51 protein-coding genes and 2 pseudogenes (2 of these 53 only partly in view) are annotated in these 56785 nt (G+C 60.0%); 25 read left to right on the top strand and 28 right to left on the bottom strand.

Translation table 11 applies throughout. The annotated features are described in order from the left end of the window. The 6 genes in view from GIR22_RS00760 to folE2 are tightly spaced (at most 11 nt apart) and all read right to left on the bottom strand, a layout consistent with a single transcriptional unit that may run on beyond the window. On the bottom strand, window positions 1-531 hold the 5' portion of the coding sequence (locus tag GIR22_RS00760; RefSeq protein WP_154741441.1) for a gamma carbonic anhydrase family protein. 30 nt of this gene lie to the left of the window's left edge; the window shows 531 of its 561 coding nt (coding positions 1-531); its start codon is at window positions 529-531; its stop codon lies off the left edge, out of view. Beyond that, entirely contained in the window at window positions 528-953 is a 426-nt protein-coding gene (hisI, locus tag GIR22_RS00755) for a phosphoribosyl-AMP cyclohydrolase (protein WP_154741440.1), read from the bottom strand. The genes GIR22_RS00760 and hisI overlap by 4 nt, the downstream gene beginning before the upstream one ends. Next, window positions 950-1828, bottom strand: coding sequence for a metal ABC transporter substrate-binding protein (locus GIR22_RS00750; protein ID WP_154741439.1), 879 nt, complete (start codon window positions 1826-1828; stop codon window positions 950-952). Before GIR22_RS00750 ends, hisI begins: the two co-directional genes overlap by 4 nt. Before the next feature lie 11 nt (window positions 1829-1839). Continuing rightward, on the bottom strand, window positions 1840-2706 hold the full coding sequence (locus tag GIR22_RS00745; protein ID WP_154741438.1) for a metal ABC transporter permease: 867 nt from the start codon (window positions 2704-2706) through the stop codon (window positions 1840-1842). Further along, complete coding sequence (locus tag GIR22_RS00740) at window positions 2706-3374, bottom strand: ATP-binding cassette domain-containing protein (RefSeq protein WP_178122011.1); 669 nt, start codon at window positions 3372-3374, stop codon at window positions 2706-2708. The genes GIR22_RS00745 and GIR22_RS00740 overlap by 1 nt, the downstream gene beginning before the upstream one ends. Next, entirely contained in the window at window positions 3371-4267 is an 897-nt protein-coding gene (gene folE2, locus GIR22_RS00735) for a GTP cyclohydrolase FolE2 (RefSeq protein WP_154741436.1), read from the bottom strand. Before folE2 ends, GIR22_RS00740 begins: the two co-directional genes overlap by 4 nt. Window positions 4268-4397: 130 nt before the next feature. Here folE2 and GIR22_RS00730 point away from each other — a divergent pair, with 130 nt between their 5' ends. Continuing rightward, window positions 4398-5609 (top strand): N-acetylmuramoyl-L-alanine amidase, encoded by a 1212-nt coding sequence (locus tag GIR22_RS00730; protein WP_154741435.1) that lies wholly within the window; start codon window positions 4398-4400, stop codon window positions 5607-5609. Here the strand turns inward: GIR22_RS00730 and GIR22_RS00725 are convergent. Further along, entirely contained in the window at window positions 5606-5974 is a 369-nt protein-coding gene (locus GIR22_RS00725; RefSeq protein WP_154741434.1) for a glutamine synthetase, read from the bottom strand. The two genes, GIR22_RS00730 and GIR22_RS00725, sit on opposite strands and share 4 nt — an antisense overlap. 111 nt (window positions 5975-6085) lie before the next feature. Between GIR22_RS00725 and dksA the strand changes: the two genes are divergently transcribed. Genes dksA through GIR22_RS00705 form a run of 4 tightly spaced genes read left to right on the top strand, consistent with a single transcriptional unit; the run spans window position 6086 to window position 9378 of the window. Further along, the gene (gene dksA, locus GIR22_RS00720; RefSeq protein ID WP_154741433.1) at window positions 6086-6490 is read left to right on the top strand and encodes an RNA polymerase-binding protein DksA; all 405 of its coding nucleotides are present in this window, start codon (window positions 6086-6088) and stop codon (window positions 6488-6490) included. Window positions 6491-6517: 27 nt separating this feature from the next. After that, a complete protein-coding gene (gene zigA, locus GIR22_RS00715) occupies window positions 6518-7726 on the top strand; it encodes a zinc metallochaperone GTPase ZigA (protein ID WP_154741432.1) in 1209 nt (402 codons plus the stop codon). Beyond that, entirely contained in the window at window positions 7726-8370 is a 645-nt protein-coding gene (locus tag GIR22_RS00710; protein ID WP_154741431.1) for a DUF1826 domain-containing protein, read from the top strand. Before zigA ends, GIR22_RS00710 begins: the two co-directional genes overlap by 1 nt. Before the next feature lie 45 nt (window positions 8371-8415). After that, window positions 8416-9378, top strand: coding sequence for a CobW family GTP-binding protein (locus tag GIR22_RS00705; RefSeq protein WP_154741430.1), 963 nt, complete (start codon window positions 8416-8418; stop codon window positions 9376-9378). On the opposite strand, the gene GIR22_RS00700 is transcribed toward GIR22_RS00705, so the two are convergent. After that, complete coding sequence (locus GIR22_RS00700) at window positions 9372-9764, bottom strand: DUF3301 domain-containing protein (RefSeq protein ID WP_154741429.1); 393 nt, start codon at window positions 9762-9764, stop codon at window positions 9372-9374. The genes GIR22_RS00705 and GIR22_RS00700 overlap by 7 nt on opposite strands. Before the next feature lie 117 nt (window positions 9765-9881). Here GIR22_RS00700 and pdxY point away from each other — a divergent pair, with 117 nt between their 5' ends. Both pdxY and GIR22_RS00690 read left to right on the top strand, forming a co-directional pair. Next, window positions 9882-10754 carry a pyridoxal kinase PdxY gene (gene pdxY / locus GIR22_RS00695; protein WP_154741428.1) on the top strand — a complete coding sequence of 291 codons (873 nt, stop codon included), beginning with the start codon at window positions 9882-9884 and terminating at the stop codon, window positions 10752-10754. A gap of 81 nt (window positions 10755-10835) precedes the next feature. Continuing rightward, window positions 10836-11879, top strand: a complete 1044-nt coding sequence (locus GIR22_RS00690) for a hypothetical protein (RefSeq protein WP_154741427.1) — start codon at window positions 10836-10838, stop codon at window positions 11877-11879. A gap of 27 nt (window positions 11880-11906) precedes the next feature. On the opposite strand, the gene GIR22_RS00685 is transcribed toward GIR22_RS00690, so the two are convergent. After that, entirely contained in the window at window positions 11907-12392 is a 486-nt protein-coding gene (locus GIR22_RS00685) for an acyl-CoA thioesterase (RefSeq protein ID WP_154741426.1), read from the bottom strand. Between the two features lie 284 nt (window positions 12393-12676). Between GIR22_RS00685 and GIR22_RS00680 the strand changes: the two genes are divergently transcribed. Then, complete coding sequence (locus GIR22_RS00680) at window positions 12677-14440, top strand: cation:proton antiporter (protein ID WP_154741425.1); 1764 nt, start codon at window positions 12677-12679, stop codon at window positions 14438-14440. A gap of 48 nt (window positions 14441-14488) precedes the next feature. On the opposite strand, the gene GIR22_RS00675 is transcribed toward GIR22_RS00680, so the two are convergent. The 3 genes from GIR22_RS00675 to uvrD form a co-directional block, all read right to left on the bottom strand. Beyond that, a complete protein-coding gene (locus GIR22_RS00675) occupies window positions 14489-14896 on the bottom strand; it encodes an SMI1/KNR4 family protein (protein ID WP_178122010.1) in 408 nt (135 codons plus the stop codon). A gap of 138 nt (window positions 14897-15034) precedes the next feature. After that, window positions 15035-15913, bottom strand: a complete 879-nt coding sequence (locus tag GIR22_RS00670) for a Tim44 domain-containing protein (protein ID WP_154741424.1) — start codon at window positions 15911-15913, stop codon at window positions 15035-15037. A gap of 225 nt (window positions 15914-16138) precedes the next feature. Continuing rightward, complete coding sequence (uvrD, locus tag GIR22_RS00665) at window positions 16139-18322, bottom strand: DNA helicase II (protein WP_154741423.1); 2184 nt, start codon at window positions 18320-18322, stop codon at window positions 16139-16141. A 269-nt stretch (window positions 18323-18591) separates the two neighbouring features. On the opposite strand from uvrD, the pseudogene GIR22_RS00660 reads away from it, so the two are divergent. From GIR22_RS00660 to GIR22_RS00650, 3 genes and pseudogenes are all read left to right on the top strand, one after another. Next, window positions 18592-19869: pseudogene (locus GIR22_RS00660) on the top strand (putative bifunctional diguanylate cyclase/phosphodiesterase); the annotation flags it as partial. Window positions 19870-20033: 164 nt separating this feature from the next. Beyond that, window positions 20034-20900, top strand: a complete 867-nt coding sequence (gene hexR, locus GIR22_RS00655) for a transcriptional regulator HexR (protein ID WP_133100690.1) — start codon at window positions 20034-20036, stop codon at window positions 20898-20900. 136 nt (window positions 20901-21036) lie between these two features. Next, entirely contained in the window at window positions 21037-21240 is a 204-nt protein-coding gene (locus GIR22_RS00650; protein WP_154741422.1) for a PA3496 family putative envelope integrity protein, read from the top strand. Here the strand turns inward: GIR22_RS00650 and GIR22_RS00645 are convergent. Next, entirely contained in the window at window positions 21185-22144 is a 960-nt protein-coding gene (locus GIR22_RS00645; RefSeq protein WP_154741421.1) for a LysR family transcriptional regulator, read from the bottom strand. The two genes, GIR22_RS00650 and GIR22_RS00645, sit on opposite strands and share 56 nt — an antisense overlap. A 196-nt stretch (window positions 22145-22340) precedes the next feature. Here GIR22_RS00645 and GIR22_RS00640 point away from each other — a divergent pair, with 196 nt between their 5' ends. Together GIR22_RS00640 and oadA are read left to right on the top strand one after the other, a co-directional pair. Further along, on the top strand, window positions 22341-23756 hold the full coding sequence (locus tag GIR22_RS00640) for an acetyl-CoA carboxylase biotin carboxylase subunit (RefSeq protein WP_178122009.1): 1416 nt from the start codon (window positions 22341-22343) through the stop codon (window positions 23754-23756). Window positions 23757-23857: 101 nt separating this feature from the next. Then, complete coding sequence (gene oadA / locus GIR22_RS00635) at window positions 23858-25666, top strand: sodium-extruding oxaloacetate decarboxylase subunit alpha (protein WP_154741420.1); 1809 nt, start codon at window positions 23858-23860, stop codon at window positions 25664-25666. A 105-nt stretch (window positions 25667-25771) separates the two neighbouring features. Here the strand turns inward: oadA and GIR22_RS00630 are convergent, their stop codons facing one another. Both GIR22_RS00630 and GIR22_RS00625 read right to left on the bottom strand, forming a co-directional pair. After that, window positions 25772-27112 carry an autotransporter outer membrane beta-barrel domain-containing protein gene (locus GIR22_RS00630; RefSeq protein ID WP_154741419.1) on the bottom strand — a complete coding sequence of 447 codons (1341 nt, stop codon included), beginning with the start codon at window positions 27110-27112 and terminating at the stop codon, window positions 25772-25774. Between the two features lie 110 nt (window positions 27113-27222). Next, on the bottom strand, window positions 27223-30180 hold the full coding sequence (locus GIR22_RS00625) for an autotransporter outer membrane beta-barrel domain-containing protein (RefSeq protein WP_154741418.1): 2958 nt from the start codon (window positions 30178-30180) through the stop codon (window positions 27223-27225). Between the two features lie 166 nt (window positions 30181-30346). Here GIR22_RS00625 and GIR22_RS26175 point away from each other — a divergent pair. Beyond that, window positions 30347-30442, top strand: a pseudogene (locus GIR22_RS26175) (transcriptional regulator); the annotation flags it as partial. A 3-nt stretch (window positions 30443-30445) separates the two neighbouring features. Here GIR22_RS26175 and GIR22_RS00620 read toward each other — a convergent pair. Further along, complete coding sequence (locus GIR22_RS00620) at window positions 30446-31276, bottom strand: amino acid ABC transporter permease (protein ID WP_154741417.1); 831 nt, start codon at window positions 31274-31276, stop codon at window positions 30446-30448. Continuing rightward, window positions 31273-32094, bottom strand: coding sequence for a transporter substrate-binding domain-containing protein (locus tag GIR22_RS00615; protein WP_178122008.1), 822 nt, complete (start codon window positions 32092-32094; stop codon window positions 31273-31275). Before GIR22_RS00615 ends, GIR22_RS00620 begins: the two co-directional genes overlap by 4 nt. A gap of 110 nt (window positions 32095-32204) precedes the next feature. Here GIR22_RS00615 and GIR22_RS00610 point away from each other — a divergent pair, with 110 nt between their 5' ends. Continuing rightward, window positions 32205-33113 (top strand): homocysteine S-methyltransferase family protein, encoded by a 909-nt coding sequence (locus GIR22_RS00610; RefSeq protein WP_154741416.1) that lies wholly within the window; start codon window positions 32205-32207, stop codon window positions 33111-33113. 123 nt (window positions 33114-33236) lie between these two features. Here the strand turns inward: GIR22_RS00610 and GIR22_RS00605 are convergent, their stop codons facing one another. The 3 genes from GIR22_RS00605 to GIR22_RS00595 are packed head-to-tail and all read right to left on the bottom strand — an operon-like array spanning window position 33237 to window position 34997. Then, on the bottom strand, window positions 33237-33908 hold the full coding sequence (locus tag GIR22_RS00605) for a GNAT family N-acetyltransferase (protein ID WP_154741415.1): 672 nt from the start codon (window positions 33906-33908) through the stop codon (window positions 33237-33239). Between the two features lie 10 nt (window positions 33909-33918). After that, on the bottom strand, window positions 33919-34365 hold the full coding sequence (locus tag GIR22_RS00600) for a GNAT family N-acetyltransferase (RefSeq protein ID WP_154741414.1): 447 nt from the start codon (window positions 34363-34365) through the stop codon (window positions 33919-33921). Further along, window positions 34362-34997 carry an FMN-binding negative transcriptional regulator gene (locus GIR22_RS00595; protein WP_154741413.1) on the bottom strand — a complete coding sequence of 212 codons (636 nt, stop codon included), beginning with the start codon at window positions 34995-34997 and terminating at the stop codon, window positions 34362-34364. The genes GIR22_RS00600 and GIR22_RS00595 overlap by 4 nt, the downstream gene beginning before the upstream one ends. Window positions 34998-35100: 103 nt before the next feature. Here GIR22_RS00595 and pdxR point away from each other — a divergent pair, with 103 nt between their 5' ends. Continuing rightward, complete coding sequence (gene pdxR, locus GIR22_RS00590; protein ID WP_154741412.1) at window positions 35101-36651, top strand: MocR-like pyridoxine biosynthesis transcription factor PdxR; 1551 nt, start codon at window positions 35101-35103, stop codon at window positions 36649-36651. Between the two features lie 11 nt (window positions 36652-36662). Here the strand turns inward: pdxR and GIR22_RS00585 are convergent, their stop codons facing one another. The 6 genes from GIR22_RS00585 to aspA form a co-directional block, all read right to left on the bottom strand. Beyond that, complete coding sequence (locus GIR22_RS00585; RefSeq protein WP_154741411.1) at window positions 36663-37754, bottom strand: polyamine ABC transporter substrate-binding protein; 1092 nt, start codon at window positions 37752-37754, stop codon at window positions 36663-36665. Further along, window positions 37751-38791, bottom strand: a complete 1041-nt coding sequence (locus tag GIR22_RS00580; RefSeq protein WP_154741410.1) for a histone deacetylase family protein — start codon at window positions 38789-38791, stop codon at window positions 37751-37753. Before GIR22_RS00580 ends, GIR22_RS00585 begins: the two co-directional genes overlap by 4 nt. A 156-nt stretch (window positions 38792-38947) precedes the next feature. Continuing rightward, window positions 38948-39940, bottom strand: coding sequence for an AraC family transcriptional regulator (locus GIR22_RS00575; RefSeq protein WP_154741409.1), 993 nt, complete (start codon window positions 39938-39940; stop codon window positions 38948-38950). 61 nt (window positions 39941-40001) lie between these two features. Further along, window positions 40002-40988 carry an asparaginase gene (locus GIR22_RS00570; protein WP_154741408.1) on the bottom strand — a complete coding sequence of 329 codons (987 nt, stop codon included), beginning with the start codon at window positions 40986-40988 and terminating at the stop codon, window positions 40002-40004. Window positions 40989-41061: 73 nt separating this feature from the next. Next, a complete protein-coding gene (locus tag GIR22_RS00565; RefSeq protein ID WP_154741407.1) occupies window positions 41062-42513 on the bottom strand; it encodes an alanine/glycine:cation symporter family protein in 1452 nt (483 codons plus the stop codon). A gap of 419 nt (window positions 42514-42932) precedes the next feature. Then, entirely contained in the window at window positions 42933-44357 is a 1425-nt protein-coding gene (gene aspA / locus GIR22_RS00560) for an aspartate ammonia-lyase (protein WP_154741406.1), read from the bottom strand. Window positions 44358-44539: 182 nt separating this feature from the next. Here aspA and GIR22_RS00555 point away from each other — a divergent pair, with 182 nt between their 5' ends. The 5 genes from GIR22_RS00555 (at window position 44540) to GIR22_RS00535 (ending at window position 48217) form a co-directional block, all read left to right on the top strand. Beyond that, a complete protein-coding gene (locus tag GIR22_RS00555; protein ID WP_154741405.1) occupies window positions 44540-45448 on the top strand; it encodes a LysR substrate-binding domain-containing protein in 909 nt (302 codons plus the stop codon). A gap of 220 nt (window positions 45449-45668) precedes the next feature. Then, window positions 45669-46160: a 5-(carboxyamino)imidazole ribonucleotide mutase gene (gene purE, locus GIR22_RS00550; protein WP_154741404.1), complete on the top strand. Its 492-nt coding sequence runs from the start codon at window positions 45669-45671 to the stop codon at window positions 46158-46160. A 12-nt stretch (window positions 46161-46172) separates the two neighbouring features. Further along, the gene (locus GIR22_RS00545) at window positions 46173-47258 is read left to right on the top strand and encodes a 5-(carboxyamino)imidazole ribonucleotide synthase (RefSeq protein ID WP_154741403.1); all 1086 of its coding nucleotides are present in this window, start codon (window positions 46173-46175) and stop codon (window positions 47256-47258) included. Window positions 47259-47357: 99 nt separating this feature from the next. Continuing rightward, window positions 47358-47603 carry a GlsB/YeaQ/YmgE family stress response membrane protein gene (locus tag GIR22_RS00540; RefSeq protein WP_154741402.1) on the top strand — a complete coding sequence of 82 codons (246 nt, stop codon included), beginning with the start codon at window positions 47358-47360 and terminating at the stop codon, window positions 47601-47603. Between the two features lie 77 nt (window positions 47604-47680). Then, window positions 47681-48217 carry a DUF3299 domain-containing protein gene (locus GIR22_RS00535; RefSeq protein WP_154741401.1) on the top strand — a complete coding sequence of 179 codons (537 nt, stop codon included), beginning with the start codon at window positions 47681-47683 and terminating at the stop codon, window positions 48215-48217. 96 nt (window positions 48218-48313) lie between these two features. Here the strand turns inward: GIR22_RS00535 and GIR22_RS00530 are convergent, their stop codons facing one another. After that, the gene (locus GIR22_RS00530; protein ID WP_154741400.1) at window positions 48314-49213 is read right to left on the bottom strand and encodes a D-hexose-6-phosphate mutarotase; all 900 of its coding nucleotides are present in this window, start codon (window positions 49211-49213) and stop codon (window positions 48314-48316) included. A gap of 56 nt (window positions 49214-49269) precedes the next feature. Then, window positions 49270-49674 (bottom strand): acyl-CoA thioesterase, encoded by a 405-nt coding sequence (locus GIR22_RS00525; protein ID WP_003176975.1) that lies wholly within the window; start codon window positions 49672-49674, stop codon window positions 49270-49272. A gap of 463 nt (window positions 49675-50137) precedes the next feature. Here GIR22_RS00525 and GIR22_RS00520 point away from each other — a divergent pair, with 463 nt between their 5' ends. From GIR22_RS00520 to pstA, 4 genes are all read left to right on the top strand, one after another. Then, on the top strand, window positions 50138-51427 hold the full coding sequence (locus tag GIR22_RS00520) for an MFS transporter (protein WP_154741399.1): 1290 nt from the start codon (window positions 50138-50140) through the stop codon (window positions 51425-51427). Window positions 51428-51672: 245 nt separating this feature from the next. After that, the gene (locus GIR22_RS00515; protein ID WP_154741398.1) at window positions 51673-52659 is read left to right on the top strand and encodes a phosphate ABC transporter substrate-binding protein PstS; all 987 of its coding nucleotides are present in this window, start codon (window positions 51673-51675) and stop codon (window positions 52657-52659) included. Window positions 52660-52816: 157 nt separating this feature from the next. Then, complete coding sequence (locus GIR22_RS00510; protein ID WP_154741397.1) at window positions 52817-55102, top strand: ABC transporter permease subunit; 2286 nt, start codon at window positions 52817-52819, stop codon at window positions 55100-55102. A gap of 15 nt (window positions 55103-55117) precedes the next feature. Beyond that, a protein-coding gene (gene pstA, locus GIR22_RS00505) for a phosphate ABC transporter permease PstA (RefSeq protein ID WP_178122007.1) crosses the window boundary here: on the top strand, window positions 55118-56785 show its 5' portion. 3 nt of this gene lie beyond the right edge of the window; only the first 1668 of its 1671 coding nucleotides appear in the window; the start codon lies at window positions 55118-55120; its stop codon lies beyond the right edge, outside the window.

Raw genomic sequence — 56785 nt, 5'->3', positions numbered from 1 at the left:
ACGCACCAGGTCGACGTTGGTACGAGCCACGTCTTCGGAGAACTCCGAGGCGCTGACGCTTACCGGTGGGAACAGCGAGAGGTCGGTGTTGGGCCCGATGCGGGTTGTGGAGGGCACGTAGAACGCCGCGGGCAGGTCGCAGCCGTCGACCACCGAGTTGTGGCGCACCACGCAGCCATCACCGACGGAGCAGTTGAACAGCACGCTGTTGAAGCCGATAAACACCCGATCGCCGACGGTGCAGGGGCCATGGACGATGGAACGGTGGGCGATGGAGGTGAACTCGCCGACGGTGACCGCCGCGCCGGATTTTGAGTGGATCACCACACCATCCTGGATATTGGAGTTGGCGCCGATGATGATGGGGTCCATGTCGCCGTTTGCGTCGACCTCGTCGGCACGGATGACGGCGTAGGGCCCGACGAAGACGTTTTCGCCGATGATGACTTTGCCGCAGATGATTGCGGTTTTATCGACGTAGGCCGATTCGGCGATCACCGGCAAATCGCCGGAAGGGTTTTTGCGGATCATGCTGCTGGTTCCTTGAGAGGGGCGGTGATGATGTGCACTTGATCGTTGACGATAGCGTTGTAGAAACAGGTGGGTCGGCCGGTGTGGCAGGCCGGCCCTTGCTGGTCGACGATCAACAGTACGGCGTCGCCGTCGCAGTCCAGGCGTGCCTCCACCAGTTGCTGCCAGTGGCCGGAGGTTTCGCCTTTGCGCCATAGCTGCTGGCGCGAGCGTGACCAGTAGCAGACTTGCCCGCTCGCCAAGGTTTCATTAAGGGCCTGACGGTTCATCCACGCCAACATCAAGACCTCACCGCTACCGTGTTGCTGGGCGATGGCGGCAATCAGGCCATCGCTGTTCCACGCCAGGGCCTCCAATACGTGATCAAGGGGGAAGCGACTGCCCAGGGCAGCGGCTTCCAGGTCGAGCATGCTCGGGCTCATGGCTTGCTCAGGGCGGCGTACAAAGTGTTGAGGTTGTATTCGAACAGCCCGGTAAAGGTGCTGGCCGGGCCTTCTGTCGCCAAGGCGTCGGAGTACAACGTGCCGCCCAGATGCGCGCCGCTTTCGTCGGCGATCTGCTTGAGCAGGCGCGAGTCCTTGATGTTTTCCATGAACACGGCTTTAACGTGGTCGCTGCGGATCTGGGTGATCAGCGCAGCCACTTCGGCAGCCGATGGCTCACGCTCGGTAGACAGGCCCTGTGGCGCCATGAAGTCGATGCCATAGGCCTGGCCCAGGTACCCAAAAGCGTCGTGGGAGGTCACGATGCGGCGGTTACCCGGAGGCAGTGAGCCCAGCTTGGTCTGGGCTTCGGCCAGCAGGCGGTAGATTTCTTTCAGGTACACCTGGCGGTTGTGCTGATAATCGGCCTGGTTGGCAGGGTCGGCGGCGATCAATGCCTTGGTGATGTTGTTGACATAGATTTCGCTGTTGGCCAGGTTGTGCCAGGCGTGGGGGTCGGGAATCGTGTCGCCGTCTTCTTCCATGGTACGGGCGATCACCCCTTTGCTGGCGCTGACCACGGTGGCCTTGGTCTCGGTGCTGGTGATCAGGCGATCCAGCCACGGCTCGAAACCCAGGCCATTCTTGATGATCACCCGTGCCTTGAGCAGGGCCTTGGCATCATCGGGCGTTGGCTCATAGGTGTGGGCATCGGCGTCGGGGCCGACCATGTTGCTGATCTGGATATGGTCGCCACCGATCTGGTGAGTCATGTCATTGAGGATGCTGAAGCTGGTAACCACTTGGAGTTTTTCGGCGGCCTGGGCAGTCGCAAGCGACAGCAAGACACTGAACAGCACGAGTAGAGCACGCATCGGGAAACACCTCATTGGGATGTAAGCAGGGGCGGGCGGCGCAGCAAGCCGTGCACCGGACCAAAGACCACAGACAGCAGGTACAAACCGCCAGCCACCAGCACAATCGCCGGCCCGCTGGGCAGTGAGTAGTAGAACGACAGCAGCAGGCCAAGCCACACTGACAGGCATCCCAGCACTGCCGATACCGCGATCAACACCGGTAAACGTCGGCTCCAGAAACGGGAGGCCGCTGCTGGCAACATCATCAAGCCGACCACCATCAACGCGCCAATGGCCTGAAAGCCGATCACCAGGTTCAGCACCACCAGGGTCAGGAACAAACCATGGGCCAATGGGCCGAGACGGCTGACGGTTTGCAGGAACAACGGATCGAGGGTGTCCAGCAGCAGCGGTTTGTAGATCAGCGCCATGGCGACCAGGCTGAATCCGCAGACCCAAAGCATGCCGGTCAGAGTCGGGCCGTCTACCGCCAGGGCGGAGCCAAACAGCAAGTGCAGCAGGTCCAGGCGCTTGCCGGCAATACCAAGGATCAGCACGCCGCAGGCCAAAGAGATGGGGTAGATGGCGGCGAGGCTGGCATCTTCTCGAAGGCCGGTGCGACGGGTAATCCACGCGGCCAACCCGGCCATACTCAGACCGGCGCCGAGGCCACCGACAGTCAGTGCAGGCAGGCTCAGGCCGGCAAACCAGAAACCCAGGGCCGCACCGGGCAGGATGCCGTGGGCTACGGCGTCGCCAATCAGGCTCATGCGCCGCAGGATCAAGAACACCCCAAGCGGCGCAGTACTGCAGGCCAGGACCAGCCCGCCAAACAAGGCTCGGCGCATGAATACAAAGTCGCCGAAAGGCAGCCACAGGTGCGCGGTGAAGTGCATCAGGCCACCTGCGTGTGCGGTTGCAGGAGAATCAATTCTTTACTCGGTGCCAGTATGCAGCCGCTGCTCTTGATCAGCAGTGCCTGGGGAATATGTTGGCGTACGGCAGTCAGGTCATGGCACACCACTACCAGCGTGCGGCCTTCGGCGTGCCAGGCGTGGATGTGTTTCCACAGCAGTGCCTGGCCCTGTTCATCGAGGGCGGCATGAGGCTCGTCGAGCAGCAGTACCGGCGCCTCGGCCAGGCTCATGCGGGCGAGCAGGGCACGTTGCAGCTCGCCACCGGAAAGCGCCATCAATGGTCGATGCTCCAGCCCGCTCAAGCACCAGTCTTCGAGGACGGCTTGCAGGCGTTGGCTGCGTTGCTGAGAGGTTTGCTTACTACCCCAGAAACCAGCACCCACCAGTTCCTGCAGGCTGATAGGGAACTGGCGGTCCAGGTGTTGCTGCTGGGGCAGGAACGACAGGCTGCCGCGGCGTGGAACAGCCAGGTTGACTTTGCCCGCCAAGGGCTTCTGCAAACCGGCAATGACTTTTAACAGGCTGCTTTTTCCGGAACCGTTGGCGCCGATCATGCCGGTGAGGCTGCCTTTGGCCAACTCGAAATTGACCGCGGGCGTCAATGGCTGGCCGGGGGCGCCCCAACGCAGGGCTTTGCAAGTGATCACAGGGCGGCCCTTGCCCAGCGGCTTTCGGCCACGGCGTCGTGGGCGTGCAAGCTTTCGGCGTGGATGACTTTCAGGTGGAAGGCTTTTACCGCCTGCATGCCTTTCAGGGCCAGGTTCAAGCGGCGGGCGGCGTCTTCGCAGAACATCAGGTTCTGGCCGTTGGCCAAGGCGAAGGCTTGTTCGTCGGCGCGCTTAACGGCGGTTTGTACTGCTGTGCCGAGGGCGGCTTCGGCCTCGTTGATCAGTTGCGTCAGCGGCAGCGTGCGCTGATTGGCTTGCAGGTGGACCCGTAATTGCGCGCTGCTGCGTTGGCTGTGGGGCGTGGCGACGATGCCTTTTGCACTGCCGAGCCAGGTCAGGACATCTTCATGCTGCAAAGACATGGTGGCGAAATCATCGATAAATTGCTGCTGAATCAACTGCCTGGCGAGGGCAGCAGAGCAGGGACAGGTTGAGGAATAAGTAACGTCAATTTTTAGTTCCACGTGGAACATCTGGTTTTCCAGGCGCGCTTCAATGCTCACCGGATAGGTCTTCCAGCCGCTCAAAGGGCTGATCAGTGCCGGACGTTTAAGTAGCAGGTCCGCATGAATGCGCAGATAGGCGTTCTGGGAGAGACCCTCATGACTGTCGAGGAAGCGCTGCAGTACATCGCGCAACAAGGCCTGCGTGAGGGATTCCCGCTCAAGCGCTTCTAGCGCCAGGTACAGCCGCGACATATGAATGCCACGGGCCTCGCCATCGTCTAGGCTGACACCCGCATCAGCCTTGGCACTGAGACGCTGGCCATCAATCAGGATCGGAAGGGCAATACCGCACATGCCGACCCAGTCGAGCGGCAAGGCCTGGCGTGAAGCCTGCGCAGCGATATCCGGCAGAGTCAGCGCATTCATGAGCAGGTCCATCGTTAGAAATAAAAAGACATGTTATATTATAACAATGCGAGCGACGATGATTTTTCTGCTCCCGTCTTTTTATTCAGTTATGTCGAGTACGGACGCTCCCTCATTCCCGGTGTATGCCATGCACAGACGTCAACTCCTCAACCTGTTGCTGGCCAGCGCAGTGTTCACCTTGCCCTTTGGTGTTTCGGCCACGCAGATTCGCAATGCTCGCCTGTGGCGCTCGTCTGACAAGCTGCGGTTGGTGTTTGATCTCAGCGGGCCGGTGCAGTACAAAACCTTTTCTCTGACCGCTCCGGAGCGGTTGATCATTGATCTTTCCGGCGCGCAGTTAAGTGGCGATTTCAGCCAGTTGACCTTGGCCAACAGCGGAATCACCTCGATTCGTTCCGGGCATTTTGGCAAGAGTGATACACGGATCGTCCTGGACCTGGCTGCGCCCATGCAGCTCAACAGCTTTCTTTTGTCGCCTCAGGACGGCCAAGGGCATCGCTTGGTTCTTGACCTGAGCAACGCCGTGCGTGCCCCTCTGCAAGTCGCCGCCGCACCAGCGCCCCTGGCCGCGCAGGTGGGCAGGGCTCATCCCAAGCGCGACATCATTGTGGTGGTCGACCCCGGCCACGGTGGCAAAGACCCCGGTGCTGTCGGCGCCAAGGGTGAACGAGAAAAAGACGTGGTGCTGTCCATTGGGCAATTGCTGGCTAAACGCTTGAAGCGCGAGAAGGGCTTCGACGTGAAACTGGTGCGTAACGACGACTTCTTCGTGCCGCTGCGCAAACGCGTGGAGTTTGCCCGCAAGCACAAAGCCGATATGTTCATTTCGGTACACGCCGATGCGGCACCGCGACTCACCGCTTCGGGGGCGTCGGTTTACGCTTTGTCTGAAGGGGGCGCAACGTCGGCTACCGCACGTTTCATGGCCCAACGGGAAAACGGTGCCGACCTGCTGGGGGCGACCAGTTTGCTCAATCTCAAGGACAAGGATCCGATGCTGGCCGGAGTGATTCTCGACATGTCGATGAGCGCGACCATCGCCGCCAGCCTTCAATTGGGCAGCACGGTATTGGGGAGTCTGGCGGGGATCACCACGCTGCATCAAAAGCGCGTGGAACAAGCAGGGTTCGCGGTGCTCAAGTCACCAGACGTGCCGTCGATCCTGGTGGAAACCGGCTTTATTTCCAACGCCCGGGACAGTCGGCGGCTAGTCACGGCACGCCACCAACAAGCAGTGGCAGACGGCTTGTTTGCAGGCCTGCAGCGTTATTTTCAGAAGAATCCACCGGTTAACAGTTATATGGCCTGGGTCCAGGAGCAGAAGGAAAACCAGGCCTAACAACCGGTCATACGGCTGCAGGTGAACTTGGCACGGGCCCCTGCGGAGCTGGAAAACCGGTTGATAGTCGTCCAGCCCACCCGCCGTGTGTAGCCCACCCACGCTTCGCCATCGGACGCCAACCCGGTAAAGAACGTCAGTTGCCCGTAGCGGCTATTGGTTTGTGCCCAATAGCGTTTGCCGATCACCTCGAAACCCCGCAAATACGTGGTGGTGCCAACGGTGGCGACGCTATAGGCATTGCCCAGGGCATCAACGCACGACAGCAGGGTGGCGCTGCGTGTGCAAGTGGCCAGCGGGTTTGACGCTTGGGCGCTGGCTTGGGTCGCAGTCACCAGCAGCAGGCTGCACAGTAGATATTTCATAGGCTTTCTCGGTTAAGCATTACGCCCTTCGTCGTGGCGAATAAGGGAGATTGGTATATTTGCACTGTTATATTATAACATTGAATAAAATCTGATCCGTGAACCTCGCCCATGACTGAACAAGATCTCCTCGCCCAATCGCCCGACGATTACATGAATGACGTCCAGCAAGGTTTCTTCCGCGAGTTGTTGCTGTCCCAGCGCACTGCGCTGCAAGCGCGCATCGATGCCGAATTCATGGTGCTGCGTGAGCAAGAACCTAACAGCGACCCCGCTGATGTTGGTAGCGCCGAAGAACAGCGCCAGTGGCAATTGCGCCTGCTGGAGCGCGAGAAAAAGCTTCTGGACAAGATCGATGGGGCCTTGGAGCACCTGGCCCGCGGTGAGTTCGGTTGGTGCCGTGAGACTGGCGAGCCCATTGGTCTCAAGCGTCTGTTGCTGCGCCCTACGACCACCCTGTGTATCGAAGCCAAAGAACGTGAAGAGCTGCGCGAACGCCACCAACGGGCGATTTGACCGGCCAACCTGATGAGGAAATACCTGATGCCCAATCGTCTCCCCGTTACTGTGCTGTCCGGTTTTCTCGGCGCCGGTAAAAGTACGCTGCTCAACTATGTCCTGCGCAACCGCGAAAACCTGCGGGTGGCGGTGATCGTCAACGACATGAGCGAAATCAATATTGACGGTAGCGAGGTTCAACGCGACGTCACCTTGAACCGCTCTGAAGAAAAACTGGTGGAAATGAGCAATGGCTGCATCTGCTGCACCTTGCGTGAAGATTTGCTTGAAGAGGTCGGAAAACTCGCCAGGGACGGTCGTTTCGATTACCTGCTGATCGAGTCCACCGGTATTTCCGAACCTCTGCCGGTGGCCGAAACCTTCACCTTTCGTGATGAGCAAGACCAGAGCCTGGCGGACATCGCGCGGCTCGACACCATGGTTACCGTGGTCGACGGCATGAACTTTCTGCAGGACTATCAGGAGGCGCAAAGCCTGGCGTCGCGCGGTGAAACCCTGGGTGAAGAGGATGAGCGCTCCATCACTGACCTGTTGATCGAGCAGATCGAATTCGCTGATGTGATCCTCATCAGCAAAATCGACCTGATCAGCAGCGATGAGCGGCAGGAGTTAATGGCAATCCTCGAACGCCTCAATTCCCAGGCCGAGGTGATCCCCATGGTCATGGGCGAAGTGCCGCTGGCCAAGATCCTCAACACCGGCCGTTTCGACTTCGAGCGCGCCGCCCAGGCACCTGGCTGGCTGCAGGAATTACGCGGCGAACATGTGCCGGAAACAGAAGAGTATGGGATCGCTTCCACGGCTTATCGTGCACGCCGCCCGTTCCATCCTCAGCGCTTTTTCAGTTTTATCGACCGGCCGTGGGTCAACGGCAAACTGCTGCGTTCCAAGGGCTTTTTCTGGCTGGCCAGCAAGCATCAGGATGCTGGCAGTTGGTCCCAGGCCGGGGGCCTGATGCGCCATGGCTTTGCCGGACGCTGGTGGCGTTTTGTGCCGAAGAGCCAGTGGCCGCAGGATGAAGAAAATATCGCGGCAATCATGGGGAACTGGCAACCGAGCACCGGCGATTGCCGCCAGGAGTTGGTGTTTATCGGGCAGAACATCGACTTTGCCAAGCTCACCGCCGAGTTGGATGATTGCTTGCTGAGCGATGATGAAATGGCCTTGGGCGTCGAAAGTTGGCGTTTGCTGGCTGATCCCTTTGGCCCTTGGTTTGAGGAGGAGGCGGCCTGATGCTGGCACCGATGATGAAACTGCGCCCGGTGATACGCCAGACCTCGGGCGAGACCCCGTTGGCACTCGCGGATATCCTTGAAGACGGCGTGAACCTGGCGCTGTGGCAGCGCCAGTTACCCCTGCATATTGTCGAGTTTGGCCAGTTGCTGATCTCGTTGAATGAGCCGTTGGCCGAGTCATTGGTCATTGAACTGAACAGCGAGAATGCCGAACCAGACTTACAGGGTTTGGCATCACGTTGCAGGGACCTTGAAGGCTATGACGGGTTTATCGCTGATGTGTCGTGGCTGGTCAGTGCTTTTGCCTGCCTGCTCGGGGCCAAACGTATCGGCGTGCGCCTGCGTCTGCTGGATAAGGCTATGTGCCCGCGTTTTCATGTAGATCATGTGCCGGTGCGGTTGATCACCACCTATGCCGGCATTGGTAGCCAGTGGTTGCGCGAAGGTGTGATGGACCGCCGGCATCTGGGCCAGACAAGCGCCGAGCCGGAAGACGGTATCGAGCAAGTCCGTTGTGGCGAAGTGGTGTTGCTCAAGGGCGAAAAATGGCACGGCAATGAAGGCTTCGGCCTGATCCACCGCTCGCCGCAGCTGAATGCCAACGAGCGGCGGTTGATTTTGACTCTGGATTGGTTGGCGTAACCGGGTAGGATCAAATCTCTCTATCCGGTCTGAATGATGCCCTCCATGCTGCAGAACATTCCCACCCACGTGATCGCCGGCCCCTTGGGCGCTGGCAAGACCAGCCTGATCAAACACCTGCTGGCTCAACGTCCGGCCAACGAACGTTGGGCAGTGTTGATCAATGAGTTCGGGCAGATTGGCCTCGACGCGGCCTTGCTGACCTGCGATGACGACGGTATTGCCATGGGCGAAGTGGCGGGCGGCTGCCTGTGTTGCGTCAATGGCGTGCCGTTCCAGGTAGGGCTGGGCCGTTTGTTGCGTAAGGCCAAGCCTGATCGGCTGTTTATCGAGCCATCCGGACTGGGCCATCCGGCGCAATTGCTCCAGCAATTGCGTGAAGAACCCTGGCAGAAGGTTCTGGCCGTTCAACCCTGTGTGCTGGTACTGGACGCCCAGGCGTTGGCGGCGGGCAAGCCATTACCCGAGGCGCAACGGCAAGCACTGGCCAGTGCGGGGTTGCTGGTATTGAACAAGGATGAATCCCTGAACGCAGGGCAACGTTTGGCGATTGAGGAGCAATTGACTGCCTGCCCGGTTTACTGGACATGCCAGGCACAACTGCCGTTGGCGCACTTACCAGGCCTGGCCGCTCAGGCGGGCGTAGCTGTGGATAAGTTTGCAGCACCCCAAGGCTTGGCGCAGCTCCCCGCAATCTGGAGTGAACCGACGTTGCCGATTTGCCTGAGCCAGGCCCAGGAGGGTAGCTGGAGTATCGGCTGGCGCTGGCACCCGAGCCAACAATTCGACCTATTGCGTCTGCAGCATTGGCTGCAATCCTTGAACTGGCGGCGCGCCAAGCTGGTTATCCACAACCCCCAAGGCTGGGTTTCGGCCAACGCTGTGGATAACACCACCCTTAAATGGCAGCCCAGCGAATGGCGTCGGGATTCACGTATCGAGCTGATTTTCAGCCAGCCCCAAGACATTCCCGAGCTGCAGGCCGCCTTGGCCGGTTGCCGTCAGTGACGGCCCTTGTCATGTTCCTGGCGCCATTGGTTTAGTTCAATCACCTCGGCGCTAGGCAGCGGCGTCTTGATTTCAAAGGGGTAGGGCGCCAGCTCGATTTGTGCGCTGTGGGCGCCAAACTGGGTGATGGTTCCGGGATGACGTGCATCGCCTGTCACGGTGAACTCAAAGTTGTAGATTCGCGCCAGCCGTTTGCGGCCGTTGGCATCCTTTACAAAACCGATGCGTTTCAATGCCACGGCACCATCGAGCAACTCGATATCGAGCTTGGCGCAATGCTGTTTGACCCGCTCCAGCGCTCGCTCACGCAGGCCGTGGTTGTGCCACAGCCAAGCGGCGCCGGTCGCCAGTAGCATCAGCACGAAGATATTTCCCAGGCTCAGCATTCGATGAACTCCAACAAAGTACGGCCAGCTTAACTGTGTCTTCGGTCTGTCGTACAGGCTGCGTTTAGTCGCATACTGCGCGGCCAGAATTTCAACGGCTTTTCGGAAATATCACGCATGAAACGTATGCCTCATCTGCTTGCGATCCAGTCCCATGTGGTATTCGGCCACGCCGGAAACAGCGCCGCCGTGTTCCCCATGCAGCGGGTCGGGGTGAATGTCTGGCCGCTCAACACGGTGCAATTCTCCAACCACACTCAGTATGGCCAGTGGACGGGAGAAGTGTTGGCGCCGCAGCAAATTCCGGTGCTGGTGGAAGGGATTGCGGCCATTGGCGAGTTGGGTAACTGTGATGCGGTGCTATCGGGCTACTTGGGCAGTGCGGCCCAAGGTCGTGCGATCTTGACCGGCGTGGCACGAATCAAGGCGATCAACCCCAAGGCCCTGTACCTGTGCGACCCGGTCATGGGCCATCCGGAAAAAGGCTGCATCGTGCCCCAGGAAGTCAGCGACTTCCTGCTGGAGGAGGCGGCCGCCATGGCGGACTTCCTGTGCCCCAACCAACTGGAACTGGACAGCTTTGCCGGCCGCAAGCCGCAGTCGCTATTCGATTGCCTGGGCATGGCAAGGGCGCTGCTGGCCCGTGGCCCGAAAGCGGTGTTGGTCAAGCACCTGGATTACCCCGGCAAGCTGGCGGACGGCTTCGAGATGCTGCTGGTGACAGCAGAAGGCAGTTGGCACCTGCGCCGGCCACTGCTGGCGTTCCCGCGTCAGCCGGTGGGCGTGGGCGACCTGACATCGGGCCTGTTCCTGGCGCGGGTGTTGTTGGGCGATAGCCTGGTGGCCGCGTTCGAGTTCACGGCCGCGGCGGTGCATGAAGTGCTGCTGGAGACCCAGGCTTGCGCCAGCTATGAGCTGGAACTGGTACGCGCCCAGGACCGGATCGCACACCCACGAGTCCGGTTTGAAGCGACGCCGATAGGGCTGTAGGAAAACTCCTGATTGAGCGAGGCAATAGACGTCCGGTACCATCGGCTATCTGTTTGCCTTCTGCGTTCATCAAGGAAGATCATGTCGCTATCCCTGTCTCATTCGTCACGGGCATTGGCTGCCCTGGCTCTGGTTTCGCTGCTCAGCGGTTGCAGTATCCATGGTTCCTACCCTGACGCCACCGCACCCGACGCGGCGAAGCTGCGGTTCATCTCCAACACCTCGAATACCACTCTCGACATTTACGACGCGCAACACTGCACGGGCCAGACCACGGGCATGCTCAACAACTTCCTCATGGGGGACACCAAGCGCCGGGTCGACATGCTCGTGCCGCCGCCAGCCAAGGCTCGGGGCATGCTGGAGGTCAAGCTTGCGTCCGGCAAGGAAACCATGTTGATGATCAACACCAACGGTGGTTCCTACATCTGCGGCAAGGCCTTCAGCTTCACGCCCAAGGCGGGCGAGGAATATGAGGTGATCTTCGATATGGAGCGCGACCGTTGCAGCACCTTGTTCCAGCGTCTGGCCCGATTTGGCGGCGAAGATGTGCGCATTCCTCAGCCGGTGTTTGATAACGGTTTTCCGGTTTGCCAGGGGCAAAGCCCGATATTCGCCAAGCCGTTACCCGATACCGCGCAGCGCACGGTGCTGATTAATCGCATCCTCGCGGAGAATGCGCAAGCGATCACACGCCTGGACCCGCCCAAGGCAGCTGGCTCTACGTTGCCATCGGAAAAAATCGACGAACTGGTCACCCAGCGCAAGGCATTGATGGGCGCGGTCACCTTGCCGGAGGATTACTGGACTCAGTACCGGCAGAACCTGAAGCTATCTAATGACGAAGTTTCCGGGCGCCAGTCGCGAGCGCTGAGCTTGTATACCGATACGTACCGCCTGCGCTTGCGCAGCATCGAAGACTCCATTTTGCAGCAATGGCTGCAGCCTACGGACAGCTCGGTACGCCAGCGGGTTACTTCCAGCGACGAGTACATGGTTCGGTACTACATGAACACCAGCAAGAGCGTGGCGCTGGAGACCATCAATCACCATATGGAGCGCATGGCCCAGTTGGACCAGCACTTTGATGTATGTGCGCGATTTGACAAGTGCTGGCGCTACTAAGCAGCCCTACAGAAACCCGGCGGGTTCTTACGGCCCGTCGGCCTTGATTTCCCTGTAGCGCTTCTCCAGTTCCTGGCGAATCTGCCGGCGCTGCTGGGCTTGTACGAATCGGCGCTTGTCTTCGCTGTTCTGCGGTTGCAGCGGCGGTACGGCAGCCGGTTTGCGTTGGTCGTCCACCGCGACCATGGTGAAGAAGCAACTGTTGGTATGGCGCACCGAACGCTCGCGGATGTTCTCGGTGACCACCTTGATCCCCACTTCCATCGACGTATTGCCGGTGTAGTTGACCGAGGCCAGGAAGGTCACCAGTTCGCCAACATGGATCGGTTCGCGAAAAATTACTTGGTCCACCGACAAAGTCACCACATAGCGCCCGGCGTAACGGCTGGCGCAGGCGTAGGAGACTTCGTCGAGGTACTTGAGTAAGGTGCCGCCGTGGACATTACCTGAGAAATTGGCCATGTCAGGGGTCATCAGTACCGTCATCGACAGCTGGGCGTTTCCGGGTTCCATAGCACACTCGCGGTTGTAGGCATTGGTTGGGGAGGCACCTCTGCGGGTGCTGGAATTTTTGCAGAGCCATTCCTAACGGGACGCCATTGCGTGGCTTGCCGTCACGCCTGGAACGATCTGTTTCCATATATTGCACCGGCTTTCTGCCGTAAGTCGCGGTGTTACCCTTCAAAAGCCCATTTCGAGGGCATTTCTTACGATCAAGGCAGACTTTTCCTTCCGCTCATTGCGGCCGCTGCGCGGAAATGGATAAAGCGCCAGTGCCCTTCAAGGAGCCCCTCGCCATGCACGCCATCAGCTTTATCCAGGACCTGGCCGTGATCATGCTGGTAGCAGGGGTCGTCACCATCCTGTTTCACCGCCTCAAGCAGCCGGTAGTCCTGGGCTACATTGTCGCCGGGTTCATCATCGGCCCTCACACCCCGCCATTCGGCCTGATCCACGACGAAGACACCATCAAGACCCTGGCCGAGCTTGGGGTGATCTTCCTGATGTTCTGCCTGGGCCTGGAGTTCAGCCTGCGCAAGCTGTTCAAGGTTGGCGCCACGGCGTTTATCGCGGCCTTCCTGGAAATCGTCCTGATGATCTGGATCGGCTACGAAATCGGTAGCTGGTTCGACTGGAACACCATGGACTCGCTGTTCCTCGGCGCGATCCTGGCCATCTCCTCGACCACCATCATCGTCAAGGCTCTCAATGACCTGAAGATGAAAAACCAGCGCTTTGCGCAGTTGATCTTCGGCGTGCTGATCGTTGAAGACATCCTCGGCATTGGCATCATCGCCTTGCTGTCGAGCATCGCCGTCAGTGGCACGGTCAGTTCCGGCGAAGTGTTCTCCACCGTTGGCAAACTCTCGCTGTTCATGATTGTGGCGCTGGTCATTGGCATTTTGTTGGTGCCGCGGCTGTTGGAGTACGTGGCCAGGTTCGAAAGCAACGAGATGCTGCTGATCACCGTGCTGGGCCTGTGTTTTGGTTTCTGCCTGCTGGTGGTCAAGTTGGAATACAGCATGGTGCTGGGGGCATTCCTGATCGGCGCGATCATGGCCGAGTCCCGGCAACTGCTGAAGATCGAACGCTTGATCGAACCGGTTCGCGACATGTTCAGTGCGATCTTTTTTGTCGCTATCGGCTTGATGATCGACCCGCAAATCCTGCTGCAATATGCCTGGCCGATTGCGGTGATTACCGTGGCTGTGGTGCTGGGCAAGATGTTGTCCTGCGGCCTGGGGGCATTTATCGCGGGGAATGATGGCCGCACATCATTGCGGGTGGGTATGGGGCTGTCACAGATTGGCGAATTTTCGTTCATTATCGCTGCGCTGGGGATGACCCTGCAGGTTACCAGCGACTTTCTCTACCCGGTGGCAGTGGCGGTTTCGGCCATTACCACGTTACTCACGCCTTACCTGATTCGTGGTGCCGACCCGCTGTCGCTGAAAATCGCGGCGATCATGCCCAAGCGCATGAGCCGGGTGTTCGGGATGTACGGCGAATGGCTGCGCAGTATCCAGCCTCAGGGCGAGGGCGCGATGTTGGCGTCGATGATCCGCAAGATCATTCTGCAGGTCGGAGTGAACCTGGCATTGGTGATCGCAATCTTCTTTGCCGGCAGCTTCTTCGCGGTGCGCATTGGCGGTTACTTGGAAGCCTGGGTCAGTGATCCGAGCTGGCAAAAAGCATTGATTTGGGGCGGTGCGCTGTTATTGTCGCTGCCGTTCCTGATCGCGGCTTACCGCAAGCTCAAGGCGCTGTCGATGTTACTGGCCGAGATGAGCGTCAAGCCGGAAATGGCCGGGCGCCATACCCAGCGCGTGCGCCGGGTGATCGCCGAAGTGATCCCGCTGCTCTCGCTGCTGGTGATCTTCCTGCTTTTGGCGGCCTTGTCGGCGAGCATTTTGCCGACCAACAAGTTGCTGGTGCTGATCGCCGTGGTGGCGGCCGCAGTGGCCGCCGTGCTCTGGCGCTGGTTTATCCGCGTGCATACACGGATGCAGGTGGCCTTGCTGGAAACCCTGGATAACCACAAGGACACGCCGGAACACTGAGACAGCCTGTGGCGAGGGGGAGGTACGGCGATCCCCCTCGCCACAGCATCAGCTTTCCAGCCAGACGTCCCGCGCCCAGTGCCATACCGACTCCCAGGTTTCTTCGGTGACGAGTTCTTCTTCGCCGGACCACAGTACGACGGTGCCGTCTTCTTCGACGCAGTAGTAGTCGTCGCCGTCTTGGCAGATTGGGATCAGTTCGCGAGAAACGCCCATGTCCCAAGCGGTCGCACAAACGTCCGGCAGATAGGTATGTGACTGCGGGTCGGTAACGGTCACAGGCTCCAGGCTGCCATAAACCACGTCGCTGACAGTCAGCAAAAACTCTTTGAAGACAAAGGGGATATTGATGAACAACTGTTCTTCAATCTCCACCAGGTCGTCGTCGTCAGGCAGTTCCAGAGGAACCGGTACCGGTTCGTTGGCTTCACGCAATTGTTCGATGACTTCTTCCACGGCCGGGATCCTCTTGCTAGATGGCGCGGTTTATAGGGGCGCTTTATACAGTAGCTCGCTATAAGTGCAACCGTGAAATAGAAAACCCCGGACATATGTCCGGGGTTTCCGTTACTGCGTGCTCAAAGCGTTTGGGGATCAACCGTTCTGGCGGATACCGGCTACGAGCCAAGGCTGGTTCTCGCCTTGTGGACGTTCCATGTTCCAGCTTTCGCTGAACACTTCGCCCTGATCGAAGCGCGAGGTCTTCGATAGACCGCTGAAGGTCAGGGTGGCGATGGTCTTGTCGGCGCGATCATCCACACCTTCCAGCTGTACGCTCAGGTCGTCGATGTAGGTCGACTGGAAGGCGTCGCCCAGGTCGGCACGTTCGCGCTTGAGGAACTCCAGCAACTGTGGGGTCACGAACTCGGCGATCTTGTCCATTTCGTTGGCGTCCCAGTGTTGCTGCAGGGACTGGAAGTGGTTGCGTGCTGCTTCAACGAAACGCTCTTCATTGAACCAGGCGGGTGCATTGATAACCGGACGAGCGGCAGCGGGTGCAGCCGAGCCACCGAAAATCGAACCCATGGCAGGCTTTTGCTCGAACACTTCACGCTGCATCGGTGCACCGGCGGGTGCCAGGTGCTCCTGCTGCTTGCGACGACGGGCGGCGATAAAGCGGAAGATCACAAAGGCGATGACCGCCATGATCAGGATGTCGAATATCTGCATGCCCTGGAAGCCACCGCCCATGAACATGGACGCGAGCAAGCCACCGGCCGCGATACCGGCCAGAGGACCCAACCAGCGCGAAGCACCGCCGGCTTTGGCAGCAGCACCCGCGGCACCGGCAGCACCTGCGGTCGCAGCGGCTCCGCCGGCCCCGGCGGCCCCGGCGGAGGGTGCCATTTTGCTGCTTTGGTGGCTCGGCGCCGAGCCCATGCTTTTGCCGCCACCAAAGCGCTTGGCGTTGGCGTCGAGGCTCATCGTCAGGCCGATGCACAACGCCATGGCGATGCTAAGAAAACGTTTCATAAAGGGAATTCCCATTTGTGGATTGCACGCGCGCCATGTTGCACAGGTGTGATGTCAGTGGCTAGCGGCATAATGTTTCGGGCTTTTGCGTAAGACCGATACAGAGTGATCTGTAGGACGTATTACAGATATTGGCCCGCCGGCGGGAAAAACAAGGGCAGGGACCTGACTCTTGTAGGCGCGAGGCTGATCATTCCCACGCGCGTGGGAACGATCACAGGGGCGTCAGACGGCTTCGAGCTTGGCGTAGCCCATCATCAGCCACTTGCTGCCTTCGGCGAAGTTCACCTGCACGCGAGCCTGGGCACCGGCGCCTTCGAAGTTGAGGATCACGCCTTCGCCAAAGATCGCATGCTTGACCTGTTGGCCAAGGCTGAACGGGGTTTCCGGGATTTCCGAGCCGGCGAACAGGCTGCTGGAGCTCTGCTGCTGACCACCACCGAACGGTCGACTGACGCTGTTGGACAGCCGCACTTCCTGAATCAACCCTTTCGGCACTTCCCGTACGAAACGCGACACCTTGTTGTAGGTCTCGCTGCCGTACAAGCGGCGAGTCTCGGCGTAGGTCATCACCAGGTTGTGCATGGCGCGGGTGATGCCGACATAGGCCAGGCGGCGTTCTTCTTCGAGGCGGCCCGGTTCTTCCAGGCTCATCTTGTGAGGAAACAAGCCTTCTTCCATGCCTACCAGGAATACGTAGGGAAATTCCAGGCCCTTGGCGCTGTGCAGGGTCATCAGTTGGACGCTGTCTTCGTGCTCGTCGGCCTGGGTGTCGCCGGCTTCGAGCGAGGCATGGCCCAGGAAAGCGGCCAGCGGCGACAGATCAGCATCGTCTTCGCTGTTTTCGAATGCGCGGGCGGCGCTGACCAACTCCTCAAGGTTTTCTACCCGGGCCTGGCCTTTCTCACCTTTTTCCGCCTCGTGATAGGCGATCAGGCCGGATTGCTCGATTACTGTCTGGGTCATCAGGTGCAGGGGCATTTCCATGCACTTGGCGGCCAGGTTCTCGATCAACTCGACAAACACGCCCAAGGCACCAGCGGCGCGACCAGTCAGGCCTTTATTCGCCACCAGCAAGCGTATGGCTTCCCACATCGATACGTCGCTATGGCGCGCATGCTCGCGGATCGCCTCGACGGTTTTCTCACCGATGCCACGGGCCGGGATATTGATCACTCGCTCCAGCGCCGCATCATTGCCGCGGCCCTCGAGCAGGCGCAGGTAGGCCATGGCGTTCTTGATTTCCGCCCGTTCGAAGAAGCGTTGGCCACCATAGATGCGGTAGGGAATGCGCTCGCGCAGCAAGGCCTCTTCCAACACTCGGGATTGGGCGTTGGAACGGTACAAAATGGCAATATCGCTGCGGGCCAGGCCGGTTTTCAGGGCGCTTTCGATGGTTTCCACCACGTAGCGCGCTTCATCGTGCTCGTTGAAGGCTGCGTACAGGTTGATCGCGTCGCCTTCACCACCGTCGGTCCACAGCTCTTTGCCCAGGCGCCCGGTGTTGTTGGCGATCAAGGCGTTGGCGGCCTTGAGAATCCCGGCGGTGGAGCGGTAGTTCTGTTCCAGGCGAATGGTCTCGGCGTCTGGAAAGTCTTCGGAATATTGGTAGATGTTTTCGATTTTCGCGCCACGCCAGCCGTAGATCGACTGGTCGTCATCGCCCACCACCATCAGGCTGTCGCCGCCCTTGGCCAGTAGGCGCAACCAGGCGTACTGGACGGCGTTGGTGTCTTGGAACTCGTCCACCAGGATATGGCGAAAACGCTTCTGGTAATGGGCCAGCAAGCCCGGATTATCGCGCCATAGGTCAAGGGCACGCAGCAGCAGTTCGGAGAAGTCGATGACGCCGGCACGCAGGCAGGCGGCTTCGTACGCTTCATAAATGCTGCGCATGGTGGCCAGGAACAGGTCGCCGCTGGCCTGGATGTGTTGCGGGCGCAGGCCTTCGTCTTTCTGGCCGTTGATGAACCACTGGGCCTGACGGGCAGGCCAGCGTTGTTCGTCCAGGCCCAGCTCGCGGATCACCCGCTTGACCAGGCGTTGCTGGTCGTCGCTGTCGAGAATCTGGAAGGTCTGGCTCAGCCCCGCTTCCTGCCAATGGGCGCGCAACAGGCGATGCGCCAGGCCGTGGAAGGTGCCAACCCACATGCCGGCGGGGCTGATGCCCATCAACTGCTCGATGCGATGACGCATCTCGGCAGCGGCCTTGTTGGTGAAGGTCACCGACAGAATCGAGTGAGGCGAGGCGTTTTCAACCTGGATCAACCAGGCGATACGGTGCACCAGCACTCGGGTTTTACCGGAGCCGGCACCGGCCAGGACCAACAGACGGCCAACGGGGGCCGCTACGGCCTGGCGTTGGGCATCGTTGAGGGAGTTCAGCAAAAGGGAGAGATCATCGCGCATCGGCGCATTCTAGGGTGCCGAGGGAAGGGGGGCAAATCCCAATGCCGGGTGGTCGAAGGAAAACCCACAATCGGCTTCTAAAGATGACCGTCTGGTCATCCGCCACAACCCGCGGCCTGTCTCGCTCAGCCTCTCTGGCTCGAAGGTTTGCGGCGATTCATTGACGATTTTTTATAATCCGCAGCCGTTTGGTCTAGCCGTTTGCTTGTGTATGCTCCGTCGACGTTTCGGGCTCACCATTATAAGAACACAGCCTATGACCCTTAGCTCTGACCTGTCTGGCTAACCGTTCGCTGTTCCGCGAACGCCTGCGCGAAGCTCATCAGCGGGTGCGCCAGGGAGGACGTAGGCTGGCTTTGCTGCACATCAACCTGGACCGCTTCAAGCTGCTGAACGACAGCCTGGGCCATGAAGTTGCCGATCAGTTGTTGCAAAAAATAGCCCGGCGTCTCATTAACGCCCTGCCAGAAGCCGACACCATTGCCCGCCTCTCGGGGGATGAATTCGCGGTGTTGTTCGACGCCTACGGCAACTTGTCGAGCCTGGCACGGGTGGCGACTCGCCTGCTGGCCAAGCTGCGAGTGCCGGTGACGGTGGAAGGGCATGAGTTGGTGGTCAGCGCCTCAATGGGCGTCAGTCTGCTGCCATATAATGCGCGGGAAATTTCTGTGCTGGTCAGCCAATCGAACATGGCCATGCAGCACGCCAAGCACTTGGGTGGCAACAACTTCCAGTTCTACACCGACAGCCTGAAAGCCCGCACCCTGGAGCGTTTGCAGTTGGAGAATCAACTGCGCAAGGCCATTGAAGAGCACCAGCTCAAGGTGTATTACCAACCAAAACTGTGCCTGGCCACTGGCCAAATGAACGCTGCCGAGGCGCTGGTGCGCTGGGATCATCCGCAATGGGGCAGCGTGCCTCCCGGTGACTTTATCGGGCTGGCGGAAGAAACCGGGCTGATTGTGCCATTGGGCGAGTTTGTCTTGCGCCAGGCCTGCTGGCAGGCGTGCGAGTGGCAGCGCCAGGGGCTTGCGCCGGTCCGCGTATCGGTCAATCTGTCGGTGCATCAGTTGCGTCAAGGCAAGCTGATCAGCCTGGTGCGGCAAGTGCTCGAAGAAACCGGCCTGGCGCCGCAGTGCCTGGAGCTGGAGCTGACGGAAAGCCAGTTGCTCGACAGCGTTGAACACATCATTTCTACCTTCCAACAGCTGCGGGACCTAGGGGTGAAACTGGCCATCAACGACTTTGGCACCGGCTACTCATCCCTCAGTTATCTCAAGCGCATCCCGGTCGACTACGTGAAGATTGACCAAGCCTTTATCCGTGGCCTGGGCCAAGGTCGTGAGGACGCGGCGATTACCCGGGCGATTATCGCCATGGCCCATGGCCTGGCCCTCAAGGTGGTGGCCGAGGGTGTGGAAGATCAACTGCAGCTGGATTTCCTGCGGGCCGAACAGTGCGACGAGGTGCAGGGGTATTTGATCGGCCAGCCAATGGAGGCGGACGCCTTGGCGGATTTGTTACGAAAAAATAGCCAACCGCTGTAGCCGCTGACACAGGCCGCACCAGCGGCTACAAAGAGTGCATCCGCCAAAATAGGGGGTAGCAGGGTGATTAAGTGATGCATCGAACGGGCAAGCCGGCAATTCTTGTAGTATAACTACAAACTTGCTACATCCCTGGCGCTCGCCAATAACAAGAGTCCTGCCCTTTGAACCTGTTGCAACATATCGCCCAGTCGCGTCACCTGTTACGCAAATCGGAACTCAAGGTTGCCGATCACGTGCTGCTTGATCCTGCGGCTGTGATGCACAGTTCCATGGCTGACCTGGCCCACAGCGTGGGTATTAGCGAGCCGACCATCGTACGTTTCTGTCGAGCTATCGGTTGCTCCGGATTCCAGGACTTGAAGCTCAAGCTGGCACAGAGCCTGGCGGCCGGTGCGAGTTTTGGACAGTTCGCGATTCACGAAGATGACTCCGTCGCCGACTACAGCCTGAAAATCTTCGACACCACCTTGCATACCCTCATGGAAGTGCGAGAGAAACTCGACCCGGTGGAGCTGCAGAAAGCCGTGACGGCCATGTCCCAGGCCCAGCGCGTGGAGTTTTACGGTTTCGGCGCTTCCGGGGCAGTGGCGGCGGACGCCCAGCACAAGTTTTTTCGCTTGCTGCTGACGGCAGCCGCCTACAGCGACCCGCACATGCAGGCAATGTCGGCAGTGACCTTGAAACCTACCGATGTGGCGATCTGTATTTCCCAGTCTGGGCGTTCCAAGGACCTGCTGATCACCGCTAACCTGGTACGAGAAAGTGGCGCGTCATTGATTACCCTGTGTCCGAGCCAGACGCCGTTGGCAGAGTTGTCGACGATCAACCTGGCGATCGACGTGCATGAAGACACCGAAATCTATACGCCGCTGACCTCGCGTATTGCCCACCTGGTGGTGATCGATGTGCTGGCGATGGGCGTGGCCATGGCTCGCGGTCCAAGCCTGGTCAACCACCTCAAGAGCGTCAAGCGCAGCCTGCGTAGCCTTCGCTTGTCGCCAAAATCCGTCAAAGCCCTCGACGACTAAAAGCTCAATACCGATGCTGATCGCTCCCACGCGCGTGGGAACGATCAAGATTCATCGTCCTGTAACCCTTGCGCCGCTAAACCGTCATCCCTTGTACCCATCCTGTACTTCCCGTACTCGCATTGGGAGACTCGAAATGGCCCGGCAATACGAAGACAGCACCGTCAAGACTCGTCGCCAGCAGGAAGACCAGCGTCGCATGGCGTTCCGTCGCGCAATTGAAGATCGCTGTGAGCAGCGCCAATTGCTCCAGGACACCACTGACTACCCGGAACTACAACTCGTCACGCACTGGCAGGCGCCAGTGGCTGCCCAGCGAAGCGCTCAGCCAGGGCGCTGATCTGCACTCGCTCGCTGCGGATAAAGCCCAGGAACGCATGGGCCACCGGTGACAGGCGCTTGGCCTTGGCCTGCACCAGGCACCAACTGCGGTACAGCGGCAGTTCTTCCACCGGCAGCTCCTTGAGCCCGCCGGTTGCCAGCTCCAGCTTCAAGGCGTGGCGCGTCAACAGGGCCACGCCCAACCCTGCGACCACGCATTCGCGCTGCGCTTCGGCCGAGGCCACTTCCACTGTCTGGGTGAAGTGCACGCGTTTCTCCTTGAAGTATTCCTCGCAGGCCAACCGCGTCCCGGAGCCGGGCTCACGCAACAGCAGCGTGTAAGGTTCAAGATCCTGCAGGCGCAACGGTCCTTGATGACTTAATGGGTGATCGGGCGGCGCCACGGCAACAATCGGATTGTTGAGAAACGGCAGGAATTCCAGGCCCATGTCCTGAGGCACCATGGACATGATCACCAAGTCATCGCGGTTGTCGGAGAGCCGGCGCACCACCTGGGCGCGGTTGACCACGGTCAGGTGCAGGTTGACCTCCGGGTGCTGGCGCTTGAAGGCGGCAAATAAATGCGGCACGAAATACTTGGCGCTGGACTCTACTGCCAGCTTCAACTGCCCTTGCAGCGAGCCCTGCATGTCCGAAAGCTGCATGTCGAGATTTTCCAGGCGACCGAAAATATCCCGGCTGGCCTTTTGCAGTGCTTCAGCGGCTTCCGTCATGTAGAGCTTTTTCCCGACGTAATCGAACAGCGGCTGGCCGACCAGCTCTTCCAACTGGCGAATTTGCAGGCTAACGGCCGGCTGCGTGAGTGACATTTCTTCGGCCGCACGGCTGTAGGAGCGCAGGTCACAGACTTCATTGAAAATTTGCAACTGACGCAACGTCATACGCATCAATGACTTACGCATATTTCTAACACCCCGACGGCCGTTGTTGCATCAACTATAAGTCTTTACTTATACACGACCCAATTATTATTGATTTTTGTTAATCCTTCAGGGGGCATAGTGTGTGTCACGCGACTGGCTTGAAACATTTTGTTGCCCGCGCGGGCTCGGTCAAGCGGGTCGAAAAAGGTAGCAATCGGCTCAAGGGAATTTCCAAGTGATAAAAAAGATCCTGATCGCCAACCGTGGTGAGATTGCCGTCCGCATCGTGCGGGCCTGTGCCGAGATGGGTATTCGTTCGGTGGCGGTGTTTTCCGACGCCGACCGCCATGCATTGCACGTCAAGCGTGCCGACGAAGCCCACAGCATCGGTGCCGAGCCCCTGGCCGGGTACCTGAACCCGCGCAAGCTGGTGAACCTGGCGGTGGAAACCGGTTGCGACGCGCTGCACCCCGGCTACGGCTTCCTCTCGGAAAACGCCGAACTGGCGGACATTTGCGTCGAGCGCGGTATCAAGTTCATTGGCCCATCGGCAGAAGTCATTCGTCGCATGGGCGACAAGACTGAAGCCCGCCGCAGCATGATCAAGGCCGGTGTGCCGGTGACCCCCGGCACCGAAGGCAACGTCGCGGATATCGCCGAAGCCCTGACCGAAGGTGACCGCATTGGTTACCCGGTGATGCTCAAGGCCACCTCCGGTGGTGGCGGTCGCGGTATTCGTCGTTGCAACAGCCGTGAAGAACTCGAACAAGCCTTCCCCCGGGTGATTTCCGAAGCCACCAAGGCCTTTGGCTCAGCGGAAGTGTTCCTGGAAAAGTGCATCGTCAACCCCAAGCACATCGAGGCGCAGATTCTCGGTGACAGCTTTGGCAGCGTGGTGCACCTGTTCGAGCGCGATTGTTCGATCCAGCGCCGTAACCAGAAGCTGATCGAGATCGCCCCAAGCCCGCAACTGACGCCGGAGCAGCGCGCCTACATCGGCGACCTGTCGGTGCGCGCCGCCAAGGCCGTGGGCTACGAGAACGCCGGTACCGTGGAGTTCCTGCTTGCCGAAGGCGAGGTGTACTTCATGGAGATGAACACCCGGGTGCAGGTGGAGCACACCATCACCGAAGAAATCACCGGCATCGACATTGTTCGTGAGCAGATCCGCATTGCCTCGGGCCTGCCACTGTCGGTCAAGCAGGAAGACATCCAGCACCGGGGTTTCGCGTTGCAGTTCCGCATCAACGCCGAAGACCCGAAGAACAACTTCCTCCCCAGCTTCGGCAAGATCACCCGTTACTACGCCCCCGGCGGCCCCGGTGTGCGCACCGACACAGCGATCTACACCGGCTACACCATTCCGCCTTACTACGACTCCATGTGCCTGAAGCTGGTGGTGTGGGCCTTGACCTGGGAAGAAGCCATGGACCGTGGCTTGCGTGCCCTGGACGATATGCGTCTGCAAGGCGTGAAGACCACCGCCGCCTACTACCAGGAAATCCTGCGTAACCCGGAATTCCGTAGCGGCCAGTTCAACACCAGTTTCGTGGAAAGCCACCCTGAGCTGACCAACTATTCGATCAAGCGCAAACCCGAAGAGTTGGCCCTGGCCATCGCCGCCGCCATTGCCGCTCACGCAGGCTTATGAATGAAGCAGCTGCAAGCTTTTAGCGGCAAGCGGCAAGTAAAAGCAGATTGGCTTTTTCTTGCCGCTTGTAGCTTGAAACTTGTCGCTATGAGGAGATACCCATGACTAAGAAGATCTTCGTTACTGACACCATCCTGCGTGACGCCCACCAATCGTTGTTGGCGACCCGCATGCGCACCGACGACATGCTGCCGATCTGCGACAAGCTCGACAAAGTCGGCTACTGGTCCCTGGAAGTCTGGGGCGGCGCGACCTTCGACGCTTGCGTCCGCTTTTTGAAAGAAGACCCATGGGAGCGCTTGCGCAAACTGCGTGCGGCCTTGCCCAACACGCGCCTGCAAATGCTCCTGCGTGGCCAGAACCTGCTGGGCTACCGTCACTACAGCGACGACGTGGTCAAAGCTTTCGTTGCCAAGGCCGCCGTCAACGGTATCGACGTATTCCGCGTCTTCGACGCCATGAACGACGTGCGTAACCTGCGAGTGGCCATCGAAGCGGTGAAAGCCGCCGGCAAACACGCCCAAGGCACCATCGCCTACACCACCAGCCCGGTGCACACCATTGACGCGTTTGTGGCCCAGGCCAAGCAAATGGAGTCCATGGGGTGTGACTCGGTGGCGATCAAAGACATGGCCGGCCTGCTGACGCCATACGCCACCGGTGAGTTGGTCAAGGCGCTGAAAGCCGAGCAGAGCCTGCCGGTGTTCATCCACTCCCACGACACTGCTGGCTTGGCCGCGATGTGCCAACTCAAGGCTATCGAAAACGGCGCTGACCACATCGACACTGCCATCTCCAGCTTCGCCTGGGGTACCAGCCACCCGGGTACCGAGTCCATGGTCGCCGCCCTTAAAGGCAGCGAGTTCGACACAGGCCTGGACCTGGGGCTGCTGCAGGAAATCGGCCTGTACTTCTATGCCGTGCGCAAGAAGTACCACCAGTTTGAAAGCGAGTTCACCGCTGTCGACACCCGTGTGCAGGTCAACCAGGTACCGGGCGGGATGATTTCCAACCTGGCCAACCAGTTGAAAGAGCAGGGTGCTCTGAACCGCATGAGCGAGGTGCTGGCAGAGATCCCACGGGTGCGCGAAGACCTCGGTTTTCCGCCGTTGGTGACCCCGACTTCGCAGATCGTCGGTACCCAGGCGTTCTTCAACGTACTGGCCGGCGAGCGCTACAAGACCATCACCAATGAGGTGAAGTTGTACCTGCAAGGCGGCTACGGCAAGGCGCCGGGGGAGGTGAATGAAAAGCTGCGTCGTCAGGCCATCGGCAGCGAGGAGGTGATCGACGTACGTCCAGCCGATCTGCTCAAGCCGGAAATGACCAAGCTGCGCGGCGAAATCGGCACGCTGGCCAAGTCCGAAGAAGACGTGCTGACCTATGCCATGTTCCCGGACATCGGCCGTAAGTTCCTCGAAGAGCGTGACGCCGGCACCCTGGCCCCGGAAGTGCTGTTACCGATCCCCGAAGCCGGCGGTGTCGCCCGTGCCGGTGGTGAAGGCGTGCCCACCGAGTTTGTCATCGACGTTCACGGCGAAAGCTACCGCGTCGACATCACCGGTGTCGGCGTCAAGGCCGAAGGCAAGCGTCACTTCTACCTGTCCATTGATGGCATGCCCGAAGAAGTGGTGTTCGAGCCACTCAACGAATTTGTCAGCGGCGGAACCAGCAAGCGTAAGCAGGCCAGCGAGCCAGGGCATGTCAGCACCGCGATGCCGGGCAATATCGTCGACGTGCTGGTCAAGGAAGGCGATGTGGTGAAAGCCGGCCAGGCTGTATTGATCACTGAGGCGATGAAGATGGAGACCGAAGTCCAGGCGACGATTGCCGGCAAGGTCACCGTCGTTCATGTGGCCAAGGGCGACCGGGTAAATCCGGGTGAAATCCTGATCGAAATCGAAGGCTGATTACAGCCTTCGATACACCGTTTAATCCTCGGGGGGGCATGTGCCCCCTTTTTTTTGCTTTGCCAACAGTGGGTATCAGGCTGTGGGCGTCCAGGCGTAGGGCAATTAGAAACCCATCTGCCACTGCCCCATCAACCCGTGGTTACGGCTGTTGCTGCCTGCCTCGGCGGTGTACGCGATGCCGAGGGTGTGGTTCCGGGAGAGTGCCAGGTCCAGGCCGGTGCGCAAGGCCAGGGTGTTTCGGTCCAGCGCGGTGCCGTCGATGGTGAATTCGCTGTTGATGCCCGTCCTATCAATCAAGCGCGACGATTGTTTCACGTTGCTGCTCACATCCCCGTAGAGGTGCTTCCAACTGGCACTCAGGTGTGGGGTCAGACTCATCCGGTTATCCAGCCGATAAAGGCTGCTCAGTCGCAGCCCGAAGGTACTGCTGAGATTGTCCTGGGTTTGCGCGCCGACATTCAGCGCAGCCATTCCTCCTTTTTCCTTGAAGCTGTCACGGTGGTAACGCTGGTACCCAAGGCTTGCAAAGGGTTCGGCGCTGAAGGCGTCCTTGCCTATCTGGTAGCCCATTTCGGCGAAAGCCGTTTGGCTCTGGGCGTTGTACTTGCCGCTCAGTTGCTCACGGTAGCTATAGAAATCAATGTCGACATTGCGCTTGTTCTCACCCGTGTGGCTGCTGTAGATCGCGCCCAGTCGCAGTGCGAGAGGGCCATCCTGGCGCACGGCATAACCGCCCAGGTGCCAGCTGTCCAGGGCAGCCACGAAGCGCTGGGCGCTGAAGTCATTGTCGGACTTGCCGCCCATCACGCCCACTCGCCAAGCATGATCGACGTCCCAGTCGGCGCCGATCAACACGCCTTGGGTGCTTTGCTGCAAGCCGGCACTGCCATGCTGGCTGTCGAGCCGGCCGCTGTTGCTCAGGCCTTTTACCCACAGTCGGCCATCGGCATCGTTTGGGCTGTCTGATGGCAGGTCATGGATGGCCGAGAGCAGCGTGTTGCTTATCTGTTGCACACTTATTTGGGTGGCGCTCGCCAGGTTGGCGTTCTGGCTGCCGGCCAGTTGCTCCAGGACCGCGCCGACCCGGCCCGGCGCCAGGCCGGCGAGATACCTGCTGATGTCACCCAATTCGTGCTCGTCCGTGGGGGTGAGCTTGCCAGCTTCGCGCAACTGGCCCACCGCAGCGTCTATCGTCTGGGCAAGGCGCTCTCCGTTACGGGTGGTCGCCTGTGACTTGAGGTAGAAATGGGCGGGGGCGGGATACGATACCGGCTGCTCGACCTTGTCATCGGCAACGTTCGAAAAGACTCGTTCCGAGAGTATTGGGTGACCGTTTGGCGACGCGTCCGGTCCCATATCGCCCCGCGCTTGGGCGTATGGAATGCTGACAGCCCCGAGAGCCATGGAGACAGCCAGTATGAGTTGTTTGTGAATGAATGGCATGCAATCCCAACCTCTTGATGAATGAGGCCGGGAATTTAGCGAGGTAAGCGGGTGAGAACTGTCAGGTACTTCACCCCTCGTTTGCGGGAGATGTCTCTAGTCTGGCGCGATTAAAAACTCATCTGCCATTGACCGATCAGGCCATGATTACGGCTGTTACTGCCTATTTCACCGCTGTAGCCGATACCCAGGGTATGCCGGACCGACAGACCCACATCCAACCCCGCTTCCACCAACAGGCTGTCGCGATCCAGGGCGCTGCCTTCGACATTGAACGCCGTGCCACCCATCAGGAAGGCCTGGCGCGTGTTGCTGTCGACATCGCCGTAGGTGTGTTTCCAGCCGGCGCTGACGCGTGGTGTCAGGCTGATGCCGTTTTCCAGTTGGCTCAGGTGCGCCAGGCGCAGGCCGAAAGTGCTGCTGAAATTGTCCTGGGTTTGCCCCTCGACCCGCAGCGCCGCGGCGCCACCTTTTTCGGTGTAGCTGTCACGGTGGTAGCGCTGATAACTGAGGTTGGCAAACGGCTCGACACTCAAGCGCCCGCTGCCCATGGCATAGCCCACTTCGGCGAAGGCTTGTTGGCTGTTGGCGTCGTAGTCCGCCTTGGGTCGATCGTTGAAACCGTTGAATGCCACCGTGCGTTTACTGTCTCCCTGATGCCCGCTGTACGCTGCACCCAGGCGCAAGGCCAGCGGCCCGCTTTGGCGCATCGCGTAGATGCCGGTGTGCCAGCTGTTGACGCTGCCATCCGCACCGCTGCTGTCCAGGTCGGTCTTTGAATATCCGCCCAGCACACCCACCCGCCATTCTGAGCCCAGCGCCCAATCGGCACCGAGCACGCTGCCCCTGGTACGTTGGGTCAGGCCGTTACTGGCGTGATCGCCGTCGAGCTTGCCGTAGCTGCCGATACCTTGCAGCCACAGGCGACCTCGGGCATTCGGGTCGTTGAGGTTACGGGCTTGGGCAGGGACGCCAGTGGCGGCGAGAGCCGGGGTATCTTCTGGCTCAACGCCCACCAGTAATCCTGCTCCGCCGCCCAATTGATGCATGGCCGCCAGCATGCTGTTGCCGACTTGGGAACTGGCGCCGAGGGTGGCACTGGTCAGGTTGGCGGTGCTGCTGCCTGCCAATTGTTCAATGGCCGCGCCTGCGGTGCCGGTGGTTGTGTTGAGCAGGGCGTTATACAACGCGTTGTTTTTGCCCAGGGTCGCCAGGCTGTTGGCGGCGCTGGCGCCGTTGCCGGTGTTGGCGAACTGGCTGAAGGCGACGTCGTTGCGGGTGTACGTCAGGTCGACCTGAGTGGGGCTGTAACTCAGGGTCGGGGTGAGGAAGGCATAGTCGCTGGTGACCTGACTGAACGTGCCATTGACGCTCCCGGCTTGCAGCACGGTGTACTGGCTTTGCCACGGGTATGTGCCTTCGCCGGGATTGATAGCCAGGGTGGCGCCATTGAGGTTGGCCGCACCGCCAACCTTGATCGGCGCACTGCTGCCGTCGGCGTTGACGCCATAGGCCAGGGTTGAGCCGCTGGTCATGCTCAGGTCGTGGGTAATGGTGGCGGTGCCCAGCGCCGTATTGGTTTGCAAGGTGCCCAAGACCCGCAGGCTGCCTACCGTGCCGCCGCCTGCGTAGATGCCGCCTTCGTCGACCGTTACATCACCGGCGATCCCGCCTTGGTTGATCAGTTTGGCACCGCTGGAGATTTCGCTGCCGTCGCTGAAGTCCCCGCTGCCGGTGAGGGTCCAGGTGCCTTGCTTGACGTCCAGCCATTCAAGGTTGCGACTGTCGCCGAAGCTGCCCCCGGCCGAGTCATCCAGGCTCAGGCGATCGTAACCGTCGCCGCCATCCACCACGCCGACAAAACGGCTGCCATGGCGCAGCGTCAGGCTGTCATCGCCGCCGCCCAGGTCGAGTGCCAGGCCGTTGCTGCCACGCAGGGTGCCGCCATTGACCACGGTATCGGCAAACCCACCGACAAACTTCACGCCAAAGCCATTCAGGCCCTCAATGGTGCCGTAGTTCTCCAGGGTGGTGGCCGCCAGGCCTGCACCGTTGCTACCGTCGTCCACCAAAATCGCATTATCGGCGCCGCTCACCCGTGCGCCGACACCGTTGAATACATAGCCGCCGCCCAGAGCGATGCCTTCACTGCCATTGGCAAAGCCGTTCTTGTCGACACCGCCGGCGCCAGCACCTTCAATCACCCCGTAGTTTTCGATATGCGCGATTTTGTCGATATCCACGCCATCGCCGTCGCCATCCGGTTGCAGCCCGGAAAACGCGCCGGTGATAGTGCCGTGGTTGATCACGCGGCCATCGCCATCGGAACCAAAGCCCGAGCCATTGCGGCCGATTACCGTGCCGTAGTTGGTCAGGGTCGCGCCCAGGTCGGTGGTGATGCCGTGGCGGCCACCGGAAATCGTCCCGTAGTTGGTCACGCTCACGCCGCTGGCGGAGTCGATATCGACCCCGTCGAACTTGTCATCCCGGGAGAACGTATCGCCGGTGGAGATCTTGCCATAGTTGGTGATGCTAGCGTTGGCGCCGGTTTTCATGCCGTCGCTGGTTTCGCCACGAATCAGTCCGCCTGCGCGGTTGATGATCGTGGTGACCACGCTGTTGCTGCGGATCGCGTCCAGGTCCAACCCTTGGCCGGTGCTGGAGTGAATGGTGCCACTGTTATCGATCAGCAGACTGCCGCTGGCGAACTCGCTGTCTATGCGCAGGGCATCGTTGGCGCCTTGGATCACACCGCTGGCACGATTGTAAATGCTGTAGTTGCGTGTACCCGCCAGGTCGCCCGAACTGTCGATGGCCCGTCCCTCGGTCGACGTGATCTTGCCCGCGTTCTCAATCAGCACGCCTTGGCCGCTGGTACCGTCCTTCAACTTGACGGCCACCTTGGTGGTACTGATGCTCCCCGACGCCGAGACCGTCAACGAATCACTGCCGCCCAGGCTTTGCGCGGTGCTGCTGGGTGTATCGAGCTGAATCGACTTGGCCGCAACGAGGCCGCTGCTGCTCAGCAGGGCGATAGCGAGCGCAAGACGATGGGGACGCGAGGGCATGGCGGACGACCTTGTTGTAGGAAGCGAGTCGACCTGTATAGCGGAGGGTGTTTACAGGAATATGTCGGTGAGGTTACGCAAAGGCGGATTTGCATTTTAATGCGTTGGCAGGACGCAATGATCCTGACGTTTGTCGAGCCGCAGAGCGGGTTTACCGGCCCGTGCCGGTTCGGCTAACCAGAGGCTGAAGTCGCTGAACGCGGAGCTTCGGCCCTTCGGTTTGCAGATGGGCGTGGTCAAGGTTCGACGCCAGATCTATTGACCTTCACCCCCGCCGTACATAGCCCTTGCCGTAATGCCGTTCCATGCGCGCCTGGATCAGTTCCAGGCCGAGGGACATGACCCAGTAAATGATTGCGGCCGTCGTGAGCATCTCGATGTAGCGATAGCTCGAGCGGCCGTAGGATTGCGCCAGAAACATCACTTCCCACACGCCCATCACCGAGATCAGGGACGAGTCCTTGAGCATGGAGATGAATTGGTTGGTGGCGGGCGGAATAATGGTGCGCATGGCCTGGGGCAGAGTGACGTGCCAGAAGATCGCGCTGTCGTGCATGCCCAGGGCCAGCGCAGCTTCCCGTTGGCCGTGAGGGACGCCGAGGATGCCGGCGCGGAAAATCTCGCTCAGGTACGCGCCGTAGTTCAGTGACAGGGCGATAACCCCGGCGGTGATGGCGCCGGGTACAAGGCCCAGTTGCGGCAGGCCGAGGTAGATCAGCAGGATCTGGATCAACAGCGGCGTGCCGCGAAAGAATGAAGCGTAAAAACTGGCAATGCCAAAGGCCACGGCACTCTTCGACAAGCGTCCCAGGGCGGTGATAAAGCCCAGCACCGACGACGCCGCAATCGAGCACAGGCACAGGAACACCGTCAGCGCCGCGCCTTGCAGGAAGCCGTTGGGCGCCAGGTGCAGGCCCACCAGGTTGGGCAGCTTGTCGAGAATGATCGAGAACTTCAGGTCAAAGCTCAGGAAGAAACTGGCGAATAGGGCGAACAGCGCCGCCCAGGTCAGATAAAGCCGCGTGCGAAAGCCCAGCAGCCGCTGCAGCGGCGTCTCGATCACGGACGGCTTGGAAGGAGGCTGGAACGCAGTCATTGGCTGATATCGGCGCCGATCCACTTCTGCGACAGCTGGCTCAAGGTGCCGTCCTGTTTGAGCTGCGCAAAGACTTCACGCACCTTGCTGTTCCACTGCGCGTCGCCTTTTTCGATGGCTACCGAATTGGGTTCCGAGTACAGCGGCTCGCCGGCGAGTTTGAAGCGCTTGTCCTGAGTCAGGCGCGGCTGGGCGGTCACCAGGTTGGTGAGGATTGCGTCCAGACGTACGCCGGCACCTAGACCCAAGTCCTGGAAGGCCACGTTATCAGTGTCGTACGGTGCGATTTGCACCTCTTCGAATGGATACTGAAGTTGTGTGTCCTCGGCGCCTTCAATCACCAGGTTTTTGTTCAGGTAGCTCTCATAGCTGGACGCGCTGGTGAGGCCGACTTTCTTGCCGCTCAGGTCTTTGGCGTTGTGGATGCGGTCGTCCTTGGCATTGACTACGATCACTGCTGGCGATGCGTAGTACTGCACCGGGAAATCAAACACTTCGGCGCGGGCCTTGCTCGGGGTCATGGAGCAGATGCAAATGTCGTAACGGCCGCTCCAGCGGCCTGCCGCGATCACGTCCCAGGACGGTGTTTCCAAGCGCAGTTTCACACCGAGCTTTTGCGCCACAGCCTTGGCCACATCGACGTCGAAGCCGTCGAGCTGGTTCTGCTCATTGAGAAACGAGAACGGCGGGTAGCTTTCCATCAGCACGCCCACCAGTTCTTTTTTTTGCTCAATGCGATCCAGGGTCGCCCCGCCAAAGGCTTGGGTAGAGGCGGCCAGAATCGTCAGGCCCAGGGCTAGCAGCGGTTTAAGTTTCACAATCGATACCTGAAAAAAGAGGTTGTTATTAACCGAGTGGTACGCATTAAATAGTTATAAGAACGACTCTCATAGTGAGTTATTTTCATAAGCATATGAGTAAACGCTATATGGACTCAGCAAGCACAGTAATTCTCGACGGCGGTATGGGCCGTGAGCTGCAACGCCGTGGCGCACCATTCCGGCAACCTGAATGGTCGGCACTGGCGCTGAGTGAAGCCCCGCAAGCGGTGGAGGCTGTACATGCGGCCTATATCCAGAGCGGCGCCGACGTGATTACCAGTAACAGCTACGCGGTGGTGCCGTTTCATATTGGTGAAGCGCGGTTTGCGCAAGAAGGCCAAGCCTTGGCTGCGCTGGCGGGTGAGTTGGCGCGACGGGCCGTGAAGGCTTCGGGCCAAGCCGTGCGTGTGGCCGGTTCACTGCCGCCGTTGTTTGGTTCCTACCGCCCAGACTTGTTTGAAGCGCAGCGCGTCTCGGAGCTGCTCACGCCGTTGGTGCAGGGTTTGGCGCCACATGTCGATTTGTGGCTGGCGGAAACCCAGAGTTCGATCGTCGAGGCGCAGGCGATTCATGCCGGCCTGCCACAGGATGGCAAACCGTTCTGGCTGTCGTTTACCTTGAAAGATGAAGACACCGACGAAGTGCCGCGCCTGCGCTCCGGCGAGCCGGTGGCGGACGCGGCCGAGGCGGCTGCGCAGTTGGGTGTGCAAGTATTGTTGTTCAATTGCAGCCAGCCGGAAGTGATCGGCGCAGCGATTGATGCCGCGCGCCAAACCTTCGAGCGCCTGGGGGTGACGATTCAAATCGGTGCCTACGCCAACGCCTTCCCGCCGCAGCCCAAGGAAGCCACGGCCAACGATGGCCTGGACCCGCTGCGCGAAGACCTCGACCCACCCGGCTACCTGCACTGGGCGGCCGATTGGCAGGCGCGTGGTGCCAGCCATTTGGGTGGTTGCTGTGGAATCGGGCCGGAGCATATTGCGGTGTTGGCGCAAAAACTTCGTAGCAACTTGTAGGAAAAGGTAACTGTAGGAGCGAGCTTGTTCACGAAGGTGGTGAACGATAACGCGGGTTCGCGGGTTGAACGCGGCGCTTTCGAGACTTTCGCGAGCAAGCTCGCTCCTACAATGGATGTGGTGTCAGGCCCGGCATTGCGCCAGGGTTCTCACCTGTCGATCGCCCTGCTGGTTTTCCGCTGACAACCACGCCTCGAACCCCGCTCCAATCGCTGGCCACTGGGAGTCGATCATCGAATACCACGCGGTATCGCGGTTCTGCCCCTTGACCACCATGTGCTGGCGAAACACCCCTTCAAAACTGAACCCCAGCCGCTCGGCCGCATATTTTGAGCGGGCGTTAGCGTTGTTGCATTTCCATTCCAGGCGGCGGTAGCCCTGCTCGAAGGCGTATTTGGCCAGCAGGTAAACGGCTTCGGTACTTTTCGGCGAGCGTTGCATCGGCGCGCCGAAGGTGACGTGGCCGATTTCGATACGGCCTTGGGTTGGGACGATGGACATCAGGCTGAGAATACCCTGCACCTCGCCACTTTCGCGGTCGATGACACTGAAAAAATACGGGTCGCTGTTGGCCGTGTGGTTGTTCAACCAGGCATCGAAGGCGGCGCGCTCGGAAAACGGGCCGTAAGGTAAATAGTCCCACAATTTAGGATCGGCGCCAGGGCCTTCGAGGGCTCGCCACAACCCATCGCCGTGACGGGGCGGGTCGAGTTTTTCCAGGCGGATGAAACGCCCTTCGATCAGTTGAACGGCAGGCGCGGCGACGCCTTTCCAGTCTGCCAGCGATGTCGACATGCGGTGCTCCTTAAAGGCCTTTGCGAAACTGGATCAAACCAGGACGTTCGGCGATGCGCTCGTAGAGTTGAATGGCGGTGGCGTTGCTCTCATGGGTCAACCAGTGGACCTTGCAGCAACCGTCGGCCTTGGCTGTGGCGTAGACACATTCGATCAACTGGCGGCCAATTCCGGTGCCACGCTGGTCCGGATCCACAAACAAGTCTTGCAGGTAGCAGGAGCGCTCGATGCTCCAGTTGGAGCGGTGGTAGATGAAGTTGACCATGCCTACTGCTTTGCCGGCCTGCCAGGCGAGGGCCGAGTGGGTCGGCTCGCTGGCGTCGAGCATCCGTTGCCAAGTGCTGGTGCTGACTGCATCTGGCAGTTCGGTGTTGTAAAAACGCAGGTATGCCTGCCACAGCGGCAACCACGCAGCGTGATCGGCGGCAGTGACTGGGCGGATGTCGAGCGGGCTCATACGGGCTCCTTGGGCATAAATCGCGCGAGGGTCTGGTCGCGCACATCGGGGCTGGCGGCCAGCCCTTCGCGCACGCCGGCGATGTCTGCTGCGCTGCGGTTCTGGCTGAGTTTGCGTTTGCCTTCCAGGCGCTCGACCGGCAGGGCGAAGCCGACGATAGCCTTGAGCATGCTGTCAATATAGTCGGCCGGAGCATCATTGACGCTCCACGGCTGGGCGCGGCCGGCTTCGTGGCGCTGGGTCAGGGCGCTGACCAGCTTGAGCAGGCGCTCCGCATCGGTGAACACCTCGGCCTTGCCATAAGCGTGGACCGCAAGGTAATTCCAGGTCGGTACGACTTTGCCGTGTTCGGCCTTGGCTGGGTAAAACGCGGGGCTGATATACGCCTCGGCGCCGGCAAAAATCACCAGCGTCTCGGCGCCGTTCTGTAGGTCTTGCCACTGGCGATTGGCCTTGGCCATATGCCCGTAGAGCGTGCCGTTCGGACCTTCATCAGGGTTGAGCAGCAGCGGCAAGTGGCTGGCTAGCAGGCCTTGCTCACCAAAGGTCACCAGTTGAGCCAGGCGCGTGTGCTGGATCAGTTGCTGGATTTCGGGCAAGTCGTCGAGGGCAAAGGCGCGGGGCGTGTACATGATTATTTTCCTTGGCGAATGCCTGCATCCTAGGCAGGCTAATGGTTCGTTGTAAGAGCCATCTTTGGTCCATTTCATAGGTCCAATTCGCGGAGTGTTTGCCATGCCGTTAGAGCCACCCTTGTCGTTCAACCCTGCCGGGATCGAGCTGGATCGGCGTCTGGGGCTGACACGCCAGTTGTATCAGGCCTTGCGTCAACGGGTGCTGGACGGGCGTCTGGTCAGTGGCACGCGGTTGCCGGCCAGCCGGGACCTGGCGGCGGCCCTGTCGATTTCCCGCAACAGCGTAGTCAGGGCCTACGATCAACTCTTCGCCGAAGGTTTCATTGAGGGCCGGGTCGGCGATGGCACGTATGTGGCGAAATTACCGACAACCGAAGGCGCGGTAAAAAAACTATCCACAAAACTGTCCACAGGGTTTTCAACAGGCTTATCCCCAACCTTATCCACAAATCGAGTGGATTTACCTGGGGATTCATCCAGAAAAGTTATCCACAGTCCGGTTATTGCCCGGTTGGAAAGTAACCATTTACCGTTGCCTCCCACCGGCCCGCCACGGGCGTTTCGCGTGGGCGTACCGGCCTTCGACCTGTTCCCGTTCGACGTCTGGGCCAAGCTGAGCGCGGCTTTCTGGCGCAAGCCGGACCTGCAACAACTGTGTTATGGCAATCCGGCAGGGGATGAGCGGCTGCGGAGCCTGATCGCGGCCTATTTGCGCAGTTCACGGGGCATGCAATGCACCGCTGAACAAATAGTGATCACCAGCGGCGCACAGCAGGGAATAAGCCTTTGTGCACAGTTGCTGGTGGCGCCAGGGGACACGGTGGCGATTGAAAACCCAGGCTACCGGGCGGCCGGGCATGCGTTCGCGATTGCCGGCGCAACACTCCACGGCGTGGCGGTGGACAGTGACGGCATCGACTGCACGGCCCTCAACGCACTCAGTGATTGCCGCCTGGCCTATGTCACGCCGTCGCATCAATACCCGACAGGCGTGGTCATGAGCCTGGCCCGGCGCCTGGAATTGCTGGCCTGGGCCGAGCGCAGCGGCGGTTGGATCATCGAGGATGACTACGACGGCGAGTACCGCTACAGCGGCGCGCCCCTGGCCCCGTTGGCGGCGCTGGACGGCAATGGGCGGGTGCTATACGTCGGCACGTTTGGCAAGGTGGCCTTTCCCGCGCTGCGCCTGGGTTACCTGGTGTTGCCGCCGGGATGTGTAGAAGCGTTTACCCGGCGCCGCGCTGTGGATGTCCGGCATTCGGAAGTCAGTACTCAGGCGGTGATGGCCGAATTTATGGCCGCGGGGCATTTCCAGCGGCATATCCGGCGCATGCGGCGCGCCGCGTTGAGTCGGCGTAATGCCTTGCTGGCCGGTTGGCCTGATGACCTGTCCGGAGTGGGCAGCCTGCCCAATGTGGCGGCTGGGTTGCACCTCACCGTGCCCGTGGACAGCCTGGCCCGTGAGCAGGAACTGCTGGCCCAGGCGCGGGCGGTGGAGGTCGAAGTCACCGGGTTGAGTAGTTATTGGCTACTGGACTCCAGCACCCCGCCGGATCAGCGCGCCGGCTTGGTGCTGGGGTTTGCGGCGGTGCCTGAAGCCGCCATCACCGAGGCATTGCTACGTTTGCGCAAGGCGTGGCAGACCCGTTAACGCAGCGATCCTCAGGTCCCGGACTTGATCTTGGTCCAGGCCCGGGTCCTGGCGCGCTCGGCCTTGCTGGCCAGCGGTTTCAAGGTGTACAGCGTGGCCATGGCAGCTTCGGTCGGGTACAGGTTGGGGTTGTTGCGAATCCCCGGGTCGACCTGTTCGGTGGCGTCCTTGTTGGGGTTGGGGTAGCCGACAAAATCACTGATGGGCGCGATCACTTGAGGTTGCAGCAGGTAATTGATGAAGGTGTAGGCGTCCTGCGGATTTTTTGCGCCCTTGGGAATGGCAAGCATATCGAACCAGATCGGTGCGCCCTCTTTGGGCAGGCGCATGTCCACGGTCACGCCGTTCTTCGCCTCTTTGGCCCGGTTGGCAGCCTGGGAAAAACTGCCGGAGTAACCAACGGCTACGCAGATGTCACCGTTGGCGATATCGGCCATGTATTTGGAGGAGTGAAAGTAGGTGATGTAGGGGCGGATCTTCATCAGCAGCGCTTCGGCTTTTGTATAGTCCTTGGGGTCGCTGCTGTTGGGGTCCAGGCCCAGGTGCTGCAAGGCCAGGGGCAGGATTTCCGACGGCGAATCCAGCAGTGCGACACCGCATTGCTTGAGCTTACTGATGTTCTCTTCCTTGAAGATCAGGTCCCAGCTGTCCACTGGCGCGTCGGCGCCCAGCGCGGCCTTGACTTTGTCGGGGTTGAAACCGATCAGGATGGTGCCGTACATGTAGGGCACGGCGTATTGGTTGCCCGGGTCGTTGGCTTCGATCAACTTCATCAGTTTGGGATCGAGGTGATTCCAGTTCGGTAACTGGCTGCGGTCCAGGGGCTGGAACACACCGGCTTCGATCTGCTTGGCCAGGAACACGTTGGATGGCACCACCACGTCGTAACCCGAATTGCCGGTCAGCAGCTTGGCTTCCAGGGCTTCGTTGGTGTCGAAGATGTCGTAGATCAGTTTGATCTGCGGGTTCTGGGCCTTGAAGTCTTCCAGGGCTTTGGGGGTGATGTAGTCGAACCAGTTGTAGACCCGCAGGGTTTTTTCTTCGGCGTGGACGCCTCCACCCAGGAGCGCGGCGCACAGGACCAGGGACTTGAGCATGTTCATTGCGCTGACCTCTCGTGTTCAAAGCCTTCGAGAACGTTCACGGCGTTGATGCCGATTTCTTCCACGGCGTAGCCACCTTCCATCACGAACAGCGTCGGTTTGCCCAGTTGGGCGATGCGTTGGCCCATGGCCAGGTAATCCGGACTATCGAGCTTGAACTGTGAGATGGGATCGTCCTTGAAGGTGTCCACGCCCAGGGACACGACGATCACGTCGGCCTGGTAGCCCTTGATCTCGTTGCAGGCCTGCTCAAGCGCGGCGCTCCAGGTATTCCAGCCTGAGCCGGCCGGCAGTGGATAATTGAAGTTGAAACCTTCGCCAGCACCTTCACCGAGCTCATCGGCATAGCCGAGAAAAAACGGAAACTCTGCTTCGGGATGCCCGTGGACAGAGGTGAAGAGCACGTCACTGCGCTCATAGAAAATCGATTGGGTGCCGTTGCCGTGATGGTAATCCACATCCAGGATCGCCACCTTCTTGCGGCCCTGATCGAGAAACGCCTGGGCGGCGATAGCGGCGTTGTTGAGATAGCAATACCCACCCATTAAATCGCTGGCGGCATGGTGCCCCGGTGGGCGGCACAGGGCGAAGGCTGCGTCTGCGCCTTGCTCAATGGCTTGCTGCGCGGTCAGCGCCACCTGAGCCGCGCTGTAGGCCGCTTGCCAGGTGCCGGCGGTGATCGGCGCGCCGCCGTCGAAGCTGTAGTAACCCAGTTGGCCATGCAGGCTGGTGGGCAAGATACGGCGCAAAGTACGGGCGGGCCAGGTGTAGGGCAGCAGGTCGCCCTCCTGGCCATATTCGGCCCAGCGCTGCCAGGCGCCTTGGAAGAAATCCAGGTACTGGTGGCAGTGAATGCGCTGCAGTGGTGCCAGGCCAAAGTCCTGGGGTGCTTGCACCGGGCCCAGCTCACGGTCCTTGACCCGTTGCAGCACGTGGTCGGCGCGGGAGGGCATTTCGAAGCAGGGCATCAGTTGCCCGTCCATCAATTCGCAACGGCCGTGGTGCAGATGATGATCGTGTGAGTAGATCGTCAGCATATTATTGTTCTCCGCAAGCTGATTGGGATGCCTTGCAGTGTTGCGGCGTGCAGGGTTTTGGAGAATGGCAGGAGCGGCCAAAAGGGGATCAATCTGGCCAACATGTGTGTCCGTTATTCGCCCCTCAATGAAGCGGGTGTGTCCACCCATGGTGCATCATGGCCGGAACTGACTGGGTGCTACACCGCTCCAGCGTACAAACGCATGTCGAAAGCTGGCGGTTTCGCTGAAGCCCAATTGCTCGGCAATGCGATAGATCGGCAGTTGCCCCTCGCCCAGCAACTGCTTGGCCTGTTCGAAGCGTAGCTCGTCCAGCAACTCCTGATAGCTGCAACCCAGGTCATTCAGGTGTCGGCGTAATGTTCGTGGCGAGCAATTCATCTGTTCGGCCAAGCCATCGATGCCGGGGGCCATGCTCAATTGCGCCGCGAGCAACAGGCGTATCCGTCCCAACCAAGCTTGGCGGCCGGTGAACTCAAGGTTCTGCTTGCGGCAGCGATCGCTCATGGCACGATGGGTGATGGTGTCGGCCAAGGGTAAGGGCTGATCGAGCCAACGCCGGTCGAAAGCGAAGGCGTTGGTGCTTGCTTCAAACTGCAAGGGACAATCGAAGCGTTCTGCATAGCGGGCCTGATAGTCGGGCGCGGGGTGCTCGAAACGGGCACCGAGCAGTGGCAAGGTTTGGCCGAGCAGGTCGTCGCAAATCACCTTGAGTGAGACCAGGCACAACTCGACATTGAATATGGCCATTGCCGGGGGCTCCCGATAATCGCCGGCGGTGAACCAGATACGTTGGCCATCTTCCACCAGGCTTAACTCAAAAAGTGTTCCCAACAGCGCCGGGTAGCGCAGCGCCAGGCGCAAAGCGTCACCGAAGGTGGCACTGGTCAACAGTGCGTAACCGAGCATGCCGTAGGACGACACATGCATGCGCTGGCCCAGTTCCAGGCCGATGTCCCGGCGCAAGGCCACGGCGTTGGCGCACACGCGCATCTCCTGATTGGTGGTGATGCGCGTGTCGGCGCGGCTCAGGTCGGCACTGCAGATGCCGCTGCCAGCCAGCAGTGCTTCGTGGGGTACGCCTGCGGCCTTGAAAGTGTCGAGTACCAGGGAGACGGCGTTGAGGGTGGTGAGATGAGAGTGAAGCATGGGGGCTTCCAGCCAAGGGTTGGCTGGAAGCGAGCAAGTTATATGCCGCAGCCGGTGACGATCAGTTCAGTTCACCACACAGGTCCAACTCAACTAGTCGGCGGACTTCGTCGGTTGCAAGTCCGGCACCGATCAATGCATTGAGCTTGCCGAAGGCTGCTTCACGGGTCATCCCGCCGCCCGACAACACGCCAACGCCACGCAAGCGGCTACCGGCTTCATAGACATCCAGCTCCACGCCGCCCTCATGGCATTGGGTGATGGCCACGACCACGATCCCCTGATCCCGGGCTTGCTTGAGGCTGGCGAGAAACGCCGGGTTATCGCTCGGCCCGGTGCCGCTGCCGAAGCACTCCAGCACCAATGCTTGAATGCCGCTATTGATCAAAGCGTCGAGTTGCGCGGAGCTAATGCCCGGTACCAGTGGCAGTACACCGACATTGGCGAGCCCTTTGTCGTGGCGATAACTCAAGGCCTGGGGCACCGGATCGGCCTTGGCCACGCCGCCATTGCGCTGCAGCGCGGCAAACGGATGCCGGCCAAAGCTGCGAATCTTCGCGCAGCGGGTCGGTGCCATCAGCGCGCCGTGGAAGAACAACTGCACACCAGGTGCCAGGCCTTCGCCGAGGGCGACCAACGCGCCACTGACGTTTTCCCAGGCATCGCTGTCGGGCACGCCGGCCGGCAACATGGAGCCGGTGAACAGTACTGGCGCCGGCAGGCCCAACAGTTGGAAGCTCATGGCGGCCGCGCTGTAGGCCAGGGTGTCGGTACCATGTAGGACAAGCACTGCGTCGCAGCCTTCATCCACCGCCTCGATCACGGCAGTGCGCAAGCGCTGCCAGTAGGCCGGGGTCATGTTGGCGCTGTCGATCAGTGGAGACATCTCGCGAAAACGCCAGGTGGGCACGTTGAGTTGCGGCTGGCTGGAGAGGAAGTCACTCATTCGCGCTTCAAAACCCGAAGCGGGGACCAGGCCGTTGGCACTGGCCTGCATGCCGATGGTGCCTCCGGTGTAGAGCACCATGACGTTATTTGATGGGGACATCGAACATTCTCCTGAATGAAAAACACCGCGTGGCCCAGAGCATGCCCAAGGCCACACGGTGTGTCATCTGCTCTTAGCGTTGCGCTGGAGCGATCGATTCAGCAGTAGCCTGCACAGCGGTTGCCGATTTTACCGGGGTGGCTGGCCAGGCCTTGCGGTCCAGGTCCAGGTCCGGGAACTGGCTGGAATCGAACACCGGTGTCTTGATACCGGCAGCACGCTGGTTATCGTAGTCGTTGAGGATGCGCATGGCGATCTTGAACAGGAACGCCAGGGCGAACAGGTTGACGAACGCGAGCATGGTCATGGTGATGTCAGCGAAGGCGAACACGGTGCCCAGGTTCTCGATGGAACCCCAGAAGATCAGCACCAGCACCAGTGCACGGTAACCCATCAACACCTTGCGATTGTTGCCCACCAAAAAGCGCAGGTTGCTCTCGCCGAGGTAGTAGTTGTACATGATCGAGGTGAACACGAACAACGCCAGGGCTACCGAGATGAACATCCGGCCCCAGTCACCGACCACGGCCGCCAGGGAGTTCTGGGTCAGGGCAATGCCGTCGCCTTCGAAGCCCGGGGTGTAGAAGCCCGATAGCAGGATCAGCAGCGCGGTGCAGGTGCAGATGATGAAGGTGTCAAGGAACACGCTGAATGCCTGGACCACACCCTGGGCAATCGGGTGTTCAACCGAGGCCACAGCCGCCACGTTTGGCGCGCTGCCCAAGCCGGCTTCGTTGGCAAACACGCCGCGTTTCACGCCCATGATGATCGCGCTGCCTACCAGGCCACCGAAGGCTTGATCGAGGCCGAAAGCGCTCTTGACGATGGTCGCGAGCATGGCCGGTACGTGGTCGAATTGCAGCACGATCACGTAGAGGGTCACCGCGATATAGACCAGGGTCTTGACCGGCACCAGCAGGTCGGCAATCGAAGCGATGCGCTTGATCCCGCCGATAAACACCAGGCCCAGCAGCACCGCCAGCGCCAGGCCGGTGTAAGTGGTGTCGAGGCCAAAGGCGTCGTTGAGCGAGTGCGTCACGGCATGGGCTTGCAGGCCGTTGAAGGCAAAACCGAACGTCACCAGCAACAGGAACGCCATGACCATCCCCAGCCAGCGCTTGTGCAGGCCGTGCTGGATGTAATAGGCCGGGCCACCACGGTAGGTGCCTTCCGCGTCTGTGCGCTTGTAGAGTTGGCCGAGGGAGCACTCGATAAAGCTTGAGGACATGCCCACCAGGGCAGTGACCCACATCCAGAACACGGCGCCTGGTCCACCCAGCGTTACGGCAATGCCGACGCCCGCGATGTTACCGGCACCGACGCGCCCGGCCAGGCTGAGCATCAGCGCCTGAAATGAACTGAGTTGGCCGGCGCTGCTTTTCAGGCTGTCGCGGAATACCGCGAACATGTGAAAGAAGTGACGAAACTGAACGAAACGCGAGCGGATCGTGAAGTAACCACCGAGCCCGACAATGAGCACGATCAGTACTTTCCCTGAGAGGAAGTCGTTGATGACTTCTAGCATGGAGTGTTCCTCGCTGATTTTTCTAATGGCAGAAGCAGGACGGACCGAAACATCGAGTTACACCCTGCGCTGCAGGCAGCACTGTAGGTGGGGCGAGTGTTCGTCCCGGTTCCAATTCGCGGGTTGTTATTAGTTCGGAGTTCGCATGAGTGGGGCCTCGTTACCGACGACCGTGCATGCGAAGAGGGGCGGCACTATACCTATGAGAGCGTGATCCGTCTGCACGGGCTGATTAAAGGTTTGTAGGCGCGAAGGTCGTTAACGATGATGAGTTCCTCCTGGATGCGCGCGGTGCCTTGTAGTTTTTCGCGAGCAAGCTCGCTCCTACAAGCAAAAAAAGGGCCTGAAGGACGAGCCTTCAGGCCCTCAAAAGGTGAGAGGTGTCTAGTCCCTCAACCTGGTGAGCGATGCAACAACGCTTAGGCCTTCAACGGCACCAGGCGCGGGGCAATCATGTTTTCCGGGCGCAGGATGTCGTCGAGCATAGCGTCGTCGAGCAAGCCTTCTTCGCGCACCAGTTCCAGCACACCACGGCCGCTTTCAAGGGCGACACGGGCGATGCGGGTGGCGTTTTCATAGCCGATGTACGGGTTCAGCGCGGTGACCAGGCCGATGGAGTGCTCCACCAGTTCGCGGCAGCGCGCTTCGTTGGCGGTGATGCCGACGATGCAGTGCTCACGCAGCATGTCCATGGCGCGTTGCAGCAGGCGGATCGAGTCGAAGATCTTGAACGCGATCAGCGGCTCCATCACGTTCAGTTGCAATTGGCCGCCTTCGGCCGCGATGGTCAGCGCCAGGTCGTTGCCGATGATCTGGAACGCGACTTGGTTCACGGCTTCCGGAATAACCGGGTTGACCTTGCCTGGCATGATCGAGCTGCCTGGCTGGCGCGCCGGCAGGTTTATCTCGTTGATGCCGGTGCGTGGGCCGCTGGACAGCAGGCGCAGGTCATTGCAGATCTTCGACAGCTTCACCGCGGTACGTTTGAGCATGCCGGAGAACAACACGAAGGCACCCATGTCGGAGGTGGCTTCGATCAAGTCGGCAGCCGGTACCAGCGGCTGGCCACTGATGATGGCCAGGCGCGAAACGGCCAGGGCCTGGTAGCGCGGGTCGGCGTTGATGCCGGTACCGATGGCGGTGCCACCCAGGTTGACTTCGGTCAGCAGCTCTGGCGCCAGGGTTTTCAGGCGCGCCAGGTCTTCACCCAGGGTGGTGGCGAAGGCACGGAATTCCTGGCCGAGGGTCATCGGCACGGCGTCTTGCAGCTGGGTACGGCCCATTTTCAGGACGTGGTTGAATTCTTCACCCTTGGCGGCGAACGACTGGATCAGGCTGTCGAGGCTGGCCAGCAACGCGTCATGCCCCAGCAGCAGGCCCAGGCGGATCGCGGTCGGGTAGGCGTCGTTGGTCGACTGCGCCATGTTCACGTCGTTGTTGGGGTGCAGGTACTGGTATTCGCCCTTGTTGTGGCCCATGGCCTCCAGCGCAATGTTGGCGATGACTTCGTTGGCATTCATGTTGGTTGAAGTGCCAGCGCCGCCTTGAATCATGTCTACCACGAACTCTTCGTGGAAATCGCCGCGGATCAGGCGGGCACAGGCTTCGCTGATGGCAGCATGCTTGGCTTCGCTGAGTTGGCCCAACTCGTGGTTGGCATCAGCGGCGGCCTGCTTGACCATGGCCAGCCCGACCACCAGTTTCGGGTAATGCGAAATCGGAACGCCCGAGAGGCGGAAGTTGTTCACCGCTCGCAGGGTCTGGATGCCGTAATACGCTTGAGCGGGTACTTCGAGTACGCCAAGCAAGTCTTTTTCTGTGCGGAATGATGCGGCGGAGGACATGACGGAAATCATCTCGATATAAACCCGGAACTGGCCGGAACGCTGGGAATGCTAGGCTTGTGGAAGTTTTTGGGCCAATGCTGTTAAACACTAGCCTATGCAGAAACGGCATAATGTCGGTGTGACCCGGCTATCATGGCGGGCGTGTGTGCCAAAATGGTGCGTACCCCAGGGAGGATGTGATGAACCTTGAAAGCAAATGGCTGGAAGACTTTAGTGCCCTGGCCGCCACCCGCAGTTTCTCCCAGGCGGCAGAGCGGCGCTTCGTCACCCAGCCGGCGTTCAGTCGACGCATTCGCAGCCTGGAATCGGCGTTGGGGCTGACCTTGGTCAACCGCTCGCGAACGCCTGTCGAATTGACGGCGGCGGGGCAGCTATTTCTGGTAACGGCGCGCACTGTGGTTGAACAACTCGGTGAAGTGTTGCGTCATTTGCATCACCTGGAAGGTGGGCAGGGCGAAGTCATGCAAGTGGCGGCTGCACACTCTCTGGCGTTGGGTTTTTTCCCGCGTTGGATTGCCCAGTTGCGCAACGAGGGCCTGAACATCGCCACGCGCCTGGTCGCCACCAACGTCGGCGACGCCGTGCACGCCCTGCGCGAAGGCGGTTGCGATCTGATGTTAGCGTTCTACGACCCGGACGCAGCGATGCAGATGGACGCCGAAATCTTCCCGTCGCTGCACCTGGGCAACACTGAAATGCTTCCGGTGTGCGCCGCCGATGCGGACGGCAAGCCGATGTTCGACCTGGAAGGTGAGGGCAGTGTGCCGTTGCTGGCCTACAGCGCCGGGGCTTTTTTGGGGCGCTCGGTGCATTTGCTGCTGCGCCAGCGGGCGCTGCGTTTTACCACCGTGTACGAAACCGCCATGGCCGACAGTCTCAAGAGCATGGCCCTGGAAGGTTTGGGCATTGCCTGGGTGCCGCAGTTGAGCGTGCGCGCTGAACTGGCCCGGGGCGAGCTGGTGGTGTGCGGCGGGCCGCAATGGCATGTGCCGCTGGAGATTCGCCTGTATCGCTGTGCGTTGGTACGCAAGGCGAATGTGCGGTTGTTGTGGCGCAAGCTGGAAGGGGGCGCAGCACAAGGCACTTGAGGACGCAACCCTCGCTCCTACAGGGTCAATAAAACCGCCGGCTTACCCCGCAAGACAGATGGTCATTCAAGGGGCTGTTTATCTGCCACATTACGGTATACTGCGCGGCCTTCGGCCGGTCCAACCGGCCTTAATTCGTACATCAAGCCACGCCGGATTTCCCGCGTGGCTTGTTGTTTTTTGACGCGCCTGCGGGCGCCCAGAGAGAAGAGGCACGACGATGAGTGCATTGGTTGGCGTGATCATGGGCTCCAAGTCCGATTGGTCCACCCTTAGCCACACCGCCGATATGCTGGAAAAACTCGGCATTCCCTACGAAGTGAAGGTGGTCTCCGCCCACCGCACGCCGGATTTGCTGTTCCAGTATGCCGATGAAGCAGAAGCCCGAGGCATCGAGGTAATCATCGCTGGTGCCGGTGGCGCCGCCCACCTGCCCGGCATGTGTGCGGCCAAGACCCACCTGCCGGTACTCGGTGTTCCGGTGCAGTCGTCGATGCTCTCGGGCGTGGATTCGCTGTTGTCCATCGTGCAGATGCCTGCCGGTATTCCGGTGGCTACCCTGGCGATCGGCAAGGCTGGCGCAATCAATGCTGCGTTGTTGTCTGCCAGTATCCTGGGCGCCAAGCATCCGCAGTTCCACGTGGCGCTGAAAAAATTCCGCGACGAGCAGACTGACAGTGTCCTGGACAATCCAGACCCACGCATTGCCTGAGGTTGTTGATTGATGAAAATCGGTGTAATCGGTGGCGGCCAACTGGGCCGTATGCTCGCCTTGGCGGGCACCCCGCTGGGGATGAACTTCGCTTTCCTGGACCCTGCGCCAGACGCTTGTGCCGCTGCGCTGGGTGAACACCTGCGGGCTGATTACAGCGACCCGGATCACCTGCGTCAATTGGCCGATGAAGTTGACCTGGTGACCTTCGAGTTCGAAAGCGTCCCGGCTGAAACCGTGGCCTTCCTGTCGCAATTCGTACCGGTGTACCCGAGCGCCGAAGCTTTGCGCATCGCGCGCGACCGCTGGTTCGAGAAAAGCATGTTCAAGGACCTGGGCATCCCAACGCCCGCGTTCGCCGACATCCAGTCCCAGGCGGACCTGGACGCGGCCGTCGCCAGTATCGGCCTGCCGGCCGTATTGAAAACCCGCACCCTGGGTTATGACGGCAAGGGCCAGAAAGTTCTGCGTACTGCCGCCGACGTGGTGGGCACCTTTGCCGAGCTGGGCAGTGTCGCCTGCCTGCTGGAAGGCTTCGTGCCATTCACTGGCGAAGTCTCGCTGATCGCCGTGCGTGCCCGTGATGGCGAAACTCGCTTCTATCCGTTGGTGCACAACACCCACGACAGCGGCATCCTCAAGTTGTCCGTGGCCAGCACCGATCACCCGCTGCAGGCCCTGGCCGAAGACTATTCCAGCCGGGTGTTGAAGCAACTGGATTACGTTGGCGTGATGGCGTTCGAGTTCTTTGAAGTCGACGGCGGCCTCAAGGCCAATGAAATCGCTCCTCGCGTGCACAACTCCGGGCACTGGACCACCGAAGGCGCCGAATGCAGCCAGTTCGAAAACCACCTGCGGGCGGTCGCAGGCTTGCCGTTGGGGTCGACGGCCAAGGTCGGCGAGAGCGCCATGCTCAATTTCATTGGTGTCGTCCCGCCGGTAGAAAAAGTCATCGCCATCGATGACTGTCATCTGCACCACTATGCCAAGGCGTTCAAGGCCGGACGCAAGGTTGGCCATGCCAACCTGCGTTGCAAGGATCGCGCGACGCTCGAAGCGCAGATCCTCAAGGTTGAAGCGTTGATTGCTGCGCAATAACCCACGGATTGGCGGGAACCATTGGCGACCGCCATCCTCTGATGGCAGGATGCCAAAGTCTGACTAGGCTCTAGTTAAATTCATTCAGAGGGAAATGCCATGGGTATCATTGGGACCATCTTTATCGGTTTGATCGTCGGCCTGTTGGCGCGCTTCCTGAAGCCTGGCGACGACAACATGGGCTGGATCATGACCATCCTGCTGGGTATCGCCGGCTCCTTGGCGGCGACCTATGGTGGTCAGGCACTGGGCATTTACCAGGCGGGCCAGGGCGCAGGCTTCATTGGCGCGCTGGTCGGTGCCATCGTGTTGCTGGTGATCTACGGTTTGCTGAAAAAGAAGTAATTCAGCTCTGGGCCCTCTGCGCTGCGCAGGCGCAGAGGGCTACAATGCCGGCACTGTTTTTCTTGCCGAGCCACTCCATGCGCCGTTTCCTGCTGATTCTTCTTTTGCTGGGCACAAGCCTGGCCCGCGCCGGCGAACTGCCGGAAACCGACTGGCTTGAATTGATGCCCAAGTCGGATCAGCAAGCCCTTGAACAAATGCCGGAAATCGACCACAACTCCCCGGAAGCCAATGGCACCTTTACCGACAAAGGTGGCTTGAAGCAGAGCAAGGGCCTGCCGGCGGTGATGTATTCGACCAAGACTGTAGCTGGCATGAGCGGCAAGCATATTCGCCTCGGTGGCTACCCTGTGCCGCTGGAAACCGACGCCAGGGGCCGCAGCACTCTGTTCTTCCTGGTGCCTTACCCAGGCGCCTGCATCCACGTGCCGCCACCGCCGCCTAACCAATTGGTGCTGGTGCGCTATCCCAAGGGTTTGAAGCTGGATGACATCTACACGCCGCTGTGGGTTACCGGCACGCTCAAGGTAGAGACGGTCAATAACGACCTGGCCGATGCGGCGTATGCGCTGGACGCAGGAAAGGTGCGAGTGGTGAAGGAGTCGGACCTGTAGCGGCTGTCGAGGCACGAGGCTGCGATGGATCTGGTGTGGCATTCCGACGAAGCGGCCCCCATCCAGCTTCATTCTTCGGCAGCGGCTATAGCTGGCCTACAAGGCTATACCGCTGATGCTCACGCCCAGGGTGTGGCTTTCACCCGGTGCCAGCGTTACCACATCGTCCAGCACATTCGCCGTCTCGATGCACAGCATGCCTTGCCAGCCGTTGTCGGCCATGTCGTCGAAGGCCTTGGCGCGTTCGGTCCATGGGTTCCAGATAACGGTCGACTTCGAGCCTTGGCTGGTGAGCTGGATACGGCGCTGCCAGTCCTTATCGACAATGTTCAACTGCGCCGGGGTGTCGAGGTAGATGCGGTCGGTTTCGTCGGTAAAGTGCAGAGGGCCGAACTGTTTGGCGGTCTTCCAGTCGTCTGCGGTATCGATGTATTCCAGCCCGTCCAGCCCTTCAACCTGCACATTGCGCACATCGCTGACTGCGAAGTAACTGTGCAGCGCCTGGCTGAGGGTTACGGTATCGGTTCCATGGTTGTGGCTGGTCAGCTGGATATGCAGTTGATCGTCCAGCAGTAGGCTCATCTTAAGGTCGACCTGATGAGGCCAGCCGGGAAAACCACCTGCAGGCACCGGCAGCTCCAGGTTCACCCGCAGAGCCTTGCCTTCGCTTTCGATACCCGCCAACGCCCAGTCTGCCGTGCGTACGAAACCATGGGCCCCGGCTGGTTCGTCACTCTGACGCATGGCTTTCACGCTTTGCGGGTTACGCTCGAAAACCCCGAACCACGGCCAGCATACTGGCACGCCCGTACGGATGCCTTTGCCTGTCTTGAACACCGCCTCATCGTTAGGCCAGATCAGAGGTTTCTCGCCCTGGCGCTGGTAGCTGACGATGTGCGCGCCTTGCTGGGCGACCAACAGTTCGGCGTTTTCGTGGCGGATGCGCCAGCAGGTCAGCTCATCCAGTTTCACGATTTCAACGTCGGGCGTGGGCATAGGTGCTCTCTCAATGGCAGGCAATGGGGCAATGGACTGTCAAGCCACCGCGAGGCTTAACGCGCTCGCGAGGGAACCGACCGGGTGCGGCCGCTGCCATCGATGGCGACGAACACAAACACCGCTTCGGTGACCTTGCGCCATTCGCTGGACAGCGGGTCATCGCTCCACACCTCGACCATCATCTGGATCGAACTGCGGCCGATTTCCAGGGCCTGGGTGTAGAAGGACAGCTGGGCGCCCACGGCCACCGGAACCAGGAACGCCATGCGATCAATGGCGACGGTCGCCACGCGGCCACCGGCCACTTTGCTGGCCATTGCGGTGCCCGCCAGGTCCATCTGAGCCACAAGCCAGCCGCCGAAGATATCGCCGAAGCCGTTGGTTTCACGCGGAAGCGCAGTGATTTGCAGGGCGAGATCGCCTTGCGGGATAGGGTCTTCTTGTTCGAGTTCGATCATGCCGGGGGTGCCTCTGACCCGTGACGCTCTATGGGTGTTTCAGGTGAATAGCCGACTGTTGGAAAAACGTTTCAGCACAGACATACTCCGCTCTACACGTTTCTCGTAAGACGTACCAGGGAAACTCTGCCAAACCGGCTGGGAACAGCCAACGGCGTTTTGGCACAGTAACCCCTCAAGGATGCGGGTTTGGCGCTTGTACGAGCCGAGTATATCGAGCCGTTGTCGCCGCGACGACCTCTGGACGCTCATTTGGTCGGTAAATAATGGCTGTATCGGCGCTTTTTCAAGCAACTGTTCCCCTGCCACCATTCGCGGGCCAGCCTGCGAGAGTATTTTCACCGTTTGGCGATTAACAGCTTGGCGCTGTGCTTTTCCAAGCGATTTGTTATCTTTCCGAACCCGCCCTGGCTAAGCCAGTGCCCGAATTTGCCGTCTGACTACTAATAAGAGAAGCCTTACCATGTCCTCCGTGCCCGCAAGCAGTGCGCCGACGTCGCGCCCGCTGACCCGCAACGACTACAAAACCTTGTCGCTGTCTGCCTTGGGCGGGGCGCTGGAGTTCTACGACTTCATCATTTTCGTGTTTTTCGCCACCGTGGTCGGAAAACTCTTTTTCCCCGCCGACATGCCTGAATGGCTGCGTCTGATGCAGACCTTCGGCATCTTCGCCGCCGGCTATCTGGCACGGCCCCTGGGTGGCATTGTCATGGCGCACTTCGGCGATCTGCTGGGTCGCAAAAAGATGTTCACCCTGAGCATCTTCATGATGGCCGTGCCGACCCTGATCATGGGCCTGCTGCCGACTTACGCGCAGATCGGCCTGTGGGCCCCGATCCTGTTGCTGCTGATGCGGGTGATCCAGGGCGCAGCGATTGGCGGTGAGGTACCGGGAGCTTGGGTCTTTGTTTCCGAACACGTTCCCTCCAGGCACATCGGCTATGCCTGCGGCACCCTGACCAGCGGCCTGACCGCCGGGATTCTGCTGGGCTCGCTGGTGGCTACCGCCATCAACAGCCTCTACACCCCGGAGCAGGTGTCGGATTACGCCTGGCGGATCCCGTTCTTGCTGGGCGGCGTATTCGGCCTGTTTTCGGTGTACCTGCGACGCTGGTTGCATGAAACGCCGATCTTCGCCGAAATGCAGCAACGCAAGACGCTGGCGGCGGAGTTGCCATTGCGCGCCGTACTGCGCGACCACCGTGGCGCCATCGTGCTGTCGATGCTGCTGACCTGGCTGCTTTCGGCCGGTATCGTCGTGGTGATCCTGATGACCCCGACCGTGTTGCAGACCGTCTACCACTTCAGCCCTACCGTCGCGTTGCAAGCCAACAGCCTGGCCATCGTCACCCTTAGCCTGGGTTGCATTGCCTCCGGCGCCCTGGCTGACCGCTTCGGTGCAGGGCGTGTGTTGGTGACCGGTTGCCTGCTGTTGCTCGCGACTTCATGGACGCTCTACCACAGCCTCGCCAGCCATCCTGACTGGCTGTTCCCGCTGTACACCCTGACTGGACTGTTCGTCGGCGTGGTGGGCGTGGTGCCCTACGTGATGGTGAAAGCTTTCCCTCCCGTGGTGCGCTTCAGCGGCCTGTCGTTCTCCTACAACGTTGCCTACGCCGTGTTCGGTGGCCTGACGCCGTTGGTGGTGTCGCTGCTGATGAAGGAAAGCCCCATGGGGCCGGCTTACTACGTTGCCGTCATTTGTGTGATGGGGATGTTGGTGGGTGGGTATCTGTGGAAACGCGGACGCTAAGTTTCAATCAGGCTCTGAGGAGCATTCCCACTCTCTACGTGGGAATGCCGATCACATTACAGAGTGTTTCAAAAATCCCGCCAACCCCGCTCCAGCCCCCGCACTTCCAAGCCTTGCGCCCTCTTGCAGCCTTTTCTACCAATACTGGCCTTTCATCTAATTGTCATATTTCAGACATAGAGTGTTCACACGGCCTACCGATACTTGGCCCCGATCCAACTATCCCTATCTGCTAGGAGTAAGGCATGAAACTGAAGCGTTTGATGGCGGCAATGACTTTTGTCGCTGCTGGCGTTGCGACCGCTAACGCGGTGGCCGCTGGTGTTGACCCGGCAATCCCGGCTTACGTGAAGACCTCTGGAGTGTCGGGCAACTTGTCCAGCGTTGGTTCCGATACCCTGGCGAACTTGATGACCTTGTGGGCCGAGGGTTACAAAAAGGAATACCCGAACGTCAATATCCAGATTCAGGCTGCCGGCTCCTCCACTGCGCCACCCGCACTCACCGAAGGCACCGCCAACCTGGGCCCGATGAGCCGCAAGATGAAGGACAACGAGCTGCAGGCCTTCGAGCAGAAGTACGGCTACAAGCCAACCGCTATCCCGGTCGCCGTGGATGCCCTGGCTGTGTTCGTGCACAAGGACAACCCGATCCAGCACCTGACCATGGAACAAGTTGACGCGATCTTCTCTTCGACGCGTCTGTGCGGCGCCAAAGCTGACGCCAAGACTTGGGGCGACCTGGGTGTGACCGGTGACTTGGCTAACAAGCCGCTTCAACTGTTTGGTCGTAACTCGGTATCCGGCACTTACGGCTACTTCAAGGAAGAAGCCCTGTGCAAAGGTGATTACAAGCCAAACGTCAACGAGCAACCAGGCTCGGCTTCGGTCGTGCAGTCCATCAGCTCTTCGCTGAACGGCATCGGTTACTCGGGCATCGGCTACAAGACTGCCAGCGTGAAGACTGTGGCCCTGGCCAAGAAAGGCAGTACTGACTTCATCGAAGACACCGAAGAAAACACCCTTAACGGCAAATACCCGCTGTCGCGTTTCCTCTACGTCTACATCAACAAAGCCCCGAACAAGCCTCTGGCCCCGCTGGAAGCCGAGTTCGTGAAACTGGTTCTGTCCAAGCAGGGCCAGGAAGTTGTCGTGAAAGACGGTTACATCCCGCTGCCAGCCAAAGTTGCCGCCAAGGCACTGGCTGACTTGGGTTTGAAAGAAGGTAACTAAGTGCGGGCCGGGTAACACCGGCCTTTCTGTAGGAGCGAGCAAGCTCGCTCCTACAGAACCCCTAATTTTAGGTCCGCTGCCAGCTCTGCTATGCGGCGGATTTCTTGCGTCACTGCATTGTCATCTTTCTGTCATAAAGGATCGCTAGGGTGTGCGCATGAATGATCTGGCCAATTCCACCATGACGACGACTTCTCCTCCCAAGCGCATTGACTTCAATACGCCTGAGCTGCAACGCAAGCGCCGCATTCGTGCGCTCAAGGATCGCCTGACCCGTTGGTATGTCCTGGTCGGCGGTCTCGCCGTTCTCGGCGCTATCACGCTGATTTTCTTCTTCCTCGGCTACGTGGTTGCGCCGCTGTTCCAGGGCGCCAACCTGACCAAGGAAGAGGCCTTGGCTCCTGTCTGGATGCAGGATGCCGGAAAGCCATTGCTGATCTCCCTGGAAGAACAGAACCAGATTGCCATGCGGGTCTCCGACAAGGGTCAGGTGTTGTTCTTTAATGTCGACACCGGCGCTGAACTCAAGCGTGTTGACCTGCCCCTTCCGGCCGGTGCCAGCGTCGTTTCCATTGGTGAAGACCAGCCAGGCAGCCCGATGGTGATTCTCGGCCTGTCCAATGGCCAGTCCCTGGTGTTCCGCCACACCTACAAAGTGTCCTATCCGGACGGCAAGAAGACTATCTCGCCGGCGATCGAATACCCTTACGGCGAGACACCCATGGTGCTCGACGACGCCGGGAGGCCGTTGGAGCATGTTGCCCTCAACGTGACCGACACATCGCTGATCGTTGCCGGTTCTGCGGGTTCGCACTTGAACGTGCTGTCCGTGAGTCGCGAAGAAAACATGATGACCGGTGAAGTCACCAGCGAGCAGAAGCGCATCGAACTGCCGCAAATGACCGAGCCGGTCAAAGCGATCTTCGTCGACCCGCGCCAGCAATGGCTGTACGTGATCAACGGTCGTGCCCTGGCCGACGTGTTCAACCTGCGCGATAACAGCCTCAACGGTCGTTACAAACTGCTGGAAGACGCAGGTGCAGAAGTGACTGCCAGTACCCAGTTGGTGGGCGGTATCTCGCTGATCATCGGCAACTCCAATGGTGGCCTGGCCCAGTGGTTCATGGCCCGCGACCCGGATGGCGAGCAACGCCTCAAGCCGATCCGCACCTTCCAGATGGGAACCGCCCCCGTCATCGAAATCACCGCCGAAGAACGTCGCAAGGGCTTTGTTGCCCTCGATGCTTCTGGCAAGTTTGGCGTGTTCCATAGCACCGCCCACCGCACCTTGCTGGTGGACCCGGTTGTAGAAGGCCAAGGCATCTTCGGCATGTCGCCACGAGCCAACCGCGTGATCGTCGAAGCTGGCGGCAAGCTGCAACCGCTGCTGCTGGACAACCCGCACCCGGAAGTGTCCTGGAGCGTGTTGTGGAGCAAGGTCTGGTACGAAAACTACGACGAGCCTAAATACGTCTGGCAATCGACCGCCGCCAACACCGATTTCGAACCCAAGATGAGCCTGGCACCCCTGACCTTCGGTACGCTCAAGGCTGCGTTTTACGCCATGCTACTGGCCGCGCCACTGGCCGTTGCCGCAGCAATTTACACCGCCTACTTCATGGCTCCGAGCCTGCGCCGCAAGGTCAAGCCGGTGATCGAACTGATGGAAGCGATGCCCACGGTGATTCTTGGCTTCTTCGCCGGCCTGTTCCTGGCGCCGTATGTCGAAGGGCACCTGCCGGGAATTTTCAGCCTGCTGATGCTGATGCCGATTGGCATCCTGGTGGCGGGTTTTACCTTCAGCCGCCTGCCTGAATCGATCCGCCTGCGAGTCCCGGATGGCTGGGAAAGCGCGATGTTGATCCCCGTGATCCTGTTTATTGGCTGGCTCTCGCTGTACATGAGTCCGTACATGGAAACCTGGTTCTTCGGCGGCGACATGCGCATGTGGATCTCCCACGACCTGGGCATTACCTACGACCAGCGCAACGCATTGGTAGTGGGCCTGGCCATGGGCTTCGCGGTGATCCCGAACATCTACTCGATTGCCGAAGATGCCGTGTTCAGCGTGCCTCGAGGCTTGACCCTGGGCTCCCTGGCCTTGGGCGCCACACCGTGGCAGACCATGACTCGCGTGGTGATCCTCACTGCCAGCCCGGGGATTTTCTCGGCGCTGATGATCGGCATGGGCCGTGCGGTCGGTGAAACCATGATCGTGTTGATGGCCACCGGTAACACCCCGATCATGGAAATGAACCTATTCGAAGGCTTGCGCACCCTGGCCGCCAACGTCGCGGTGGAAATGCCCGAGTCGGAAGTCGGCGGCAGCCACTATCGCGTGCTGTTCCTCTCGGCGCTGGTGCTGCTGCTGTTCACCTTCATCATGAACACCCTCGCGGAGCTGATTCGTCAGCGTCTGCGCAAGAAATACTCGTCGCTTTAAGAAAGGTAGAAGTCTGTGAAACAGAACTCCCTGAATGGATGGTTCAAGAGCGGCGCCCCCGGCGTCTGGATCAGCGGTGGCGCGGTGTCCATCGCGGTCATCATGACCATTGGTTTGCTGGCTGTGATTGCGGTGCGTGGCTTGGGCCACTTCTGGCCGGCAGACCTGATCCAGGCCAGCTACGAGGTGCCAGGCCAGGCCAGCCATGTGGTGGTTGGCGAAGTGGTGCAGAAAGAACAGGTGCCTCGCGAGCGCCTGAAAAGCGCCGGGTTGCCGGTGCCGGATGACGGCCCGGAATTCATGACCCGCGAGCTGATCAAGGTCGGCAACCGGGACCTGAACGGAAACGACTTCACCTGGATTGTCGGTGAGTGGTTGACCAACCAGACCAAGCCGGTCGACCTGATAGCTATCGAGCGTCGTGAGTGGGGCAACTTCTACGGCACCCTGGTCAACGTCAAGCAAGACGGTAAGGTCATCGCTGAAGGCGCCGCCGCCTGGCCCGAATTGCAAGCCCGCGTGGACCGCGTCAACAAGCTCGCGGCTCAGCTCAAGACCCTGGAAAAGTCCGATATCGGTGCGATCAACGCAGGTCTTGAACGTATCCGCCTGCATGGGCGCAAACTGGAGCTGGATGGCAAGCTTGATGCTGCCGCCCAGGCTGACATGGACGCCGACCGTGCGGAGCTGAACGCCCGTTACCAAGGTATTGAAGCGCGCCTGGCTGACTTGCACGCCCAGTTCAACCGCGATGCCTTGACGGCCCGCGATGGCAACGGCAAGGAAGTGGAAATCAATATTGGCAAGGTGGTGCATGCGTACCAGCCCAATGCCATGGGCTACATCACCAAGGTCGGCTTCTATTTCAGCAAGGTTTGGGAGTTCCTGAGCGACGACCCACGGGAAGCCAACACCGAAGGCGGGATCTTCCCGGCGATCTTCGGTACCGTGATGATGACGCTGATCATGGCGATGATCGTGACCCCCTTCGGCGTGCTGGCGGCGGTTTACCTGCGCGAATACGCCAAGCAGAACGCCTTGACCCGTATCATCCGCATTGCCGTGAACAACCTGGCAGGTGTGCCGGCGATTGTTTATGGTGTGTTTGGCTTGGGTTTCTTCGTTTACGTACTGGGTGGCTCGGTGGACCGGTTGTTCTTCCCCGAAGCCCTGCCGGCACCGACATTCGGTACGCCTGGCCTGTTGTGGGCATCGCTGACGTTGGCATTGCTGGCGGTGCCGGTGGTGATCGTGGCCACCGAAGAAGGCCTGGCGCGGATTCCTCGCACGGTACGCGAAGGTTCGTTGGCACTGGGCGCGACCAAGGCGGAAACGCTGTGGAAGATCGTCTTGCCAATGGCCAGCCCGGCGATGATGACCGGCATGATCCTCGCTGTGGCCCGTGCTGCCGGTGAAGTGGCGCCGTTGATGCTGGTGGGTGTGGTGAAACTGGCACCGTCGCTGCCGCTGGACGGCAACTACCCGTACCTGCACCTTGACCAGAAGATCATGCACCTGGGCTTCCATATTTATGATGTCGGTTTCCAGAGCCCCAACGTCGAAGCAGCACGGCCGCTGGTGTACGCCACCGCGTTCTTGCTGGTGCTGGTGATCGCCACGCTCAACCTGTCGGCGGTGTGGATTCGTAACCACCTGCGCGAAAAATACAAAGCACTGGATAGT

The organism is Pseudomonas karstica (genome assembly GCF_009707515.1).
GTDB classification, from domain to species: Bacteria; Pseudomonadota; Gammaproteobacteria; order Pseudomonadales; family Pseudomonadaceae; genus Aquipseudomonas; species Aquipseudomonas karstica.
This window is presented reverse-complemented; position numbering and strand designations above follow the sequence as displayed.

Coding starts and splice junctions, on each gene's coding strand:
- GIR22_RS00575 (WP_154741409.1), bottom strand. CDS start 39,940: ATGCTTCACTCTCATCTCACCACCCTCAACGCCGTCTCCCTGGTACTC.
- GIR22_RS00650 (WP_154741422.1), top strand. CDS start 21,037: ATGGCCCGGCAATACGAAGACAGCACCGTCAAGACTCGTCGCCAGCAG.
- pdxY (WP_154741428.1), top strand. CDS start 9,882: ATGAAACGTATGCCTCATCTGCTTGCGATCCAGTCCCATGTGGTATTC.
- GIR22_RS00525 (WP_003176975.1), bottom strand. CDS start 49,674: ATGATCGAACTCGAACAAGAAGACCCTATCCCGCAAGGCGATCTCGCC.
- GIR22_RS00610 (WP_154741416.1), top strand. CDS start 32,205: ATGGACTCAGCAAGCACAGTAATTCTCGACGGCGGTATGGGCCGTGAG.
- GIR22_RS00690 (WP_154741427.1), top strand. CDS start 10,836: ATGTCGCTATCCCTGTCTCATTCGTCACGGGCATTGGCTGCCCTGGCT.
- GIR22_RS00570 (WP_154741408.1), bottom strand. CDS start 40,988: ATGTCCCCATCAAATAACGTCATGGTGCTCTACACCGGAGGCACCATC.
- purE (WP_154741404.1), top strand. CDS start 45,669: ATGAGTGCATTGGTTGGCGTGATCATGGGCTCCAAGTCCGATTGGTCC.
- GIR22_RS00670 (WP_154741424.1), bottom strand. CDS start 15,913: ATGAAACGTTTTCTTAGCATCGCCATGGCGTTGTGCATCGGCCTGACG.
- GIR22_RS00565 (WP_154741407.1), bottom strand. CDS start 42,513: ATGCTAGAAGTCATCAACGACTTCCTCTCAGGGAAAGTACTGATCGTG.
- GIR22_RS00520 (WP_154741399.1), top strand. CDS start 50,138: ATGTCCTCCGTGCCCGCAAGCAGTGCGCCGACGTCGCGCCCGCTGACC.
- GIR22_RS00680 (WP_154741425.1), top strand. CDS start 12,677: ATGCACGCCATCAGCTTTATCCAGGACCTGGCCGTGATCATGCTGGTA.
- GIR22_RS00630 (WP_154741419.1), bottom strand. CDS start 27,112: ATGCCATTCATTCACAAACAACTCATACTGGCTGTCTCCATGGCTCTC.
- GIR22_RS00580 (WP_154741410.1), bottom strand. CDS start 38,791: ATGCTGACGATCTACTCACACGATCATCATCTGCACCACGGCCGTTGC.
- GIR22_RS00625 (WP_154741418.1), bottom strand. CDS start 30,180: ATGCCCTCGCGTCCCCATCGTCTTGCGCTCGCTATCGCCCTGCTGAGC.
- GIR22_RS00685 (WP_154741426.1), bottom strand. CDS start 12,392: ATGGAACCCGGAAACGCCCAGCTGTCGATGACGGTACTGATGACCCCT.
- GIR22_RS00730 (WP_154741435.1), top strand. CDS start 4,398: ATGCACAGACGTCAACTCCTCAACCTGTTGCTGGCCAGCGCAGTGTTC.
- GIR22_RS00535 (WP_154741401.1), top strand. CDS start 47,681: ATGCGCCGTTTCCTGCTGATTCTTCTTTTGCTGGGCACAAGCCTGGCC.
- GIR22_RS00555 (WP_154741405.1), top strand. CDS start 44,540: ATGAACCTTGAAAGCAAATGGCTGGAAGACTTTAGTGCCCTGGCCGCC.
- GIR22_RS00645 (WP_154741421.1), bottom strand. CDS start 22,144: ATGCGTAAGTCATTGATGCGTATGACGTTGCGTCAGTTGCAAATTTTC.
- GIR22_RS00595 (WP_154741413.1), bottom strand. CDS start 34,997: ATGTACACGCCCCGCGCCTTTGCCCTCGACGACTTGCCCGAAATCCAG.
- oadA (WP_154741420.1), top strand. CDS start 23,858: ATGACTAAGAAGATCTTCGTTACTGACACCATCCTGCGTGACGCCCAC.
- GIR22_RS00745 (WP_154741438.1), bottom strand. CDS start 2,706: ATGCACTTCACCGCGCACCTGTGGCTGCCTTTCGGCGACTTTGTATTC.
- GIR22_RS00750 (WP_154741439.1), bottom strand. CDS start 1,828: ATGCGTGCTCTACTCGTGCTGTTCAGTGTCTTGCTGTCGCTTGCGACT.
- folE2 (WP_154741436.1), bottom strand. CDS start 4,267: ATGAATGCGCTGACTCTGCCGGATATCGCTGCGCAGGCTTCACGCCAG.
- GIR22_RS00605 (WP_154741415.1), bottom strand. CDS start 33,908: ATGTCGACATCGCTGGCAGACTGGAAAGGCGTCGCCGCGCCTGCCGTT.
- dksA (WP_154741433.1), top strand. CDS start 6,086: ATGACTGAACAAGATCTCCTCGCCCAATCGCCCGACGATTACATGAAT.
- GIR22_RS00545 (WP_154741403.1), top strand. CDS start 46,173: ATGAAAATCGGTGTAATCGGTGGCGGCCAACTGGGCCGTATGCTCGCC.
- uvrD (WP_154741423.1), bottom strand. CDS start 18,322: ATGCGCGATGATCTCTCCCTTTTGCTGAACTCCCTCAACGATGCCCAA.
- GIR22_RS00725 (WP_154741434.1), bottom strand. CDS start 5,974: ATGAAATATCTACTGTGCAGCCTGCTGCTGGTGACTGCGACCCAAGCC.
- GIR22_RS00530 (WP_154741400.1), bottom strand. CDS start 49,213: ATGCCCACGCCCGACGTTGAAATCGTGAAACTGGATGAGCTGACCTGC.
- pdxR (WP_154741412.1), top strand. CDS start 35,101: ATGCCGTTAGAGCCACCCTTGTCGTTCAACCCTGCCGGGATCGAGCTG.
- GIR22_RS00700 (WP_154741429.1), bottom strand. CDS start 9,764: ATGCTGAGCCTGGGAAATATCTTCGTGCTGATGCTACTGGCGACCGGC.
- GIR22_RS00515 (WP_154741398.1), top strand. CDS start 51,673: ATGAAACTGAAGCGTTTGATGGCGGCAATGACTTTTGTCGCTGCTGGC.
- GIR22_RS00620 (WP_154741417.1), bottom strand. CDS start 31,276: ATGACTGCGTTCCAGCCTCCTTCCAAGCCGTCCGTGATCGAGACGCCG.
- aspA (WP_154741406.1), bottom strand. CDS start 44,357: ATGTCCTCCGCCGCATCATTCCGCACAGAAAAAGACTTGCTTGGCGTA.
- zigA (WP_154741432.1), top strand. CDS start 6,518: ATGCCCAATCGTCTCCCCGTTACTGTGCTGTCCGGTTTTCTCGGCGCC.
- GIR22_RS00710 (WP_154741431.1), top strand. CDS start 7,726: ATGCTGGCACCGATGATGAAACTGCGCCCGGTGATACGCCAGACCTCG.
- GIR22_RS00705 (WP_154741430.1), top strand. CDS start 8,416: ATGCTGCAGAACATTCCCACCCACGTGATCGCCGGCCCCTTGGGCGCT.
- GIR22_RS00585 (WP_154741411.1), bottom strand. CDS start 37,754: ATGAACATGCTCAAGTCCCTGGTCCTGTGCGCCGCGCTCCTGGGTGGA.
- GIR22_RS00510 (WP_154741397.1), top strand. CDS start 52,817: ATGAATGATCTGGCCAATTCCACCATGACGACGACTTCTCCTCCCAAG.
- hisI (WP_154741440.1), bottom strand. CDS start 953: ATGAGCCCGAGCATGCTCGACCTGGAAGCCGCTGCCCTGGGCAGTCGC.
- GIR22_RS00540 (WP_154741402.1), top strand. CDS start 47,358: ATGGGTATCATTGGGACCATCTTTATCGGTTTGATCGTCGGCCTGTTG.
- GIR22_RS00600 (WP_154741414.1), bottom strand. CDS start 34,365: ATGAGCCCGCTCGACATCCGCCCAGTCACTGCCGCCGATCACGCTGCG.